The following is a 56,972-nucleotide window of genomic DNA, read 5'->3' as shown; positions in this document are numbered from 1 at the left end:
CTGGCCGCCGACCTGCGCCGCCGGGTCTTCGACCACCTGCTGTCCCTGGAGCCCGGCTTCTTCGAAAGCGCCCAGGCGCCGGGCCAGGCCGCTGGCGAGATTACTTCGCGACTCACCGCCGACACCAGCGTGCTGCAGAGCCTGTTCGGCTCCTCGGTATCCCTGGCCCTGCGCAATCTCTTGATGCTGATCGGCGCCGTAGCGCTGATGCTGCTGACCCAGCCGTGGCTCTCGGCCATCGTGCTGTTGGGCATCCCCGCCACCGTGCTGCCGATCCTCTGGTTCGGGCGGCGAGTGCGGCGGCTATCACGCACCAGCCAGGACCGGGTGGCTGAGCTCGGCCGCTATGCCGACGAGGCGCTATCTGGCATCCGCACCGTCCAGGCCTTCACCCATGAGCCGCTCGACCGGCGCGACTATGCGAGCCGTGTCGAAGAAGCCTTCACCAGCGCCATCGACCGCACCCGCCAGCGCGCCTGGCTCACCGGCGTCGCCATGCTGGCGGTGTTCGCAGCGGTGGGCATCATGCTATGGCAGGGCGGCCAGGCCGTGCTGGCCGGCACCATGACCGCCGGCGAGCTCTCGGCCTTCGTCTTCTATGCGGTGCTGGCGGCCGGCGCGGTAGCGACCCTGGCCGAAGTAGCCGGTGACGTGCAGCGCGCGGCAGGTGCCGCAGAGCGGCTGCTGGAGCTGATGGATACCCGCCCGGGCATCGCACCGCCGGTCCGTCCGAGGCCGCTGCCCGAGCCGCTCTCCGGCGAGATCCGGCTCGAGCGCGTAAGTTTCACCTATCCGGGACGGGAAACTCCGGCGCTCGATGACGTTGACCTGACCATTCGCCCGGGCGAACGGGTGGCGCTGGTGGGCCCCTCCGGAGCCGGCAAGAGCACACTACTTTCTCTGCTGCTGCGCTTCCATGACCCCGACGCCGGCATCCTGCGCCTGGACGGCGTCGACCTGCGTGAGTTGGACCTCGGCGCGCTGCGCTCGTCGCTGGGGCTCGTGGCCCAGGAGCCGGTGCTCTTCACCGGCAGCGTGGCCGACAACCTGCGCTATGGCGACGCCGACGCCGACCTGGACTCGCTGCGCGTGGCGGCCCGAGACGCCAACGCCCTGTCCTTTATTGAGGCCCTGCCCCAGGGGTTCGATACGGCCCTGGGCCCGGGTGGCGTGCAGCTTTCCGGCGGCCAACGCCAGCGCCTGGCGATTGCCCGGGCGCTGCTCAAGGATCCCCGCGTCCTGCTGCTGGACGAGGCGACCAGCGCTCTGGACGCCGAGAGCGAGCGGCTGGTGCAGCAGGCACTGGACCGCCTGATGGTGGGACGCACCAGCCTGGTCATCGCCCACCGCCTGGCCACGGTGGTGGCCGCCGACCGCCTGCTGGTGTTTGACGGAGGCTGCCTGGTCGCCGCCGGGCGCCACGGGGAGCTGATGGACACCAGTCCCCTTTACCGCCACCTGGCCGAGCTGCAGTTCGGGCGTCATCCATCAACCGTCACGACCGATGCCCACTCAGCCCACTGAAGCCCCCTCCCGCTCAGAACAGCCCAAGCTGGCGGTCGATGAGGGTTGCGAAATCATCATCGACGAAGGGCCGTCGGCCTCGATCAGTTCCCGAGTGCGCCGCATGATCTCGTGGCCGCGCATGGTGACCCCCCTGCCCACCTCATTATCGTCGGCCAGCAGCGCCTCGGCCTGGGCTCGCAGCTCGGCGGGCAGGAAGCTCACCGCGGGCTGCACCGGCAGGCGCACCCGAAGCGGCCCCTGGTCGGTGGCCAGCCACAGGGTGACCTCGGTGCCCCGGAGGCTCTCCTCCCAGTGGCGGGTCAGGATAAAACCATGGTGAGTCGACAAGGCCCTACCCCAGGTTCGCCAGTTGGCGCAGACCCGAGGCGGAATCCGACGTGGCCAGCCAGGCCACCAGGCCAACGTTGAGCGCCACACAGCCCCACAGGATCACGCCGAAGGGTTGCTTGCGGGTCTTGTGGCGAAACCAGCGTCGAGCCAGCAGGGCTCCCGGCCAACCGCCCATGACGGCGACAAGGTGCAGGGTCGACTCGCGTATGCGGCGGCGGTCGCGCCGCGCCGCCGCCTTGTCGATGCCGTAGAGGAGCACGGCCACCAGGCTAGCCGCCAGGTAGATGCCTATCAGCAGCAGCATGTAGCGACCACCTCGCCTTCAGGTGTCAATGAACGTGGCTGGTGCCAGATCCCTTCCCGGTTCGGCCTCATGCGCATTGCTGACCCCCTGACCTGCTGAGCGTGAGGGCGGCATTGTCCTATACGTCCGGGCCGAACACTACTGCCCGGTCAGCACCTCGAGCACGCGCCGGGTGCCCTCCCGGTTGCGCCGCTGCTGGTCGCGATACTCCTCGGTGTCGATCTCCGGCCAGGGCTCGCCGCGCCGCTTCACCACCGGCAGGCCCGGCTCGCCGTGGTGCCAGAGCCGATGAGGCACCCTCACCTCCTGAACTCCTCCGCCGTCCAGATCGACATGCCACACGTGGTGGTAGTCCCTGGGGCGGCGGTGGGTCCCCGGCTCGCTCAGGCGCAGCAGCCGGGGGCTGCGGGTCGTCTCGATCAGGGTGCCGGTCCAGCCCTGGCGGGACTCCCTGGCCGGCGCCAGCCACAGCTGCCAGGCTGCCACCGGCAGGGCCAGGGCGAGCAGCAGCAGGATGCGTCGGAGCGTGCGTGGGAGCTTCTCCATGGTGGCCTCCCAGATACCGGTCAGTCGTAGTGCACCGCCAGCCAGACGGTCACCTCGTCCGGGGCGGTCCAGGCGACCCGGTGCCGTCGATGGGCAGGAATCAGCAGGTGGTCCCCCGGGCCGAGCGTCACCTCCTCGTCCTCCTCGAAGGCGACCACGCCCCGGCCCTGGAGCACCAGCACCCACTCGTGGCGCGGCTGGTCATACCAGCCGGTCTCGGGCGATGTATGGCCCCAGGAGACGATACGCTCCACCGTCACCGACTCGGCGCTTGCGAGCTCTTCAAAGCGCTCCTCGGGCAAGAGGTCGGGAATCCCCTCGAGCAGGTTGCCTATCATGTTCACCTCCTTGCCAGGCCCTGACAGAACCTTAGCAGCCCCGGCGCGGGCTTGCGCCCGGCGCCGTCTTCCACCCCCACCCTTGTAGCCCAACCCACACGCCGCCGACCAAAGTGCTAGGCCCCATGAGGCGGGGCTTGCTTAACATTGTCGACAGTCTCGAGTAGAATCTCGACCAACCAGGACGGGGGGTAGTACACCCCTGACTCCAGTGCCAGAGGCATGTTTCGGCAAGCATTGTGCCGAGCCGCGTCATTCTGGCTCCACTAGCAATGAGGGCCCTAACGTGCTTGAAGCCTATCGCCAACATGTCGAGGAGCGCGCCGCGGAAGGCGTGCCGCCGAAGCCGCTGAACGCAGAACAGGTCGCCGCACTGGTCGAGCTGCTGAAGACGCCGCCAGCCGGCGAGGAAGAAGTCATCCTCGACCTGATCACCAACCGCGTTCCCCCCGGTGTTGACGAGGCCGCCTACGTTAAGGCCGGCTTCCTGACCGCCATCGCCAAGGGCGAGGCCGAGTCTCCGCTGATCGACAAGATCCACGCGGTCAAGCTGCTCGGCACCATGCAGGGCGGCTACAACATTGTTTCCCTGGTCGAACTGCTGGACGACGCCGACCTCGCAAAAGAAGTGGGCGAACAGCTCAAGCACACCCTGCTGATGTTCGACGCCTTCCACGACGTGGAAGAGCGTGCCAAGGCAGGAAACGCCGTGGCCAAAGACGTCATCCAGTCCTGGGCCGAAGCCGAGTGGTACCTCTCCAGACCCGCCCTGGAAGAGAAGATCACTCTCACCGTCTTCAAGGTGACCGGTGAGACCAACACCGATGATCTCTCCCCTGCGCCAGACGCCTGGTCGCGCCCCGACATTCCGGTGCATGCTAACGCCATGCTCAAGAACGAGCGTGACGGCATCAAGCCCGAGGTGCCCGGCACCAAGGGTCCGCTGAAACAGATCGAAGAGGTCAAGGCCAAGGGCTTTCCGGTCGCCTACGTCGGCGACGTGGTCGGCACCGGCTCATCGCGCAAGTCCGCTACCAACTCGGTGCTGTGGTTCTTCGGCGATGACATCCCCTACGTGCCCAACAAGCGCGCCGGCGGCTTCTGCTTCGGCAGCAAGATCGCCCCGATCTTCTTCAACACCATGGAAGATTCCGGCGCCCTGCCGGTGGAGATGGATGTTTCCAAGCTCGAGATGGGCGACGTCATTGACGTCTACCCCTACGAGGGCAAGGTGTGCAAGCACGGCACCGACGAGGTGCTCAGCACCTTCGAACTGAAGACCCAGCTGATCCTCGACGAGGTGCGCGCCGGTGGCCGTATCCCGCTGATCATCGGCCGCGGCCTGACCACCAAGGCGCGTGAGTCACTGGGCCTGGCCCCCTCCGATGTCTTCCGTCTACCCGAGCAGCCCACCGACACCGGCAAGGGCTTCACCCTGGCCCAGAAGATGGTCGGCAAGGCCTGTGGTCTGGAAGGCGTGCGCCCGGGCATGTACTGCGAACCGGCGATGTCTACCGTGGGCTCTCAGGACACTACCGGTCCCATGACCCGCGACGAGCTCAAGGACCTGGCGTGTCTTGGCTTCCAAGCCGACCTGGTGATGCAGTCCTTCTGCCACACCGCCGCCTATCCGAAGCCGGTCGACGTGGACACCCACCACACCCTGCCCGACTTCATCATGAACCGCGGCGGTGTCTCCCTGCGTCCGGGCGACGGCATCATCCACAGCTGGTTGAACCGCATGCTGCTGCCCGACACCGTCGGCACCGGCGGCGACTCCCATACCCGCTTTCCGCTGGGCATCTCCTTCCCGGCAGGCTCCGGCCTGGTGGCCTTCGCCGCCGCTACCGGCGTGATGCCGCTGGACATGCCGGAATCGGTACTGGTGCGTTTCAAGGGCGAGCGTCAGCCGGGCGTCACCCTGCGTGACCTGGTCCACGCCATTCCCTACTACGCCATCAAGGAAGGCCTGCTGACCGTCGAGAAGGCCGGCAAGAAGAACGCCTTCTCCGGTCGCGTGCTGGAGATCGAAGGTCTCGAAGACCTCACCGTCGAACAGGCCTTCGAGCTCTCCGACGCCTCCGCCGAGCGCTCCGCCGCGGGCTGTACCATCACCCTGTCCGAAGACAGCGTGAGCCAGTACCTGAACTCCAACATCACCCTGCTCAAGTGGATGATCGCCAACGGCTACGGCGACCGCCGCACCATCGAGCGTCGCATCCAGGGCATGGAAGAGTGGCTGGCCAACCCGAGTCTGATGCGCGCCGACAAGGACGCCGACTACGCCGAGATCATCGAGATCGATCTGGCGGAGCTCAAGGAGCCGGTCCTCTGCGCCCCGAACGATCCGGACGACGCCCGCCTGCTCTCCGACGTGGCCGGCCAGAAGATCGATGAGGTGTTCATCGGTTCGTGCATGACCAACATCGGCCACTTCCGCGCCGCGGGCAAGCTGCTCGAGAAGCAGCCGCCCGGCAGCCTGAAGACCCGCCTATGGCTGGCGCCGCCGACCAAGATGGACCAGCACCAGCTGACCGAAGAGGGCTACTACGGCATCTACGGCCGCGCCGGTGCACGCATGGAGATGCCCGGCTGCTCGCTGTGCATGGGGAACCAGGCCCGCGTCGCCGCCAAGAGCACCGTGGTCTCCACCTCGACCCGGAACTTCCCGAACCGCCTCGGCGATGGTGCCAACGTGTACCTCGCCTCTGCGGAACTGGCGGCCGTCGCCGCCGTGGAAGGTCGTCTGCCCACCGTCGATGAGTACCGCCGCTATATGGGCGAGTTCGACGCCATGGCCGGCGAGATCTATCGCTACATGAACTTCCACGAAATCGAGGAGTATCAGAATGCCGCTTCCAGCGTGATTCCAATCACTCAAGAAGCCTGATAGCCCAGTTTTCTGATATCCTCACTTTCGACTCCGATGCTCGCAACATCGAATGGCCGCTCTCGCGGCGGCCTGAGCCGATGACAGAAGCGCCCCCGGTGGGGGCGCTTTTTTCGTTGCTTCTCTTGATCGCTGCGACTCTTGATCGCGACTCTTGATCGCGACTCTTGATCGCGACTCTTGATCGCGTCTCTTGATCGCGTCTCTTGATCGCGTCTCTTGATCGCGCCTCTGACCCTGGCCACCCACCAAAGCCGTCTTTCACCCTGCCGCGAGTGTGGCATCATCAACACATTGATTTACGTGCAAGGAGCCACGACATGAGTCATATCATCACCCCGGATATCTGCGACGCTCATCCCGAGGTGCGGGTTCTGGATCCGCTGTTCATCAACTTCGGCGGCCGCGAAGCCTTTTGCGGGCCGATCCGTACCGTGAAGTGCTTCGAGGACAACTCCCTGGTCAAGCAGGCCGTGGCCGAACCCGGCGAGGGTGCGGTGCTGGTGGTGGATGCCGGCGGTTCCCAGCGTTGCGCCATGCTCGGGGACATGCTGGCCGAACAGGCCGCCGATAACGGCTGGAGCGGGGTGATCCTGTACGGCTGCGTGCGCGACGTGGACGTGCTGGCCGAGACCGAACTGGGTGTCCAGGCCCTGGGCGCCCATCCGCGAAAGAGTGAAAAGCGCGGCGAAGGTCAGCGCGATATCCCGGTGACTTTCGCCGGGGTGACGCTCACCCCCGGCGAATGGCTCTACGCCGACAACAACGGCATCGTCGTAGCCAATGAGCGCCTGCCCCTCGAGGGCTGAGGCGTCTGACCCACCATGCTGGCCCTTTCTCAGCTGAGCCGGGATGTGCTGCGCACCCTGCGCGACCACCTCCGGCCTCTGATTGTCTATCATCTGTTCTTCACCCTGCTGGCTTCGCTGCTGCTGCTGCCGGCAGTGGCCTGGAGCCTGACCCGACTGCTCGCCCGCTTTGGCCGCCCGGTGATCAGCAACGCCGAGCTGGTCGACATCCTGATGAGCGTCGGCGGTGCGCTCTGGCTGCTGGCCGCCATCGGCCTCACCTTTCTGATGCTCTATCTCCAGCAGGCGGGGATGATCCTGGTATCGGCGCGCCCCAGGGATAACCATGTCCGCCTGGCCTTCGAAGCGCTGTGGTGGACCCTGCGCCGGCTGCCCCAGCTGGCCGCCCTGGTCGTGGTGCAGGTAGGCGTCCACCTGCTGCTGGTGCTTCCCGTTGCGTTCGCCATCGCCTGGCTCTACGGCCTCTTCCTGGGCGGGCTGGACCCCTATTATATTCAGCGCGTGCGCCCGCCGGCGCTGTGGCAGTTCCTGGCCATCGGCCTGCCGCTGGCGATCACCTGGGCGACCATCGCCGCCACCCTCTACTTCCGCTGGATCCTGGCCCTGCCGCTCGTGGCACTGGAGGGGCTGTGGCCCCGCCAGGCGCTGGCACGCAGCCACCGGCTGACCCATGGGCGCAAGGGGCCGATCGCCGTGGCGGTGATCTCCCTGCTGCTGGTGATCATCGCCCTGCCCTTGCTGGTCACCCAGTTCTTCGACCGGCTGTTCACGCCGATGCTGTGGTGGCTGCCGGAACGCAACGCCGTGCTGGTGCCGGCCACCCTGGCCTACCTGACCGCCTACGTGCTGCTGACCCTGGCCATCACCTTCGTCGGCATCGCCGCCAACGCCCTGCTCTCCGCCTGTCTCTATTTGCGTTTGGCCCACCGCGAACCTCAACCGGCCCCACCCCTCGGCGACGCCCATCCTGGCCGGTTGGCCTGGGCGTTGGAACTGGGGGTGATCGCCTTTGCCCTCTCTCAGGCGTGGCTGATCGTCAACAGCTTCGAGTTACGCGACGAGGTCGCCGTCATCGCCCACCGGGGCAGTTCCATGGACGCACCGGAGAACACCTTGTCGGCCGTGGAGCAGGCACTCGCCGACGGCGCCGACATCGTCGAGCTGGACGTACGCCTCACCGCCGATGGCGAGGTGGTGCTGTTCCACGACCGCAGCCTGACACGCCTGACCGGCGACCGGCGCAACCTTGGTGAAGTGACGCGAGAAGAGTTGGCGACCTTCGATGTGGGTAGCTGGTTCGGCGACGCCTTCCAGGGAGAGCGGATTCCCGGCCTCGACGATGCCCTCGTCGCGGTCCGTGGTCGAGGCGCGCTGATGATCGACATGAAGCCGGATCCCGGTCGCGAGGTGGCGCTGGTGGAGGCGGTCATCGCCACTCTCCACGAAGAGGCGGTGCGGCGCAGGCGCTGTCTGGACAAAGCCGTCGACGTCCAGGCGGGCGCCTCATGCGGCGACCCGGATGTGATCGGCGAGATGCGACTGGCGACCATGTCGGCGGCACTGGTCGAAGAGACTCGCGCCCGGGAACCCGAGCTCAAGGTAACCCTGCTGGCTCAGCTAATTCTACCCGGCACCCTGGACCGTCGCGGCTTCGACGCCTTGGGGCTTCGGCATAATCGCATTAACCAGAGTGAGATCCGACTGGCCCGCCACTACGGCTATGAGGTCCACGCCTGGACGATCAACGACAGGGCGCGAATGTCACAGCTGATCGACCTGGACGTGGACGCCATCATCACCGATCGTCCGGCAATGCTCGCCGAGCTGCTGAACGACCGCCGCGAACTCGGCGACGGCGCCCTGCTGCTGGTGAAGTTGCGCAACTGGCTGCGCTATTGATCCTTCACCGTCTCATTAATCGCCCATCACCACCCCTTCCCTGCGCGGGTCGGCGCCACCGAAGAAACCCGACTCGGTGCGCAGGATCGCCTGCAGGCCGCTGACCAGTTCCCGCTCGCTGACGTCGTGGCCGCGGTCGTTCAGGGCCTCGAGTGTCTCGGTCGGGAAACGCCCCTCTTCAAGGAACACCGGGCCGCCCAGGGTGATGGCATGGGGCAGATCCAGCGCTTCCTGGGCGTCAAGCCCCCAGTCGAGCATTGCCACCAAGGCCTTGGCGGTGTAGTGGATGATGGCCGCCCCACCCGGCGAGCCAAGGCTCGCCACCAGTTCGCCGCTGTCACGATCGAAGACCAGGGTCGGGCTCATGCTGGAGCGCGGCCGCTTGTTCGCCTCCACGCGGTTGGCGATGGGGTCGCCCGCCTCGTCTTCCGGGGTGAAGGAGAAGTCGGTGAGCTCGTTGTTGAGCAGGTAGCCCCCCGGCAGACCGGTGCCGCCATCGACGAGGATCCGCGCGCCGAAGGCGGCCTCGATGGTGGTGGTCATGGCGATGGCGTTGCCGTGCTCGTCGACGATGCTGATATGACTGGTGCCGTATTCAGGCTGGTCGGGGTGTTGACCCCAGGCGGTGGCAAGTTCGCCGGGATTGCCCGGCTGGGCGCCACCGCTGCCCAGGCTCTCCTCGCCGACGAGCTCGGCCCGCAGGGCCAGGTAGTCGGGGGTGAGCATCACCGACCAGTCGCCGCCTGGGGCCTCGACGAAGTCCGGATCGGCGATATACCTGCCGCGATCGGCGAAGGCCAGCCGCGCGGCCTCGAGAAACTGATGCAGCCAGGGCTCGGAGGGCACGCCTTCCTCGACCGCTGGATCCACCTCGGGCAGATGATCGAGAACGCCGAGGATCTGCATCACGGTGAGATGGCCGGACGAAGGCGGCGGAAAACCGCATACCTCATAGGACATCCAGGCAGTGCAGAGGGGATCGCGCCGCTTGGCCTCGTAGCCGGCCAGGTCGGCGGTGGTAATCGCGCCGCCGCGGGTGTGGTGCCCCTGTACCCGGGCCACCAGATCCTCAGCGATGGGACCCTCGTGCAGAGCGGCGCTGCCGTGCTCAGCAATCTCAGTCAAGATGGCAGCCAGCGCCGGGTTCTTCAGAGTGACGCCGGCCTGCAGCGGCTCACCGTTTGGATAGTAGAAGGCGCTGCCCAGCGGGTCATCGCGCAGCGGCTGTTCGCTGGCCAGGCTGGTCGCCAGGCGCGGGCTCACCACGAAGCCCTGCTCAGCCAAGTGAATGGCGGGAGCGAACAGCTCAGACCAGGGCAGCCGGCCGTGCTCGGCGTGAGCCAGTTCCAGCATGCGCAGCGTACCTGGCACACCCACCGATAGGCCGCTGGCCGCGGCCTCCATGAACGGCAACGGCTCACCCGTTTCGTCGAGGAACAACTGGCCGTTCACTGCGGCCGGCGCGGTTTCGCGACCGTCATAGGCAGCCACCGCCTCGCCGTCGTGGTGCATCAGGAAGGCACCGCCGCCGATGCCGCTGGACTGCGGCTCCACCAGCGCCAGCACCATCTGCACCGCCACGGCGGCATCGATGGCGCTGCCGCCCGCTTTCAGCACCTGATAACCGGCATCGGTAGCCAGCGGATTGGCGGCGGCCACCGCGAACCGCTCGGTGGCCCAGCCGGGCTTCTCCTCGCTGGCGGAGCTGACCTCGGGCGCGATGGCCGGCAGGTCATACTGGAAGGCGACCTCGGCCTGGGCCACAAGCGGCAGACCAAGCATCAGCGTCGCGGTAACCGGCACCACCAGGCGGCGGCGGAAGGGAATGGCAGGCAGGATCATGAGACAGGCTCCTTGTCGCTGGGATTCACCTGGGGGAGTCTGTCAGCATAGACGAAAGACGCCCGGCCGACGGAGGTCGACCGGGCATCTTTGTCACCGCTGGCGACTTCTTCCAGTCGCGACTTATTCCAGGGTTTCGCCCGCCAGCATGAACCAGGTCTCCAGGACCGCATCCGGATTGAGCGACACCGAATCGATGCCCTGTTCCATCAGCCACTTGGCGAGATCAGGATGATCCGACGGTCCCTGTCCGCAGATACCCACGTACTTGCCCTGGGCCTTACAGGCCTGAATAGCCATGGCCAGCAGCTTCTTGACCGCCGGGTTCCGCTCGTCGAACAGGTGGGCAACGATCCCGGAGTCGCGATCCAGCCCCAGGGTAAGCTGGGTCAGGTCGTTGGACCCGATGGAAAAGCCGTCGAAATATTCGAGAAACTCGTCGGCGAGCAGGGCGTTGGCCGGCAGCTCGCACATCATGATGACCTTGAGGCCGTTGTCACCGCGTTTGAGGCCGTTGGCGGCCAGCAGCTCGACCACCTGGCGCGCCTCGTCGGTGGTGCGTACGAAGGGCACCATGATCTCGACGTTATCCAGGCCCATCACCTCGCGAACCCGCTTGAGCGCCCGGCACTCCAGCTCGAAGCAGGGGCGGAAGGCGTCGGAGATGTAGCGCGAGGCGCCGCGGAAGCCGAGCATCGGGTTCTCTTCGCCCGGCTCGTAGAGCTTGCCGCCGATCAGGTTCTCGTACTCGTTGGACTTGAAGTCCGACAGGCGCACGATGACTCGCTGGGGGTGGAAGGCGGCGGCCAGGGTGGAGATGCCCTCGACAAGCTTGTCCACGTAGAAGTCCACGGGGCTGGTGTAGCCGGCGATGCGCAGGTCGATGGTCTGCTGCAGATCGGCAGGCAGGGTGTCGTAGTCGAGCAGTGCCTTGGGGTGCACGCCGATCATGCGGTTGATGATGAACTCCAGGCGCGCCAGGCCGACACCGGCACTGGGCAGGCTGGCAAAGCCGAAGGCGCGGTCGGGGTTGCCCACGTTCATCATGATCTTGAAGGGGATCTCGGGCATGGCATTGACGCTGGTCACGCTGCGATCGAAGGCCAGCAGCCCCTCATAGACGTGGCCGGTGTCGCCCTCGGCGCAGGAGACCGTGACCTCGCGGCCATCCGCCAGGACCTCGGTGGCGTCGCCGCAGCCCACCACCGCAGGAATCCCCAGCTCACGGGCGATGATCGCCGCGTGACAGGTGCGTCCGCCGCGATTGGTGACGATGGCCGAGGCGCGTTTCATGATCGGCTCCCAGTCGGGATCGGTCATATCGGTGACCAGCACATCTCCTGGATGCACCTTATTCATGTCCTCAGGGGAGAACACCACCTTGACGGCACCCTGGCCGATACGCTGGCCAATAGCGCGACCGGAAATCAGGTTGCGCCCCTTCTCCTTGAGTTGGAAGCGCTCTAGCTGGCCGCCCTCCTGCTGGGAAACCACGGTCTCGGGGCGTGCCTGGACGATATAGAGCTCGCCGTCGTCACCGTCTAGCGCCCACTCGATATCCATGGGGCGCTGGTAATGCTGCTCGATGGTCACCGCCTGCCGGGCCAGAGACATGATCTGCTCATCGTTGATGCAGAAGCGGCCACGCTCCTTGAGCGGCACATCAACGGTTTCCACGGACTTGCCGGCGCTGGCCTCCTGACCGTAGATCATCTTGATCAGCTTGGAGCCCAGGTTACGGCGCAGAACCGCGGGGCGGCCGGCGGCCAGAGTGGGCTTGTGGACGTAGAACTCGTCGGGGTTCACCGCGCCCTGCACCACCGTCTCGCCCAGGCCCCAGGAGGCGGTAACAAAGACGGCGTCACGATAGCCGGACTCGGTATCCAGCGTGAACATCACCCCGCTAGCACCGGTCTCTGAACGCACCATCTTCTGCACGCCGGCCGAAAGCGCCACATTCTCGTGGGCGTAGCCGCGGTGGACACGATAGGAGATGGCGCGGTCATTGAAGAGCGAGGCGAACACCTCGTGCACCGCGCGCTTGATATTGTCGAAGCCCTCGATGTTGAGGAAGGTCTCCTGCTGGCCGGCGAAGGAGGCGTCCGGCAGGTCCTCGGCGGTAGCCGATGAGCGCACGGCGACCTTGAGGCTGGCATGCCGGGCAAGGAGCTGCTCGTAGGCGTTACGCAGGTGCTGCTCGAAGGTCGGCGGAAGCGGCGTATCAATGATCCACTGACGGATCTCAGCGCCGGTTTTGGCCAGGGCAGTGACATCGTCCACGTCCAGGGTGGCCAGCGCCCTGTTGATGCGCTCGTTGAGGCCCTCGTGGGAGAGGAATTCGCGGTAGGCGTGGGCGGTGGTGGCGAAGCCGCCGGGCACAGTCACCCCAGCGTCTGCCAGGTTGGAAATCATTTCACCGAGGGAAGCGTTCTTGCCTCCGACACGGTCTACGTCGTCCATGCCCAGCACATCGAACCACAGAATATAATTGTCCACGGGACCCCCTTGGCTTACCACGACAGGTGACCATACCGGAAAGGCATGATGAGATGGTCGGCACTCTATCAAGAGGGTGCCATATTCGCCATTGGTCTAAACGGGTAGGGGGTGGAGGATTTTTACAACAGCGGGTCGATTCCACGGATTTCTGTAGTCAACTAACATAATACCCCGGCTGCCGATGCTTGTGGCCAGCGGCCGAGGCACCGACAATGGACCCAGCACCGACACGATTTCATTAACATCTTCTGCGACGACAACGATATGACGCGTACCGCCTTCTTCATCTCCGACGGCACCGGCATCACCGCCGAGAGCCTGGGACGTAGCCTGCTGGCCCAGTTCGAGAACGTCGAAATCCGCATGGTCACCAAGCCCTACATCGACTCGGTGGAGAAAGCCGAAAATCTGGTGGCCATCATCAACGGCACCGCGGTGAAAGACGGCGAGAAGCCGATCATCATCGACACCATCGTCGACAGTAATATTCGCGATGCCATTCGCCAGGCCGAGGGCTTCATGGTCGATATCTTCTCGACCTTTCTCAAGCCCCTGGAGCAGGAGCTAGCGACACACTCCAGCTACAGCGTGGGCCGCACCCACTCCATCGGCAAGGATGAGGTCTATATGGACCGTATCCACTCGGTGCACTTCGCCCTGGACAACGACGATGGCGCCCGCACCCACCAGTACGACAAGGCCGACGTGATCCTGGTAGGCGTCTCGCGCTGCGGCAAGACACCAACGTCGCTCTATCTGGCGCTGCAGTTCGGCATCCGCGCCGCCAACTACCCGCTCACCGAGGACGATCTCGACGAGGATGGCACCCTGAAGCTCCCCAAAGCGCTGGTGCCCCACCGCCATAAGCTGTTCGGCTTGACCATCGACCCGCGCCGCCTGGCGGCGATCCGCCACGAGCGCCGACCCAACAGCCGCTACAGCTCCATGGACCAGTGCGCACAGGAGGTGGGTCAGGCCGAAAGCCTCTACCGGCAGTTGCATATCCCCTTTATCGATGCCACCCGCTTCTCGGTGGAAGAGATCTCCACCCGCATGATCGCCGAGACGGGGCTGACCCGGCGCTTCTCGCCGCGATAACCAAGACACATCCTCTGGCCAACAGTTACCGGTCGACAATTCCCAGCGTGGCAGTTACCACATCGCCGCTGCGGAGCCGCTCTCCGGGCAGTGGCGCCTGGTGGATGACCCCCACGTCATCAGCGCCGGCGCGCTCGATCATTCCAGCAAATTCGATCACCAGGTCGAACTGCTCCAGACGCTCTGTGGCCACTGACGCTGACAGCGGAATGAGATTCGGCACTATGCGTATCTGCTCGGCCCCGGGCGGAGCCGGCACCGGCACGATGCGAAATTTGATTGTGGCCGAGACGCTACCTTCGTAGTCATAGCGATTCTGATAACCGGCATCCACAGGCGTGGCGTAAAGCTTGGGGGACAGCATGCTCGACATGCGGCCCTTACTAGCCAGCGGCGCGGACGTTGGCTGAATGGCCAGGGGTCTCGGCGCCACGGTCATCGTTTCTGCTCCCGTCGAGCGACTGGCCGTGGTGCTGCCGGACACGACCAGGCTAACCTTGATTTCACCCTCGGCTTCGGGAATGGCATAGAACGTCGGCCGCCAGCCGCTTTCTCGGAGCAGGCGCACCGCCTCATCCCCATCGGCATAAAGTGCCAGCACCTGCTGGATGGCCTGGTCATCGAGGGCTCGCTGAGCCGACGCCACACCATCACCCACAGCCGCGATGATCTCTCCCAGGGGGGCGGCGGTGACGTCGCTGACCAGTCGCTTGATATCAGTCATTGGTCATTCTCCTGATTGCCCCGCACCGCAGCCACCACGACGCTGATACGTCCATCGGTCTCATCCAGCACGCTGCCGGCCTCGGGCATCTGCTGGAAAATGGCGCCCGCAGGATGCTTGCTTGACAGGGCCTCGATCACTTCGAGCGCGAGCCCGGCTCCCAACGCGATACGCCTGGCAGGCCCCACTGTCTGCCCGATCAGATCCGGCACTCTTGCCGACGCGGACTCCCTACGTTTGGGTGGGTCCAGGCGCAGCACCAGTTCCGATACGTTCTCGGGCCGGATATCCCGTGCTTCGACGGCATCCAGGGGATGAAAGCGCGCTCCGGCCTCTGAGACGATGCCCCGCAATCGTATCTCGGCACCGACAAGCTCCAGCCCACCCTGATCGCGGGACTGATTGAGGGCTCCGGACATGGCACCCGCCAGGTTATTGATCGTGGGCGAACTCTCCTGACTGCGCCGAATCACCTCGAGGTCCTGGCGTAATGTCTCTCGCTCGGTCTCGACACGTTTGAGGCTCTCGTTAAGTTCGCTTTCCCGAGAGACCTTGACCTCCAACTGCGCCTCAAGCTGCTGGCGCTTGAGGGTCTCGGCGGTCAGCATCTCGGAATACACGCCCATGACACGTGCATCGATGGCCGGCTTGTCAACGATCGCCTCGCCAAGTTCACGCTCGGGCAACGTGACGCTCTCTCGCCTATCCCTGAGCACCGCTCCATCCCGCGTTTCACTGAGCACGGCACCTCCACGCAGCAGATCCGCCACGTTGGCACTGGTGCCGATCACCCGGTCGGGGCGAGTGCGCAGATTGATTTGCGGGGCGGCGGTGCCTGGCCCCGGCAGCATCGTGACTTCTCCAAAGGCAGCCTGAACGGTTGTCCGCGTGGCCGCATAAGTGGCGTTCTGGGCGAGCACTTCGACGGGCTGGCGATCCGGACGCACCAACCGCAGAGCAGGCGCGAAGCTGCCTTCGCCCTCGACCACCCCCTGCAGCTTGAGGTCACCCTGTGCGTTGGTTCGTCCCTGGGCAAGTGCCACCCAGCCGCGGGTCAGATGGAATGCCTGGGCCTCCGCGGGCGCATTCTGCTCCGGCTGCCCCGCGCCATTGATCAGCCGTGCGCTGATCTGAAGCTTTCGCGTCATGACTCACTCCCTCCCACGATCAGACGCGTCACCGCTCCCTGAGCCTCGGCCTTTACCACCACTGACTTTCCACCCAGGGAGCCGGTGCTTAGGGACAGCCGCACATATCCCTGCTCGTCGGTGAGTACCGTCTGGCTCGGGAGCAGCGCAAGACGCTGCGTAGGTGTGGGGCGAAAGCCGATCAGCCGCTCGGTCATGTCGACGTCGACCTGCAGTTCGATGAAGGCATCGGTCAAGCGCTCGCCGGCGGTATTCGACAAAAGGATGTCGATGGCCGGGCCATCAGCATTGTGTACCAGTGCCATCTCCAAAAGCGCCGCGGGTCGCCCGCCGTGAGTAGGCGTGGAAACCAGTCGGCCGGAGATTCGCGAGGTGATATCCGTCTCGCGATTGCCACCGGAACTCGATGTGCGCGGGAACAGCTTGAGTATCGGCGCCGCCGTGCTGGGTTGATTCGAGGTTTGTTCGGAAAACTCCACCTCGAAAGTGAAATCGAGATAGGGAATCTCGTACCCCATGCCTCCTTCGCTGATCCGGCCGGCCTCGCTCAGGGTATCCTGAGCCGTGCGCAGGGCATCGGCTAGGCCCACCAGCATGTCGCGAACGGCATCGGCAGCAATCTGACCACCACGACTCATGGACTGTCTCCCGGCAGGAAACGCGACCGTTGGCGCGAGCGCTGGACACGCTCGTCATCGGCCTGTTGACGTTGCCGCTCGAGGCGACGGGCCTCGAGCGCCCTATCGCGTGCCTGCTCGGCACGCGTATCGAGATCCCCACTGCCCCCGGTGACCACGGACAGCAGACGATCACGCCTCTCGGTGTAGTAACGCTCCACGCGTGTGGACAAGATATCGCGGGTCGCTTGCCAACGATCAGGTAGGTTTGGCCGCTCAACCGCCGACACGGGCGGCCGTCGTGGTGCATCGTCCGGTTCATCCGGCGAAAGCCCCGTGCGACTCGCTGACGCCTGAAGACGATCTCTCAGTGCCAGTCCGCGGATCAGCCGCTGCCCCGTTCGCAGGGTGGGCACCGGATCACTGTCAACCGCCTGGTCGCTCTCGGCAGCGCCACCCAGACGTGCTGCTTCTCCGGCATGTCGCCATGAACGGTCCCATTGGCGCAGGTCGTTAATGTCACGCCGACGCGCCCAGGCCTCATCGGCCTGACGACGCTCACCCAATGGGGTGACGGGAAAACGCCGCGTCTCGCCAGACGGTTCGCTCGCTCTTCCGCTCAGTGTCGCCATACGCTCCTCGAGGGCGAGGCGCTCGGCCTGGAGAGTGGCCAATTCGGGGGGCAGTGACAACGCGGAGGAGCCCACCTCACTGGCCGATTGCGGATCGAAATCGCCTGCGTGAGGTGACTCTTCTTCCAGCAGCGACGTCCAGCTATTGCGAGGCATGGGCTACTCCGTTGGTGTATTGATCATGGCCCGGATACGCTCCTCCAGAATCGACGGTGGCGGCACGGTGACCAGCTTGGTTCGCATCAGCGAGCTGCCCTCGGCCGAATATTGGTACTTGCTGGAAAAGCTTGCCGACACCGTCGAGACCTGCATCTTGGCGCTGGCAGAAAGAAAGCCGACCTTGCCGCTCACCGAGGCGTTCACCTGGGTTGAGGAGCGACGGCTCTCGGTCTGAGACGCCATGGAAATGGACATCTTCACCTCGATCAGCGTATCCACAAATTGATAGAAGGTCGGCGTGAAGCCCAGCTCAAGAAGCGAGTAGCCTTCACTGTTACCGTCGCCAAGATCGACAAGGTTGGTACGCTCGGTCGATGCCGCTCCCCCTTCCTCTTCGGATTCCGGCGCATAGCCGGCCATGAGTCTGGCGATCTTGAGCGACGTGAGATCGAGCTCGTACTGAGCCTCGGCGATGCCCAGGCCCATGGACTTGATCATTTCCGGAAACGGCACGTTAAGGAGATCCTGGCCGACGCTCATCATTCACCTCCGTCATCCGGAGTTGGCAGCTCCGCTTCCATGCGTCGGCGACGAGCCTCTTCCTCGATTTCCATGAAACCGCGAATGCGATCCGTCAGTACGCCGGGAGGCGGCACCGGTACCAGCTTGGTACGCAAGAGGCTTGCACCCTCGGCGGAGTAGCTGTATTTGCTGGCATAGGTGGCATCCACCTGAGTGGTTTGCACCGAACTGTCGCTGCTGTAGCTCCTCGAACGCTTGCCACCGAAAAGCGACATGATACCGCCACCCTTGCGGGAGCTTTCACGGCTGTTGCTGGCGTCGCGGCTGGCATTTGACGTGGTGCGGCTGTAACTCCGTTCGCGGGTCATGCGAATGGCGATCTTGACCTCGATGATGGTGTCGACGAACTGGTAAAACGTCGGGGTGAAGCCAAGCTCCATCATCGACAACCGGGTCGGGACACGAATCACTGCATCCTGAACCGATTGAGGCAGCGAGGATGCGGCAGTCGTGCCATCGGTCGCACTGCCCAGTGCATCGGCCTGGGATTCGCTGACCCCATCCAGCTCACGGATGATCTCGATGACCACTTCCTTGAGCTTGATGGAATCCTCGTCCAGGGCACCCGTCAGGGCATCATCGAAGATGGCGAATGCCAGCGCCTGCTTGACCGTCATGTACTCATAGCCAAAGAACACACGGCTATCATCGAAGGTCTGATTACCCTCTCGGTCGAATACCGATTGCAGTCCGCCCATCATCTCGGCGGTGCGCATCGACCCCTGGTCGAGCTGGAACTGGCTGTCGGCGATGGCGAATGCCATGTCGCGAATCATGTCCCCCATGGGGACGTCCAGTAGATCTTGTCCAATGCTCATGAGCCCACTCCTGATCGTGTTGTCGTTGTGTGTCAGTCAGTGACATCTTGCCAGTCAAAACACGCCGGTATTGCGGCTATTCCACCTCGCGCTGGCGCTCTCGCAGCAACGCCATAAAGGCCTCGGGTGGCGGCAGCGACACCAGGCGTGCCGCAATCGATGAGCTACCCGAGGCCTCGACGGAAAACTTGCGGGCATAGCCAACCGACACCGTGGCGGCCGCCATGTAAACCCCGGTGTTCACCCCACCGGTCACCGATGCGTTCACCGAGGTATCGGTTGTCTCGCTGATGGTGAAGCTGAGCTTTGCCTCTACCGTTGCTTCGGTGTAGGCATAGAAGCTGGGGGTGAAGCCAAGGGACAGCAGGTTGTAAGCCTGTCCGTCGATCTCGACCTCGGTCTCGGCCATGATCCTTGCCATCTCCACCGAATTGCGATCCAGAGCGAACTGGCCCTCGGCGATGGCGAGGCCCAGCTTCTCGATGATCTGCGGCAAGGGGGCCGAGACCAGCGCCTGGGTAGTGCGGGTGGCGGCACTCATGAGCGACGCTCCGACTGCAAGGCACGAATCGCCTCGACGAACAGTTCAGGAGGCGGCACCGAGACCAGCCGCGCGGAGATCTGGCTGTTGCCGGTGACGGCCATGTTGAACTGGCGCGATTCGCGCTTGTCGACGGTGACACCGACTGCCACGGTGGTGTTCTGTCCCTCACGGCTCTCTGTCTGTGCCGAGCGGGTGCGAGTGAACTGCTCGGTCACCGTGAGTCCCTCGCTGCCCGTGAGCGAGAGCGCCTGTGATGAACGACTGAACAAATAGACCTCGAAGGCATCGGTGGCTCGCGACACCTGGACCACATGTCCCAGGCGGCTGGCACGCAGTGACTCCGTGCCATTGATCGCCACGGTGAGGTTGTGCGCATGGGCCTCGGCAGTGCCGACGGCCTGCCCCCCTCCCGCAGCGCCACTGAACGGGAAGTTATCGCCATCAATGGTCACGCTGTTCCCCGACAGGTTCATCGGCTGCGTGGCCCAAAGAAACACGAAACCGTTCTGCGCAGCGGGGCTGGCAATCCGGTCAGGCGACACATTGCTCAGGGTGGCGCCTCCCGTGCTCCTGAGTGACAGCCAGTAGTGGGTGCGGCCGGGAGTAAAGATACGGGTCACACGCCAATCCTGATCAGGCACCCCATCGTCGGCATCGGCATCCGCGGCGCGTCCCTCGCCGCGACTCGCCACAAGTTCAATATTGTCGGGATCGACGCCGTTCTCGACCAGAAAATCGTAGACGAACTGCCCGCGAGCCGTGCCCAACAGCAGGTTGTCCGCCGCGGATCCGACTCGGTCGGTGAGCCCCTCGATGCGCACGGCGGTGCCCATGGCAGCGAAGCCTCGCGCCAGCTCCAGCAAGTGGCCGCGGTGCGCGTCCTCCTGAAACTCCGCCTCGCCGGTGTCGAAGGTGACCCTGAAGGAAGGTTGGTCGTCTGGCCGAGGAGGATGCAGGGTCGTCGAAAATCCGCCCGCCGCGTCGATCTGTGCCTCGACATGGGCCGCATAGGCGGCGAGATCCGCCTGGGCAGTGGTAGACACCGTCGTCTCGCCGTTGAGCACATACTCGGTGGCGGCGTTGTCATGGATGGCGATCAGCCCATTGGCGTGGGGCGTACGCAGAAAAGCCACCGATCGCGGGGTGACCACCACGCGGTCCTGAGGGGCATCGGTCTCGATGACAAGTTCCCGAGTAGGTCGCTGGAAGACCACGGTCTTTATCTCATCCCCGGCCGTCAGCAGGTCGCGCAGGCTGCGCAGGCGCGCCAGCGGGTCCTCGCCGATGGGCACTACCTGGTTGCCCGCCACCGCCAGCGCACCCTGCGAGCTGGCCTGATAGCTCAAACGTGCCTGGCGCATCTCGCTGCGCGTCCCGCTGGCGGTCTCGGTCTCGCTGCTACTGGATTGGCTCGACGACTGGCCGCCGGAATCAAAGCGCGCGTTGGCGGCAAAGCCGAACTCATCGCGCTTGCCGACTTCGAGCCGAAGTTGCAGCGACACCGACACATCGGCGTGCTGATAATGGTAGAAGGCCGGCATCAGCCCCAGCTCCAGCAAGGTGCGTTCACCGAGATCCTCACGGGCCCGCGTAAAAGCCTCCATTTGCTTCACCGAATTCTCATCGAGCGCGGTCTGGGCCTTGGCGATACCAAGCCCGAGTTCCTTGATGAACTCGGCGACGCTGGCGTCCGCCAGCACTTCACCCGGGGTCAAGCCATCGTAATCGGCCATGTCGGCCTCCTTCTCCCTCAGGAGCGTGGTGGGGTAACCTCTTGATGTCGGGGAAATGAACGGCGGTCGACATGCGTCTCGCTCATGCGCGCCAGATCGGGACGCAGGGTGTCGCGGCGAACGGTGTAATAGCCGTGTCTAGCCTGGGCCTCATCGAGGCGCTCGGGCGTCAACGTCAGGGCGCGTGCGCGCCACCCCTGGATCTCCTCGGCCAGGGGCAGGCGACCTGGCCTGGCAATGGCGATTGACTCGGCAAGGCGAAGATCGGCGTCCCTCTCGCGCCCAAGCCTCAACAGCAGCAGAGCCTGGCGCAGCAACAGGGTGGCGTGGTCACGACGCTGCAGGGGATTCGGGGACGGGACCTCGGAAAGCTCGCGACCCGCCGACTCGCATAGCGATAGCGCCGGTTCGAGTCGGCCGGCGCGTTCAAGGCTGTCAAGAATACAGTCGGTATAGTGCCGGGCGAAGGGGCCGGGCGCCGAGAGCGATTGCGCCATGCGCAGGCCCGTGCGGTAACACTCGAGTGCCATGTCGTGATCACCGGCGACGGCGGCCAGCTTGCCGCGCTCAACGATCGACAGATGGGCCAGATGGCGGTTGCTGGTTCTGGTTGACGATTCCACGGGGCTCATACCCTGGCCTCCGTTATCTCGGGTGGGGTATAACGCGTCTTGGCACCGACACCCGACAAGGCCTCGGAGAGGGTTCGAGCCTCGAGATCAGAGAGGTTGGAGGCGATGATGGCCGGCAGGTTCTCGGGAACCGGCATGCCCAGTCGCGTGAGCGTGGCGCACAGAGCGGACCCATCGCGGGCCGACTCGACGCGCAGCCCGGCACGCTCGAAGCCCGCAGGCTCAAGCACCACGTTAAGCCCAACGGCACGCGCCTGGGCAGCCATATGCTCGGCCTCTTTCCGCGGGCATGCGTCGGCAAGCCCCAGGGGCGCGTTAGCCAAAACTCGTGGCGCAAGGTGGGGCGGGATTTTGAAACATGCTTCGAGCACCTGTGCCACCCGGGAATGGGCGAGAGAAACGTCAGCGCCTTTCGATAAGCCATCATCGGCCGGGTAGCGCACTCCGTTGTCACCGTCCGTTCCGGACAGCACCACATCCCAACGCACCAGGTCACGATTCACCAGGCGAAGGTCGTCTCGCCCTCTGATCATCGACCAGACCCGCTTGGCGCCAGCCTGCGACAGACCAACGGACAGTAGGCCATTCGGCCTTGCCGTCGCTGACAGGCCAAGTTCGGCAGCAAGCGGCGCAGGAAGTTGAGCCCCGCGAGCGACGTGCAGATCGAACAGGCTCTCTTCACGCCGTGCCCGACTGACAACCACACCTGGCCCGAGGCGATTGGAGAGACGCTCGCATAGCGCCTCGCCAACCTCGCCGAGGACGACACCCGGCGGCAGCGCCAGCAGCGCGAAGGCTCGATCGACCTTGATACCGAGAAATTCGCCGAGCGCTTCGGCGATGGCGGGCGTACGGGAAGGGTCGTTGACATGCACGGCCACCTCGAAGAGCGGCGTCGGCGGCACTGGCGTGCCGTGAAGCTCGAGACGCACCTCGAGGCCCAGCCCCTCAAGAAGTTCGTGCAGGGCATGGGATGTCACATGATCGAGATCGTCGACCAGAAGGGCGGGAGCCTGGCAAAGAGTTTTGGCCAGCTCGTGCAAAGACCGCGAGAGCCCCCTGGAGAGCACCGGCAACTGGGCCAGTGAGAGCTCTCCAATCGACACCACGATGAGTTGCCACCGAGAATCTGGTGATGCCTTCGCACGATCCATAAGCCCTCCACGACACGTCGTGGGACCGACAAGCAGATGCCGGTACTCTCTGAGCTCACCCTTTCATATGGATATGGTGTCAGGGGTACCAGTCGCTAATCGAAAGCTAGGTCAAGCCGTGGGAACCGTCAAAGAGCATCGCTCGAAGTTGCGAATTGAGAGTTGCGAATTGAGAGTTGCGAATTGCGACAGGTGATCAGCGGACCACCCCGGCTCTCCTCAAGCGCTGAATGTCATCCTGGGTGAGGCCCATCTCGATGAGAATCGAGTCGCTGTCCTGGCCGATTCGCGGCGGGGCCACATCGCTGGTGGCCGACTCACCGTCAAAGCGCAGCGGGTTGGCCACCTGAGGCACGTCCAGCTCGCCTCGCTTCAAGGTGCGATGCAGCTTGCGATGCTGCACCTGGGGGTCGTCGAACACCTCGGTGAGCGTATTGATGGGGCCGGCGGGAATGCCACGGGTCTCAAGCTCGGCGAGCCATTCGTCGCGATCGCGTGTCATGAGGATTGCCTGAATCATCTGCACCAGCACATGGCGGTTGCCGACTCGGGCCGCATTGCTGGCGTAGGCGGGATTCTCGGCCCACTCCGGGTGGCCGAGCAGCTTGGCGAACCGTGCAAACTGGGCATCGTTGCCAACGGTGAGCACCAGGTGGCCGTCGGCACAGGCAAACGCCTGATAGGGCACGATATTGGGGTGGGCGTTGCCGTGGCGCTCTGGGTTCTCTCCGCTGACCAGGGTGTTAAGCGCCTGGTTGGCCAGGGTCGCCACCTGAACATCGAGCAGTGCCACGTCAACATGGCGACCCTCTCCGGTGCGGGCACGCTCCTGCAGCGCCGCCAAAACCCCCACGCTAGCGTAGAGCCCTGTCATCACGTCGGTGATCGCGACGCCGGTCTTCATCGGCAGGCCATCGGGTTCACCGCCAAGGCTCATCAGCCCCCCCATGGCCTGGATCATGAAGTCATAGCCGGCGCGGTGAGCGTAGGGGCCGTCCTGCCCGAAGCCGGTGATCGAGCAGCCGATCAGCCGTGGGTTGATGGCCTTGAGACTCGCATAATCCAGGCCATAACGAGCCAGCCCCCCTACCTTGAAATTCTCCAGCAGGATATCGGCGCCTTCCGCCAGTCGGCGGATCAGCGCCTGGCCCTCCTCCGTGGCGATGTCCACGGCCAGAGACTGCTTGCCGCGATTGGCACAGAGATAGTAGGCGGCGACCTTCTCGACCTGATCCGCCTCGGCAAGCCACGGAGGCCCCCAGCCGCGGGTGTCGTCGCCCCGTTCAGGGTGCTCGATCTTGATCACTCGGGCACCCAGATCGGCGAGCAGTTGGCCAGCCCAGGGACCGGCCAGCACCCGCGACATATCGAGCACCACGATGCCATCCAGCGGTCCGCTCATGTCACGCTCCTTGTCACGGGCAAGATCAACCTGTAAACGCCTGCAGGCCGGTCTGGGCGCGGCCGAGAATCAAGGCGTGGACGTCGTGGGTACCCTCGTAGGTATTGACGGCCTCGAGGTTCATCACGTGGCGAATCACATGGTATTCATCGCTGATGCCGTTGCCGCCGTGCATGTCGCGGGCGACACGGGCGATATCCAGGGCCTTGCCGCAATTGTTACGCTTGATCAACGAGATTGCTTCCGGCACCAGCTGGCCATCGTCGATCATGCGGCCTACGCGCAAGGCGGCCTGCGAGCCCAGGGCGATCTCGGTCTGCATGTCGGCCAGCTTCTTCTGGATCAGCTGGTTGGCGGCCAGCGGGCGGCCAAACTGCTTGCGATCCAGGGTGTAGTTGCGCCCAGCGTGCCAGCACGCCTCGGCGGCACCCATGACGCCCCAGGCGATACCATAGCGGGCACGGTTGAGGCAGGAAAAGGGTCCCTTGAGGCCGGTGACGTTAGGCAGGCGCTGCTCGTCGGAGACCTCCACGTCCTGCATGGCGATCTGGCCGGTGATGGAGGCGCGCAGGCTGAACTTGCCTTCAATCTTGGGCGCAGTGAGACCCGGCATGCCCTTCTCGAGGATGAAGCCGTTGATCACGCCTTCGTCGTCCTTGGCCCACACCACGAAGACATCAGCGATGGGAGAATTGGTAATCCAGGTCTTGGTGCCGTTGAGGCGCCAGCCGTTCTCGGTACGCGTGGCGCGGGTGGTCATACCGCCTGGATCGGAACCGTGGTCCGGCTCGGTGAGGCCGAAGCAGCCTACCCACTCGCCGGTAGCAAGCCGTGGCAGGTACTTCTCACGCTGTTCCTCGCTGCCGAAGGCGTGGATGGGGTACATCACCAGACTCGACTGAACGCTCATGGCGCTGCGGTAGCCGGAATCAACCCGCTCCACCTCACGGGCGACCAGACCATAGCTGACATAGTTGAGCCCGGCGCAGCCATAGCCATCAATGGTGGGGCCCAGCAGACCCAGCTCGCCCATCTCGTTCATGATTTCGCGATGGAAGATCTCGTGGCGGTTCGCTTCCAACACCCGCGGCAGGAGCTTCTCCTGGCAATAGTCATGGGCGGTCTGGTAGACCATACGCTCGTCTTCGGTGAGCTGGTCGATCAGGCGGAAGGGGTCTTCCCAGGTGACGGGGGTGATATGGCTCATGGCGTAGGCTCCGTAGGGCTGATGATGCTTAATTTCTACATTTTGTATGAATGTAGACCATAAAAGCCCAACTGCCAAGCATAAAAAAGGCCCCCCGAAGGAGGCCAGGTGGAGCACGCCAGCTCACTGGTGATTCGCCAAAGCGTTTGACGATCATGTCAATGTTAGTGCGAAGACCGCGCCAAGTAATTATCAATATGTTTATAAACATGATGTTAGATAAAATATCGATCGCAGTCGGGTATTCCAGGCGGCCGACAGTTTGCCGCACTGCACCATACAAGGGCCACGTAGACCCGAAATGCGCCATGGCGTGGCAGGAAAAGGCCAGCACGCGCAGGACGAGTTGGTGATCAAGCCTTCCATCACGCATGCTATCGCTTGCATTCAGTTGCCAGGAGAGACCCCATGACCCAGCTTCGTACAGGCTTCATCGGCATCGGCCTGATGGGCAATCCCATGACGCGCCGTCTGCTCGGCACCGGCGTCGACGTCACCGTGTGGAACCGCACGGCGGCCAAGGCCGACACCCTGCGCGAGGATGGGGCCAGGGTAGCCGCGACCATCGGTGAGCTGGTAGCGGGCGTGGACGTGGTGATGCTCTGCCTGGCCAACACCGAGGTGGTCGAGGCCGTCGTGTTCGGCGAGGGCGGCGTGGCGGAACACGGACACCGCGGCCAGATCCTGATCGACTTCTCCAGCAGCGACCCAGAGGCCACCCGAGAGTTCGCTGGGCGCCTCAAGGATGCGTGCGGCATGCGCTGGATCGACTGCCCGGTCTCCGGCGGCGTGGCCGGCGCCGAGGCGGGCAGCCTGGTGATGATGGCCGGCGGCGAAGCGTCCGAGATCGATGCCATCCGCCCGCTGCTCGCGCCCCTCTCCGCCCGAGTCACCCACATGGGCCCGTTGGGCGCCGGCCAGGTCACCAAGGTGTGTAACCAGATGGTTGTCGGCTGTCAGGCGGCGGTACTTGCCGAGATGGTGGCCCTCGCCGAGGCCAGCGGCGTGGATGCCTCCCGGCTCGTCGAGGCCCTGGCCGGAGGGTTTGCCGACTCGACGCCCTTCCGGATCCTCACCCCGCGCATGGCGAAAAGCGACTTTGACGATCCGCCCTGGCACCTGCGTACCCTACTCAAGGACCTGGACATGGCGGTGGCCCAGAGCCAACGCAGCGGCAGCGCCACCCCCATGAGCGGCCTGGCCGCCCAGCTGATGCGGGCCCATGCCGGACGCGGCCACGCGGAGCACGACCCAGCGATCCTGGTGGAGGCCTATCGCCCCGTCGACGAGGAAGATGGCACATGAGCGAGTCAAGAGTGGTTTACCTCACCGGAGGCGCCCAGGGCATCGGCCTGGGCATCGCCGAGCACCTGCTGACCCGTGGCGACAGCGTGGCGCTGACCGATATCGACGCCGAGGCGTTGGCGGAATGCCGCGAGCGTCTGGGCCATCCCGAGCGGCTGCTGGCCATGGTCTCGGACGTGCGCGACCCGACCCAGGTGGCCGAGAGCCTCGACGCGGCGGTGGCGCACTTCGGCCGGCTCGACGCGGTGATCCACAATGCCGGCCTGGCCGACCCCTTCCAGGGCCCGCTGGAGTCGCTGGATCTCGCCACCTGGCAGGCCTACCTGGACACCAACCTCACTGGGGCGATGCTCTGCGCCAAATACGCCACTCCCCACTTGCGCCGCAGCCGGGGCGCCATGGTGCTGATGGCCTCCACCCGGGCCCTGCAGTCGGAGCCCGACACCGAGGCCTATGCCGCCAGCAAGGGCGGCGTGGTCGCGCTCACTCACGCCCTGGCGGTCAGCCTCGGTCCAGAGATACGCGTGAACGCCATCAGCCCCGGCTGGATCGAGGTCGGCGACTGCCAGAAGGCGTCACGCCGCACACCGGTGGAACATCGCGATATCGACCGCGACCAACACCCGGCCGGGCGTGTCGGCCGCCCGGCGGATATCGCAGCCATGGCGGCCTTCCTGCTCTCCGACGGGGCGGCCTTCATCACTGGGCAGAACCTGGTGGTGGACGGCGGTATGACACGTCGGATGATTTACGCAGAATGAATCAGCAGCGGATTTGTCGCCCCGCCGCCCCTTCCGTACACTCGTTTGACTTTTTTCAACTGCGACCTGCCGAGGCACGACTCCCATGGCGTTTGATTCCACTTCCACCTACGTGGCCACCGAGGCCTTGAAACAGGCGGTCAACGCTGCCGTGACCCTTGAACGCCCGCTGCTCATCAAGGGCGAGCCGGGCACCGGCAAGACCCTGCTCGCCGAGGAGCTGGCGGCCTCTATTGGCACAAGGCTGATCACCTGGCATATCAAGTCCAGCACCAAGGCGGCCCAGGGGCTTTACGAGTACGATGCGGTCAGCCGTCTGCGCGACTCCCAGCTGGGGGTGGAAGGCGTGGAAAACGTCGCCAACTACATCAAGCCCGGCAAGCTGTGGGAAGCCTTCACCGCGGGCGAGCGGGTGGTGCTACTGATCGACGAGATCGACAAGGCGGACATCGAATTCCCCAACGACCTGCTCCAGGAGCTGGATCGCATGGAGTTCCACGTCTTTGAAACCGGCGAGACCATTCGCGCCCGGCATCGCCCGATCATCGTCATCACCTCCAACAACGAGAAGGAGCTCCCGGACGCTTTCCTGCGCCGCTGTTTCTTCCACTACATCGAGTTTCCCGATCGCGAGACCATGCAACGGATCGTCGATGTGCACTTCCCCGACATCGCCCCGAAGCTGGTGGGCGAAGCCCTGGAGGTGTTCTTCGAGTTGCGCCAAGCGCCGGGACTCAAGAAGAAGCCCTCCACCTCCGAACTGGTGGACTGGTTGAAGCTTTTGATGAGTGATGAGCTCGCCCGGGAGGCGCTCTACCACCGCGACCCGGTCAAGGCGATCCCACCGCTGGCCGGGGCACTGGTGAAAAATGAACAAGACACGCAGCTATTGGAACGATTGGCCTTCATGCTGCGTCGCCAGGGCAACCAGAGGCGCTGAATCATGTTTATCGGCCTGTTCGAGACCCTGAAGCGTGCCGGCGTGCCGGTGTCGCTTCGCGAACTGCTCGACCTCCATGCGGTAGTGGAGCGCGGCGTGGTATTTGCCGACATGGAGGCTTTCTACCGGATCGCACGCACGGTCATGGTCAAGGATGAGCGCCACTTCGACCGCTTCGATCGCGCCTTCGCCGCCTGGTTCGAGGGGTTGGAGAACCTGGACGCGGCCATCGAAGCACTGATCCCCGACGACTGGCTGCGCCGCGAGTTCGAGAAGCAGCTATCCGAGGAAGAGAAGGCCCAGATCGCGTCCCTGGGCGGACTCGAGGCGCTGATCGAGACCTTCAAGCAGCGCCTGGAAGAGCAGAAAGAGCGTCACGCCGGTGGCAACAAGTGGATCGGCACCGGCGGCACCAGCCCTTTCGGCGCCTATGGCTATAATCCCGAGGGCATCCGCATCGGCCAGGATGGCTCGCGCCATCGGCGCGCGGTAAAGGTGTGGGACGAGCGACGCTTCCGCGACTACGACGATTCCCTGGAGCTGGGCACCCGCAACATCAAGATGGCGCTGCGCCGACTACGAAAGTTTGCCCGCCAGGGGGCCGCGGAGGAGTTCGACGTCGACGCCACCATTCGCGAGACGGCTCGGGACGCCGGCCTGCTTAACGTGCAGATGCGCCCGGAGCGCCACAACTCGGTGAAGGTCCTGCTGCTGCTCGACGTAGGCGGTTCCATGGACGATCACGTCCGCACCTGCGAGGAGCTCTTCTCGGCGGCACGCTCGGAGTTCAAGCACCTGGAGGCCTATTACTTCCACAACTGCGTCTACGAAGGGCTGTGGCGAAACAATGCCGAAGACCGAGCCCGCCGGCACGGCGAGCGCATCCCCACCCTGGACGTACTGCACACCTTTGGTGCCGACTATCAGGTAGTGATCGTCGGGGATGCCGCCATGTCGCCCTACGAAATCACCCACCCCGGCGGCAGCGTCGAGCACTTCAACGACGAGGCCGGCGCGGTGTGGCTCAAGCGACTGGTGGACAAGTTCCCACACCTGGCGTGGCTCAACCCCATGCCGCAACGCACCTGGGAGTTCACCCATTCCACCCAGCTGATCCGTCGATTGATCGACGAGCGCATGTACCCCATGACCCTGGAAGGGCTGGAAAACGCCATGCGGGAGCTGGCTCGGTAGGCATAGCAGGCATTGATAGCCCCTTGGGGCCGTTTCATGGCGTCATACTTCGCTGTCGTTACAAGTTGGCGATGCCAGCCATGCGCACCAGCGCCAGGGCCTCATCTAGGCTCTCCACCTCCTCGACCCTCAGCAATTCGCTGTCCAGGCTGACCGGTTTGCCGCTCTTGTCCGAGAGCAGTCGCTCCAACGAGGCAACGTCCATATCATTTTCCAGCTTGAGCGAATCTATGCCTGCGGCGTTGTGTCCGCTGGGCAGATAGATGGTGCCGTTGGAGAAGTCCACCGCGTAGGCGATCACGCCAGGCAAGATGAAGAACAGCAGGCCGACGCCGTTGGCAATCGCCACCACCGGGTCGATGCGGCCGCTCATCTGTCCCTTGCGTTCGGGGTGGAAGAGCGTGCCACAGCCCACCAGGGCGGTGATCGAGACACCGAGAACAAGGCCTTTCAGGCCGCGACGCAACAATGGGGTCATGCGGTAATCTCCATAGCATCAAAGGCATCGGCACCTGCCACTTGCATTCCGGACCGGCATCGCCAGGCAAAATCAATCTGAGCTTATCACATGCTCGTTAAGCGCCCACCACACCCGAGGCCGGGGGCCTAGACACAGAGGCTACCGGGCAATGGGGCTTTCACGGACGGCTTTTGCCGCGCCTGGCGCTTGGCCGTACAATGCGTCAACTGCCGCCGTCCTGGCGGACCGACCCTTTGACGAGCCCGAGGAAACGCCGGACCCATGCGCGCCACTCAACTATTGATCGCCACCCTCAAGGAAACGCCTGCCGACGCCGAGGTCATCAGCCATCAGCTGATGCTGCGTTCAGGCATGATCCGCCGCCTCACCTCCGGCCTCTATACCTGGCTTCCGCTGGGGTTGAAGACGCTACGAAAGGTCGAGCGCATCGTCCGCGAGGAGATGGACCGCGCCGGCGCCCAGGAGGTGCTGATGCCGGCCGCGCAGCCCGCCGAGCTGTGGCAGGAGTCCGGCCGCTGGGAGCAGTATGGCCCTGAGCTGCTGCGCCTCAAGGATCGACACGACCGTGACTATTGCGTCGGCCCCACCCACGAAGAGGTGATCACCGATCTGGTGCGCAAGGAGATCGCCAGCTACAAGCAGCTGCCGGTCAACTTCTACCAGATCCAGACCAAGTTCCGCGACGAGATCCGTCCGCGCTTCGGGGTAATGCGCTCCCGCGAGTTCATCATGAAGGACGCCTATTCCTTCCACGTCGATGAGGCCTCGCTGAAGGAGACCTACCAGGCGATGTACGACGCCTATACGCGGATCTTCACCCGCCTGGGCTTGGACTTCCGCCCGGTGATCGCCGACAACGGCGCCATCGGCGGCACCGGCTCCCACGAGTTCCACGTGCTGGCCGACTCCGGCGAGGACGACATCGTCTTCTCTACCGAGTCTGATTACGCCGCCAACATGGAGAAGGCCGAGGCGCTGCCGGCGCCGCTTGGCACTCCCCCCGAGCGCCCCGCTCCCGGTGAGGCCCTGCGCCTGGTCGATACTCCCGATGCGAAGACCATCGCCACCCTGGTGGCACAGCACGGCCTGCCCATCGAGAAGACCCTCAAGACCCTGATGGTGCACGGCGCCGAAGGCGGCCTGATCGCCCTGCTGGTGCGCGGCGACCACGAGCTCAATGAGGTGAAGGCCGAGAACCTGCCTCAGGTAGCCGCGCCGCTGACCATGGCTAGCGAAGAGGAGATCCGCGCCGCGGTGGGCGCTGGCCCTGGCTCGCTGGGCCCGGTGGGCCTGGAGATGCCGATCATCATCGATCGCAGCGTGGCCCTGATGAGCGACTTCGGCGCCGGCGCCAACGTCGACGGCAAGCACTACTTCGGCATCAACTGGGAACGTGACCTGGCGCTGCCCGCGGTCCATGACATCCGCAAGGCGGTGGAGGGCGACCCCTCGCCGGATGGTCGCGGCACGCTGGCCATCAAGCGCGGCATCGAGGTGGGCCACGTCTTCCAGCTGGGCTGCAAGTACAGCCAGGCGATGAACGCCACGGTGCTGGGCGACGAAGGTCGTGCCATTCACCCGTGGATGGGCTGCTATGGTATCGGTGTGACCCGGGTCGTGGCCGCCGCCATCGAGCAGAACCACGACGACGCCGGCATCATCTGGCCGGATGCCATCGCGCCATTCCACATCGCGCTGGTGCCGATGAACGCCCACAAATCACAGCGGGTGCGCGAGGAGTCCGAGAAGCTCTACGCCGAGCTGACCGAGGCAGGCTTCGAGGTACTGCTGGATGACCGAGACCTTCGCCCGGGAGCCAAGTTTGCCGACCATGAGCTGATGGGCCTGCCCCATCGTCTGGTCGTCGGCGACCGCGGCCTGGACAAGGGTGAACTGGAATACAAGGGACGCCGTGACAGTGATGCCACCATGCTACCCGCAGAGCAGCTACTCGATTTCCTGCGCGAGCGCATCAGCCGCTGACGCACGCGGCGGCATGAAGTGCTGCCTCGCCGCCGGGCTGGCGTTGCTTTGCCTGGCCGTCGCCTCCACGGCGGCGGCCAGGGATGAGGATGACACCTTCCTGGCCTCCCTGGAGGCCGATAGACGCCCACTGGTGATCCAGGCGCTTCCGACCACACCCGCCTCACTGCGCACCACCCTCGACGACAGCCTCTCCCTCACCCGCGACCCGGCCGAAATCTGGGCGGCACGCCAGTGGCAAAACGCCATGGAGCCGTCGGTTGCGCGCTTCGTTAAAGATGATGCCTTGCGCGGCGAACTGCTGCAGCGGGTCTTTCTTGAGGCCCGGCTGGCCCGACTTCCCCCGGAGCTGGTGCTGGCTGTTATACAGGTGGAAAGCGCCTTCAGGGCCGATGCCGTCTCCTCTGCCGGCGCAGTAGGACTGATGCAGATCATGCCGTTCTGGATTCGCGAACTGGGCCTGCCCGCCGACGACCTCAAGGACCCGTGGCGCAACCTGCGCTATGGCACCACGATACTTGCCCACTACCTGGCGGTGGAGCGCGGCGACTTTACCCGAGCCCTGGCCCGCTACAACGGCAGCCTGGGCAAGACCTGGTACCCGGAGCGCGTAATGCGTGCCTGGCAGCGCCACTGGCGTGGGCCGGCGAATAGCGGCCGGGTCACTGTGCAGCGGTGATGGACATCGCGGGGCTTACCAGCCCCGCGCCAGCAAGCTCCACAAGCAGGGCCTGTACATCGTCGAGTACCCTGGCCGACGGCTGCCCGAAGTGCTCGCCGATCAGCTCGGAAAGCTCCTCTGGCGACAGCGGCTCATGGCGTAGCATCTGCCAGATCAGACGCCCGGTGGCGTTGAGCCGGTGAATCGCCCCGCTTGTGGCATCTACCAGGAAGAGCTCCTCGCCCAGCGGATAATCGAGCACGGCCTCCTCAGGTGCCCAGGGCCCAGCGGCCAGGGGCGCCGCCTGTGTCGCAGGCCTGGACGCCAGGCGTATCTCGTGCAGCGTCGCCGGCAACGGCCCGGCCAGGGCATCGCCCAGCGCCCTGGCCGCTGCCAGTGGCTCCGAGTAGCGCAGCAGCAAGCAGGGAACCTCGCCCATTAGCGGCAGGAAGCGCTCCACCATCGTCTCGCTTCTGGCGTCATGGGCGAAGTTCTGGCATAGAAGCTGCAAAAGCCCCTCACCCGGCGCCAGCGGCAGGATCTCGGGGATCATTAGCCCCACTTCCCGCTCGAACAGCACCAACGCGCCCAGCGGAGCCTCCTCCCCGTGGGCCGCGAGTTGGCTCTGGGGAGGCATCAGATAACGATAGCGATCATCCTCGGGGCCGGCATGGCGCGTCGCGAAGTCGATGAGGCCCGGATCGAGGCTGTCCGGTAATGGCAGCCGCAGTCGCGGCGCGATGCCCAGCCCTCGCCCGAGGCCCTCAGGTGTCAGTGCCAGCACATCATCGCCGAACACCCGATAGCCGGCGGCGGCAAAGGCGGCGGTCAGGGTGCTCTTGCCGGCTCGGTGCGATTCGGGAAAGACCACCAGTCGCCCTGCCACTTCGGCCGAACCACAGTGCAGCCCGATGCAGTCCGGGTGCCGGTCGAAGTACTCTCCGACCAGGTCGGCGATCAGGCTGCAGACGGCCTGGGCGGGAGTGGTCAGGAAGAGACCGTCCGGAAGAGCCGGCGAGTGCTGGCAGTATCCCTCTCCGTCACGGTGCAGCCGGATAGTCGTGGGCGAGACATCGGCCTTGATGACCTCTACGGGCCATCCCGGCATTGCCTCCTGCAGGGCACTCAGCACCTCGGGGCAGCCTGCCAGGTGCAGCACCGGGCCAAGGCCGGGGAGTGAGAGATCCCACGACACGCCCGACGTCACCAACGGCTGGGCGTGACGGAGAGGATCAGCCGAATGCTCTGGCGGGCATCATCGTCACGGCGAGAATAGCCATCACGACGGTCACCACGATATCCCCCGCTAGGACGAGAATAGCTGGGGCGAGAATAGCTGGGGCGCGAGTAGCTCGGGCGCGAATGGCTCGGGCGGGAGCGCCCCTGATGGGCCTGGGCCTGCCCCAGGGTGAAAAGGGTCGGGGCCACATAGGCGCCGGCCATCCCCACACCCAGGGTCGCCAGCAGGCGACGACGGCTCTGGCGCTTCTGCTCGTCGGGACTTTCGGGATCACGGTGGGTCATAACTTGCCTCGAGGTTATCGAACAGTGTTTATACTAGCCCTGCCGTCCCCCGGTCACCAGACGGCGAGGCCTGACTGACGCCACTTGCCGCCTCGTTTCGAAAAGCCTGCACATTCTCCCCATCGCTGTCGGATAATGCCGACAGCCGAACGCCAGGCGAAAAAAAGCCGACCCAAGCGGGTCGGCTACTGGGGGGATGACTCCCCCCTCCCCTGACGACTTTTTGCGATGACTGGCTTAGTGCTTCTTCTTGCGACTATCCCGCACGATAAAAGCGATCCAGCCACCCATGAAAGCGACCATCATCGCGACGGTGACCAACCCGAAGATTACGGCGTCATCTAGATACATGTGCTTACCCTCCCGTCTCGATCTGTTGAAAGGACTTTAGCCCGGGAGGGCGGGTAAAACCCTGACCTGCATCAAGTTGAGATCCGCAGTCCGGCAGGGGCGGGGCGCATCTTGATGCAGGTCAGTTTTTAAAGCACCTTCTTGTCTTCCACGCTGGCAGGATCGGTCCCGGGGGGCAGCGGATGGCCCTTGGCGAGCTCGGCCCGGGTGGCGTCGCGCACCTCGAGCACCTCCAACTGGTAGCGCAGGGTACGGCCCGCCAGGGGATGGTTGGTGTCGATCAGCACGCTGGCGTCACGCACCTCCAGTACCGTGACGACCTGGGGGCCGGCCTCACCGGGGGTCTGGAAGCGCATCCCCGGTGACAGGTCATCCACCGGGAAGGCGCTGCGGCCCACCTCGCGGACCAGTTCCTCGTTGCGCAGGCCGTAAGCCTCGGCCGGCATCAGGGTCACGCTGAGCTCGGCGCCTTCGGTCTGCCCATCCAGAGCGCGCTCCAGCCCTTCGACGATATTGTGGTGGCCGTGGAGATACTCCAGGGGCTGCTGGCGGGCGCGTGAATCATCCAGCACCTCGCTGGCGGCGGTGTCGGTCAGGACGTAGTGAAGGGTCACGACCCGCTGGGGAGCGATCGTCATGGCAATCTCCTCGGATATGTGTGAAAGCGTTGGCGTGGCTCAGCTGCGGCGCAGCTGAGCCACCGGCACCTCAAGCCGCTGCTGACGGTGCAGCATGTTGAGCAGCACGATGGCGCGCTCCTCGCCCTTGTGGCCGGCAAAGACCGCCTGCAGGTCCTTGAAGGGCCCTTCGGTAATCTGCACGGTCTCGCCTGCCCGAAAATAGAGGTTGGCGGTGGCATCGTCGCGTTGGCTGCCTTGCTCGCGCAGGGCGGCCACCAGGTCCTCATTCACTGCCACGGGCATGTCGCCAAAGCCCACCAGCTTCAGCACGCCTCGGGTGGAACGAATCGGCCGCCAGTTGCTCACGAGCCGATCGAGGCGGATGAACAGGTAGTAAGGGAACAGCGGCTCGCTGACCCACTCCAGCTTGCCGCGACGTTTCTTCTGCACCTCGAGCACCGGGTGGAACACATCGTACCCTTGATTGGACAGGTGCTCGGCAGCCCGGAACGACTCACCGCCCTTGCACTGGATGACGTACCAGCGCGGAACGGCTTTATCGCCGGACTCAAGGCTCGCATCGTTCTCGTTCATGGGACTCCTGCAAAGGATGAAGGGTGCTGGTATCGGCACGAACGCTCTGCAACAATCGGCGCGTCAGAAGGATTCTACCATCGACGGTGACCACCCGCCGTGCCGGGTGGCTCGCAAGGAGTGCCCTGCCCGATGTCAAGCCCCCTGCCCAGCCCAACGCCCCACCGTAGCTGGGGTGATGCCCTCGCGATCTATCTGCGCGCGCCGGTGATCACCATGCTGTTCCTCGGCTTCTCGGCCGGCCTACCCTTCCTGCTGGTGTTCTCGACACTTTCGGCCTGGCTGCGCAGCGACGGGGTCGAGGTGGCCGCCATCGGCTTTTTCTCCTGGGTCGGCATCCTCTACTCGATCAAGTTCTTCTGGGCGCCGGTGGTGGACCGCCTGGCGCTCCCGCTGCTGACCCGCACCCTGGGCCAACGCCGCAGCTGGATGCTGCTGGCCCAGGCCATGATCGCCGCCGGCCTGATCGGCCTGGCGAGTCTCGACCCGACCGGGAATCTGGCCATGGTCGCGGGCTTTGCCCTGCTGGTGGCCTTTGGCTCCGCCACCCAGGATATCGCCATCGACGCCTTTCGCATCGAATCGGCGCCGGACGATATCCAGGCGGCCATGGCTTCCACCTACATCATCGGCTACCGCGGGGGGCTGCTGGCCGCCGGCGCCGGCGCCATGTACGTGGCCTCCTGGCTCTCCTGGGAGGCGGCCTATCTGACCATGGCAGCCCTGGTGGGCATCGGGGTAATCACCGTACTGGTGCGCCCGGAACCCGAGCGGCTGTCGCTCACGACTCAGTTGATCCACGAGCCGCGGGTACGCGCCTTCCTGCGCGCCACCCGTGGCAAGCCGCGCCAGCTGCGCCGCCTGGGGGCCTGGGTGATCGGCGCCATTGTCTGCCCCTTCACCGACTTCTTCACCCGCCACCGTCTCAAGGCGCTGTGGCTGCTGGTGTTCATCGCGGTGTTCCGAATCAGCGACTTGGCCATGGCCTCCATGGCCAACCCTCTCTACATCGACATGGGCTTTACGCTTGCCACCATCGCCAACGTCACCAATGTGTTCGGCATCGCCATGAGTGTGACCGGGGGCATCCTTGGGGGGCTGCTGGTAGCGCGCTACGGCATCGGGCCGATTCTTGTGCTGGGGGCGACGGCGGCCACGCTGACCAACCTGCTCTTTGCCGGCCTGGCGCTGGCCGGCCAGAGCCTGCCGATGCTGGTGATGGCGATCGTCGGCGACAACCTGGCCAATGGCCTGGCCAGCGCCGTCTTCATCGCCTTCCTCTCCAGCCTGACATCGCGGGCCTATACGGCGACCCAGTACGCCCTGTTCTCGTCGCTGATGACCCTGCCAGGCAAGTTCCTCAGCGGCTTCGGTGGGCTAGTGGTGGCCACTGAGGGCTACGCCACTTTTTTCGTGATTGCCACCGCGCTAGGTCTGCCAGCCATCGCCCTGGCGATCTGGATCAGCCGTGACAGGAACCTGGTGCCAGCACCGATGCCGCGTAACGCCTGACGACAAGACGGCCGCCAGCACCGCATGCGGCGCTTCCCTATCGGGCATCGACCTTGGCGAACCTCGCACCGGGCAGCGTCGATCCTAGCGGGCATCGAGCCAGGCCTGCAGCCAGTCCAGTGCCCCCGGGGTAGCCCGCCATTGGTCGCGCATCAAGGTGCGATATTGCCATGCCTCTGCTCGGGAGCCAGGCTCGGCCGCCCCGCTGGCAGCGGGCAACTGACGGGGTTTCTCGACACATAGCAGTGTCAGGGCATGGACATTGTGTCGACGCGCCATCTCCAGGGCCTGCGCGCCCTCGTCCGGGCACTCGAGACGAAACAGCGCCAGCGCCCGGCCCAGCAGCAGACTCAATGCCGCCTCGCCCAGTTCTTCCCCCTCTGGCGGATAGCTGATGGCCAGCGCCTCACTATCGCGCCCGTCGCGCAGCAGCTGGTCGAGCACCAGCTCCCGCAGCCCCAGGCTATCGTGGTCATCCAACTCCAGGAGACGTTCCGCGAGCTGCCGGGAGTGCTGTCTCGCGCCGCGTTCCATGCCTACCACCAGCGCCAAACCGGTGCGCATCAACAGGGCGTTGTCGCCGTCGTCCCAGACCAGGGTACCCGGCCCCTCGGCGGCTACCTGCTCGAGCCAGCGTTCCAGGCGTTCGGCCAGCGGCGCAAACAGGCTCGGCGCCATCCAAGGAAGACTCCCGAAACGGGTGGTGAGCGCCAGGGTCAGACCCTGGAGCACCGCCGGGGCATCGAGCCATTCGGGGTGGGCGCAGAGCTCGGCCAGCCACTCTCCGGCCGCTGGCCAAGGATCATCTTCCAGCCCTAGCGGCGACTCACTGACCGCTTCTGCCGGAAAGCAGGCCAGCCAGGCGGTGACCAGGGCCTGCTCGCGATCGCTCTGTCGGTACACCAGACGCCCCTCATCGGTGCGGCTCACCTGCAGCCGGGGGGCCGTGGGCAGCACCTCGAGCAGAGCCTGGAGGGAGGCAAGCGGTTCGGCCAGATCCTCCTCGGCGTTGAGCAGCTGCTCGGCCAGGGTGGCGCCGGGGTTCTCAGCCAGGTCGGCCAGGAATTCCAGCTGGTCCGGATCGAGATCCCCCTGGCGAGCGAGGCGACGAAACCAGAAGCGAGCCCGCTCGGCGGCTTCCTGCTCGTGCCCCTCGTGGAGCAGCAGCATCGCCTCGATGTAAGCCAGAGTGGGCGAGTCCGGCAGCGCCTGCTGGGCGCGCACAAAGGCGGCCCGGGCGCTGTCCAGGTCATCGGCATCGAGGTGCATCAGGCACAAGCGCTCCAGGGCGACCCCGCGCAGGAACAGCGGGCCGTGCTCGAGCACCGCATCGAGCAGCGCCTCGCGCTTGCGGTGGAAACCGCGCTCGTGGTAGAGGTCGATCAGGATTTCGAAGGCGGGCTCGGCCTGTTCCGGCAAGCGCGACCAGTCTGCGCGGTCGAACAGCGATTCGAGAATCTGCTGGGCACGGCCGCGCTGACCGGTTTCGGCGGCAATCAGCCCCGCCTCCAGCAGCCCCTGAGCCGGGGCGCGGCCGCTGGCCAGCGCCGCCTTGAGCGTGCTGCCCTTCCATTCGCGCAGCGAGAGCATCCACATCAGATGGCCGGGCACCGGCCCCGGCAGACGCACGGTCCCGCAGCACTCCTTGGTCTTGCGCCCGGAATCACACCAGCAAGGCTCGTTGCGGCCCGGCCGTGCCAGGGGCTCGGTGGCGAAATCAAGACGTTCCAGCGGCGTCTGGGACCATAGCTCCGGCGCCAACGCCTGGGCCATGGGCAAGTTACCCCCTACCAGCGTCGGGCCTTCCTTACGCGCCCAGGCCATCAGCGTCGGATAGCGCTCGTCCTGACGAATCGCCTTGAGTGCCCCCGAGGCAAACCCCAACAGCTGTTCGACCCATACCGCCAGCATCGCACTCTCCACCGTCCGGAAAACGGCACAGTCTACCAGTCTGCCAGGGCGCTGGGCAGCCGTTCACCCCTTTGCCCACTCCATCAGCGGACGGGCGCGAGCATGCATATCGAGCCGGGCACCCAGGCGTACCAGATTCCAGTAGTGACCATTAAGCGTACGCGACAGCAGCAGGGTATCCGCCGGAGGCTGCAAGCGGTCCATGGCGGCCCACACCTTGGGGGTCAGGTCGCGCAGCCGGCGGTGCACGCGCACGTCGGAAAAATCCTGCTCGCCGGGGGCGAACAGCGGACCCACCGCCTCGGCGGATTCTCGGTAGAGCGCCAGCGGCGCGCCCTGCCCCTGTCGGCCGCCAAGCCTGAGCAACGCCTCGTCCATGGCCATGGGGTCGCGTGCCAGGGTGGCCTCGAGCAGCTGAATCATGGCGCGCAGGCGCGGCTCGGGCACTGGAATCACCGCGCCCAGGTCATAGATCACCAGCCGACCCCGATCATCAACGGCGAAATTGCCGGCGTGGGGGTCGGCATGCAGTTCACCGTGGGTGAACAGCTCCTCGGTCAGCCAGTCGGCAAGGGTCACCGCGACGCCCTGACGCAGGGCGTCGTCGCTCGACTCCAGGTCACGCAGGGGAGTCCCCGGCACGTAACGCATGGCCAGTACCCGCTCCCCGCAGAGCTCGAGCAGCGGCTCGGGGATCACCAGATTGTCCAGGTGGGCATAGCGCTCCCGGTAACGCGCCAGCGCCGCGGCCTCGGCCCGGTAATCGAGCTCTCCGCGCAGACTGACGGCGAGCTCTTCAAAGAGCGCATCCAGTCGCGCCTGGGGCACCTTGAACCAGCGGCCCAGGCGCATCAGTCGACGCACCTGAGCCAGGTCGCTCTCCAGCACCTCGACAAGCCCCGGATACTGCACCTTGAGCACCAGGGTCTCGCCGTCGAGCGTCACGGCGCGGTGCACCTGGCCCATGGAGGCGCTTGCGAAGGGACGCTCCTCGATCTCGCGAAACACGTCACCAAGCTCGCCATACTGAGCGACCAGGCTCTCGCGGATACGCGGCCAGGGCATGGGCTCTGCCTGGCGCTGGAGACGAGCGAGCTCCTCGGCCAGATCGGGCGGCAGCAGGTCGTCCCACTGGGACATGATCTGGGCCAGCTTCATGGCCGGCCCCTTGAGCTCGGAGAGCCCCTCGAACAGCGCTTCTCCCAGCGCCCGCCAGTCGGCCTGACCGCCCATACGGGTACGGAGCAAGGCCCCGCCGGTCCTGGCCCCCAGTCCCAGCAGTCGTCTCGTCCTGCCTCGTTCTCGCATTTCGGGCTCCCCTGATGTGATGGGCGTTCAAAAATAGTGATACAGGAATTGTACACCATGGCGCGACGATGACACCTGGCCAATCCTCACCGACACTGGAAGAATATCCATCACGCCACGCCAGAGCTTGCCCGCCATGCGCCTGATCATCGCCGAGAAGCCCAGCCTCGCCCGCGCCATCGCCGACGCCCTGCCCGGCTCCCCCCGCAAGCAGGACGGCGCCATTGCCGTGGGCGACACCACCGTGACCTGGTGCCTCGGCCACCTGCTGGAACAGGCGCCGCCAGACGCCTACGATCCGGCGCTCAAGCAGTGGCGCCTCGATACCCTGCCGATCCTGCCCAGCCGCTGGAAGCTGACGCCCCGCGCCCGCGCTCGCGGACAGCTCGCGGTGATCCGCGGCCTGCTCAAATCCGCCCGCGAAGTGGTCCACGCCGGTGACCCGGACCGCGAGGGCCAGCTGCTGGTGCAGGAGGTGATCGAGCACCTGAGCTGGAAGGGAGCGGTATCGCGGCTGCTGGTCAGCGACCTCAACCGCCCAGCGGTGCAGCGCGCGCTGGCCCGACTGGAGGACAACGCCCGCTACCAGCCGCTCTATCGTGCTGCAGAGTCGCGCTCCCGAGCCGACTGGCTCTACGGCATCAACCTGACCCGGGCCTGGACCCTCACCGGCCGCCAGGCGGGTCACAACGGCGTGCTCTCGGTGGGCCGGGTCCAGACCCCGGTGCTGGGCCTGGTGGTCCGCCGGGATGCCGAGATTCGCGACTTCACCCCCCACCCTTTCTTCGTGCTCTGGGCGGACCTGGCCGTGGAGCATGGCACCCTGCGCGCCTGGTGGGCGCCCGGTGAGCAACAGCCGCTGGACGACCAGGGCCGGCTGCTTGCCCGAGAACCCGCCGCTGCCCTGGCCGAGCGGCTGCCCGGCGCCGAGGGACGGCTGGTCAAGCTCGATACCCAGAACAAGCGCCAGGCCGCGCCGCTGCCCTACTCGCTCTCGGCGCTGCAGGTGGACGCCGCGCGCCGCTACGGGCTCTCCGCCCAGGGGGTGCTGGACACCTGCCAGGCTCTCTACGAGCGCCACCAGCTGATCACCTACCCCCGCTCCGACTGCCGCTATCTGCCCGAGGAGCACTTTGCCGCCGCCCGGGCCAGCCTTGAAGGCGCCTGCCGGGCGGATGACACCCTGCGCCAATGGCTGGCCGGGGCAGACTTTACGCGGCGCTCCCGGGCCTGGAACGACAAGCAGGTGGGGGCTCATCACGCCCTGGCCCCCACCGGACGCCCCATGGACCCGTCCCGGCTCTCGGCCACCGAGGCCAACGTTTTTCGGTTGATCGCGCGCAACGTGCTGGCCCAGTTCTACCCGCCGCTTTCCACCCGCGAGGTGAAGGCCGAATTCCGGATCCTCGACGAGGCCTTCCGCGCCCGCGGCCAGGAAATTCTGGAGGCGGGCTGGAAGCCGCTATTCACTACCCGCGACGAGGCCCCGCCGCTGCCGACGCTCACCGAGGGCGAGGCGTGCCGGGTCAGCGCGGCGGGCGTGGAGGATCGCGAGACCCGTCCGCCAGAGCCCTTCAACGACGCCAGCCTGATCAAGGCGATGATGAACATCGCCCGCTACGTGGAAGACTCGGCCGTCAGGCGCACCCTGCGCGAGCATGATGGTCTGGGCACCGAAGCGACCCGCGCCGGCATCATCGAAACACTGGTGGAGCGAGGCTACCTGGTGCGCAAGAGCAAGGCGCTTCGCGCTACCCGGCTGGGCAGCGCCCTGATTGCCTCGCTACCCGAGGCGGCCAGCCGCCCGGAACGCACCGCCCTCTGGGAGCAGCGTTTATCGGCTATCGCCGAGGAGGGCGCCGACCCCGCCCCCTTCCTCGGCGACCTGATAAGCGATCTGCGCGGCCTTCTGGCCAGCGCGGACGCCGGCCGACTGCGTGAGGCGCTGGCCACGTCCCGCGGAGAGGAGCCTGCCGCCGTTGGCCGCGCCCCGGCCAAACGGCGAGGCGCGACGTCCCGACGCCGCAGCGGGGCGAGCACCGGCACCGGTCGCGGCACTCGTCGTGCTGGCCGCAAGCGGGGCAGCTCATGACGCTGCCAGACACCCATTGGATCGTTGGCCCCGGCGCCCTGGGGCGGATGATCGGCCTACGCCTGGCCACCCGCCCGGCGCCCCCTATCGCAGTGGCCCTGATCGGGCGCCGCCTGCTGCCCGCGGAACAGACCCTGGTCACCCCCCAGGGCGAGACGCTGAGTGTGCACGTGACCACCGCTAGCCTGGAGTCGCTGCCGGCCGCTCCGCCGGCCGTGGTGCACCTGACCACCAAGGCCTATGCCGCCGAGGCGGCCCACGCCGCACTGGCGCCGCACCTGCCGCCCGGCACCCCGCTGGTGCTGTGGCAGAACGGTTTCGGCTGTCAGCCTAGGCTCAGCCGGCGCCACGATGGGCCGGTGCTGTGCGCCACCACCACCGAGGGCGCCTATCTCGAGGACAATCTCGAGGACCATCTCGAAGACAAGGAGACGAGCGATACCCGCGTAGTCCACGCCGGCAAGGGCGAGACACTCATCGGGGCCCTGGAAGAGGGTTACCCCGAGAACGCCGACACACTGGCCGACGAGCTTGCCACGATGCTCACCGCTGCCGGCCTGCCTACCCGAAGGGTCAGCGATATCCGTCAACGGCTCTGGCAGAAACTCGCCGTCAACGCCGCCATCAACCCGCTGGTGGCACGCTTCGGCATTCGCAATGGCCAGCTGCGCGACCGCCCCTTCCGGCCCATGGTGGAAGAGATCATCGTCGAGGTGGCCGGCATTCTTGCTGCAGAAGGCATCGCCCCCCCGGGGCTTGAAGGTCGCGGGACAACCGACTCGGGACATAAGTCAGAGAGGCTGGCTGGCTGGCTGGCCCTGGTGTGGCGGGTAGTGGAAGGCACCGCCGAAAACCGCGCCTCCATGCTCCAGGACGTGCTGGCCAAGCGTCCCACGGAGCATGAAGCGATCCTCGGGCCGCTGCTGGCTGTCGCCCGGGCCCACGACCTCGCCACCCCCCGTCTGGCCGAGTTGGCCGGCTGGCTCGAGGCTCGAGAACTGGCGGGCTCAGCCGACACTTGCTAGGCTGACTTGACACCAATGACTCGCTCTGATGCTCTCGCCGACCCCGGCAGGGCGTCAGAGCAAGGACGGGAATAATGAAAACCGGCTCCTTCTTTACCTGCCTTGCGGCCTGTCTGGCCATTGTCGCCACCCCTGCGGCGCTGGCCGATGCCGACAGCGCACCCTCGTTTGCCGGCAAGGACGTCGATCTGATGCGCCTGGATAACGGCATGGTCATCGAAGGACGCGACATCGAGACACCGGACGGCTACACCTCCGGGTTCCGGCTTATTGCGGGCTTCACCCCGCTGAGCCTGCCCCGCCTGGACCTGGCCGCCGAGTTCAGCTATCGAGAGAGCGACGAGGTCCCCACCCAGATGGGGGGAAACAACCTGCTGGTTGATTCGGTCAGCCTGGGAGGCAGCTTGATGGCCGGTGTGCGCATCGGTCAGCTAGGTCTCTACGCCAAATCCGGGGTGATGGGTTGGGAAGGCGACGCGGTGATACCCCGGGATGCTATTGATACCGGTGGCACCACGCGCGTTACCGGGCTCGGCGCCCGACTGTCGTTCAACCGCCTGATCAGCCGACTGGAGTTCGAAGAGTTCGATGCTCCGGATATGGCCCATCTCAATCTGCTGACCGCCTCGCTGCACTACCCGTTCTAGAGATCCCGATACCCTCGGGAAACCCCGCAGGCTGGTGCCCGCGGGGTTTCTTGTTCCTTGTTCCTTGTCTGTTGCCCCTTGTTCCTCCCGGGCGAAGCCCGGGCCTAGCCCGTGTTGCGAAGCCCAGCGGCAATACCCGCCATGGTCACCATCAGTGCCCGCGACAGATCGGCGCTGATGGCGCCATCCGCATCCCGGTTACGCTGCAGCAGCTCGGCCTGCAGGCCGTGCAGCGGGTCGATATAAGGGTTACGTACGGCGATCGCCTGGCGAATCAGCGGGGTCTTCTCCAGTAGCTCCTCCTGCTCGAGGACCTGCAACAGCACGTCGTTGAGGCGCCCGAAACGCTCGCGCAGTCGCTCGCCCAGCGACTTCAGGGCAGGTTCGTCCACCAGGCGGTGCTCGTAATAGGCGGCGATACCCACATCGGCCTTGGCCAGCAGCATCTCCAGCATGTCCAGATAGGTGCCAAAGAAGGGCCAGCTGTCTCGCATCTCCTGCAGCACGGCAAGGCCGCCCTCCTCCTCCAGGCGCCGCGAAAAGGCCTCACCGCTGCCCAGCCAGGCGGGCAACATCAGGCGGATCTGGGTCCAGGCGAAGATCCACGGAATCGCCCGCAGAGTCTCGACGCCTCCGTCCTGGCGGCGCTTGGTCGGCCGCGAGCCTAGGGGCAGGCGCCCAAGCGAGCCCTCAGGCGTCACCGCCCGGAAGTAGGGCACGAAGTCGGGGTCTTCGCGCACCACGCCGACGTAGGCACGATGGGCCACCTCGGCCAGGCGATCCATCTCCTCGCGCCATCGGGGCTGGGGATCCGGCGGCGGCAGAAGCGTCGCTTCCAGCACCGCACAGGCGTAGATCTCCATGGAGCGCAGGGCGATCTCGGGCTGGCCGAACTTAAAGCGAATCATCTCGCCCTGTTCGGTCACTCTCAGACTGCCGTTCACCGAGCCCGGCGGCTGGGAGAGAATCGCCGCGTGGGCCGGGCCGCCGCCGCGGCCCACGGTGCCACCGCGGCCGTGAAACAAAGTAAGGTCGACGCCTTTGCTCTCGCACACCTCCACCAGGGTTTCCTGGGCGCGATACTGCGCCCAGGCGGCAGCCAGCTGGCCGGCATCCTTGGCGGAGTCGGAGTAGCCGATCATCACCTCCTGGCGATCCCCGGTCAGCGAGCGATAACCAGGCAGCGACAGCAGACGCTCGATGACATCACCGGCGTGATTGAGGTCGTCAAGGGTCTCGAACAGCGGGGCAATGGGCAGTTTGACCTCGCCCCCCACCTCCTTCATCAGCAGGGCCACGGTCAACACGTCGGAGGGCTGCCCCGCCATGGAGATGACGTAGGTGCCCAGGGCCTCGGCCTGCTCGCTGGCCACCACCCGGAAGGTATCAATCACCTCGCGGGACTCCGACGAGCAATCCCAGCGCCGTGGAATCAGCGGGCGCCGAGACGCCAATTCCTCGAGCAGAAAGGTCTGGCGCTGCTCCTCGCTCCAGTCGCGGTATCGGCCGAGCCCCAGGCCATGGGTGAGTTCCTCCATGACTTGTGCGTGGCGGCTCGCCTCCTGGCGGATGTCGAGCTTGGTCAGGGTCACACCGAACACCGCCACCCGACGCAGGGTGTCGAGTAACGCCCCGTTGGCTATGGTGTCGAGGCCCACGTCACAGAGCGAACGGTAGCAGGTCAGCAGCGGCGCGAAGAGCTGGTCTCGGCTCTCGATCACCGGGCCTTCATCGAAGGGCTTGCCATCCAGACACGCCTTTGCCCAGTCGCGGGTCGTCTCCATTCGGCTCAGCAGCCGGCGCAGCAGTTCTCGATAGGGCTCGGCGACATCGCCCACCTCGGCTTTCAGGGCGCTGTTGGCCTTCCACATGGAGAGCTCGGCCTTGAGCTTCTCAAGGTCGCGCACATAGAGGTCGGCGGCCATCCAGCGCCCCAGCAGCAGCACCTCCCGGGTAACCCGCGAGGTGACATTGGGGTTGCCGTCACGGTCGCCGCCCATCCAGGAGGCGAAGCGGATGGGCGCGGCGTCCAGCGGCAGACGCTCGCCGGCGGTCTCCAACAGCAGGTTATCCAGGTCGCGGTGGAAGTCGGGGACTGCCTGCCACAGCGAGTTCTCGATCACCGCAAAGCCCCACTTGGCCTCGTCCACCGGGGTCGGGCGCTCGTGGCGAATCTCGTCGGTATGCCAGGCCTGGCTGATCAGCTCCTCCAGGCGCCCCTTGGCCCGGATGCCACGCTCGGGGTAGTCGCCGGAGGACTCGATGGCCGTGAGGCAGTCGTCGATGGCGTCATACTTCTGAATCAGCGTGCGGCGAATGACCTCGGTGGGGTGGGCGGTAAGTACCAGCTCCACGCGCATTGAGGCCAACGCCTCCACCAGCTTGCGGGGGGTGTTGCCGGCCTCCCGGGCGCGGGTCAGCAGTTCGCTGAGCACCGGCTGACTGCCGGGACGGTAGTCCTCCACGCGGCGAAAGCGCGCCCGGTAATGCTGCTCGGCGATATTGGCCAGGTTGAGAAACTGATTAAAGGCGCGGGTCACCGGCAGCAGGTCGCGGTCGGGCAGACGGCGCAGGTAGTCGATCAGCTCGCGTTGGGCCTGGTCGTCGTTCTGGCGGCCGCGCTTGGCGAAGCTGCGAATGGCCTCGATCTTGTCGACGAAGCCACCACCCAGGTCATCGGCGATGGTGCGCCCGAGGCTATCCCCCAGGATACGAACGTTATCGCGCAGCGATTCGTGCAAGTCGTGGCTCATGGCCCAGAATCTCCCGGTGGCTTTCCCGACGTCGCGGGATGTACGAATAGGGGTGAAGGGTCGGCAGCAGCGCGCTCGATGGCCTTGGCGGCCTGCCAGTGACGCTCCATGAGGTCGAGGCCGGCCTGGTCGAGCGCTACGCCATCGGCGGCAATAGCGGTCTCCAGATGGCGGAAGCGCCGCTCGAACTTGGCATTGGTGGCACGCAGGCACTGTTCGGGGTTGGCCTTGAGGGTGCGGGCCAGATTGGTCACCGCGAACAGCAGGTCGCCCACCTCCTCGGCGGCGTGCTCGCGATCGCCGGCGGCCAGCGCCTCCTCGACCTCCTCCAACTCCTCGCGGATCTTCGCGACCACGCCGCGCGCATCGGGCCAGTCAAAGCCGACCCTGGCGGCGCGTTTGGAGAGTTTGGCGGCTCGGGAGAGCGCCGGCAGGGTCCGCGGGACGTCATCGAGAACCGACGCTGCAGCGCTGTCCTGCCCCAGCGCAGCCTCGCCGCTGGCGCGCTCGGCCCGCTCCTCGGCCTTGAGGCTCTCCCAGCGGCTGCTTACGTTATCAAGCTCAGCCTGGGCCGATTCGATCTCTTCGGCCGTGACGCCCGGCGGACGCCGAGAGGCCAGGGTGCCGTCGGGAAACACGTGAGGGTGACGACGCAGCATCTTGGCGGTCAGCGCGTGAATCACATCCTGGAAGTCGAAGCGCCCCTCCTCGGCACCGAACTGGGCGTAGTAGACCACTTGAAAGAGCAGGTCGCCCAGTTCCGCGGGCAGTTCATGCCAAGCGCGCCGCTCGATGGCGTCGGCCACCTCATAGGCCTCCTCCAGGGTGTGAGGCACGATGGAATCCCAGTCCTGCTTGAGATCCCAGGGGCAGCCCTGCTCGGCGTCGCGCAGCACCGCCATCAGCGTCAGCAGGTCATCGAGGTCATGGCGTGGACTCATGAAGCGTTCCCCTTACCCTTACCCTTGCGCTTACCCGGCTTGCCGCCGCTGCGCAGGCGCCGCACCTCAATGACGTTGGAGAGCTGCTGGATGCGCGAGAAGAGCCTCCCCAGGGTCTCCAGGCCGTCCACCTCCACGGTGATCGCCATGCGGGCGATGCCCTCGTCGGTATCGGTCAGGGTATTGACCGCCAGCACGTTGACCTTCTCGTTGCTGAGCACACCGGTCACGTCGCGCAGCAGGCCCGAGCGGTCCCAGGCCTGGACCTCGATATCGACCGGGTACTGGGTGCGAGCGCGCTCTCCCCACTCCACCTCGATGAGACGCTGGGGCTCTTCCAGGCGCAGCTGCAGGATGTTGGGACAATCCTGGCGATGCACGGTGACCCCGCGTCCCTGGGTGATAAAGCCGACGATGGGCTCCCCCGGCACCGGATGACAGCAGTTGGCCATGCTGGTCTTGAGGTTTCCCACGCCAAGCACGGTGATGTCGCTCTGCCCGGCCTTGCCCGGCGAGCGCTTTGGCTTGGCCAGCAGACGGTCGAGCTGTTCCTGGTCGTCGTGCTCGCCGAACAGCTGCTGCGCCTGGTGCAGCACCTGGCCGATGCGAAGGTCGCCGGCCCCCAGCGCGGCGTACATGTCCTCCGGGCCCTGGTAGTTGACCTTGCGTGCCAGGGCCTCGAGATCCATCTCCTCGAGGTCAAGTCGCTTCATCTCACGCTCGAACAGCGTGCGACCCTCCTCCAGGTTCTGGTCGCGGGCCTGGTGCTTGAACCAGGCCTGGATCTTGGCCCGGGCCCTGCTGGTGCGCACGTAGCCCAGGCTCGGATTGAGCCAGTCGCGGCTCGGCCCGCCCTTGCTGGCGGTGAGGATCTCCACCTGCTGGCCGGTCTTGAGCTTGTAGGTGAGCGGTACGATGCGCCCGTTGACCTTGGCGCCCCGGCAGCGATGGCCTACCTCGGTATGCACCCGGTAGGCGAAGTCGATGGGCGTGGACACCCGGGGCAAATCGATGACATGGCCATCGGGCGTGAAGACATAGATGCGATCCGGCGCCACGTCGCTGCTCAGCCCCTCGCTGAAGTTGCCGACGTCGCCGACCTCCTCCTGCCACTCGAGTACCTGACGCAGCCAAGCGATCTTTTCCTCGTAGCTGGCGCTCTTCGCCTTGGTGTCATGGCCCTTGTAGCGCCAGTGGGCGCAGACGCCGAGTTCGGCCTCGTCGTGCATGGCGAAGGTACGGATCTGGATTTCCAGCACCTTGTTCTCGGGACCAAACACCGCGGTGTGCAGCGACTGGTAGCCATTTTTCTTGGGGTTGGCGATGTAATCGTCGAACTCGTTGGGCACATGGTGCCAGCGAGAGTGCACCAGCCCCAGCACGGTGTAGCAATCGGCAACTTCGGGCACCAGGAGGCGCACCGCGCGAATGTCGTGCACCTGGTAGAAGTCGATGTGCTTGCGCTTCATCTTCCGCCAGATCGAGTAGATGTGCTTGGCGCGGCCATCGACGTCGTAACGAAGAATACCCTGGGTCTCCAGCATGCCCTTGAGGGTGTCGACCACCTCGGCGATATAGCGGTCCCGGTGAAGACGCTTCTCGGCCAGTTGGCGGGCGATAGCCTTGTAGTCGTCCTCGTGGAGATAGCGAAAGGAGAGATCTTCCAGCTCCCACTTGAGATGGCCGATGCCCAGCCGATGGGCCAGCGGCGCATAGATATCGAACACCTCCCGGGCGACCCGCAGTTGCTTCTCGCGGGGGGCGTCCTTGACCTGGCGCAGAGCGCAGGTGCGCTCGGCGATCTTGATCAGCGCCACGCGCACATCGTCGATCATGGTGACCAGCATCTTGCGCAGGTTGTCCTGCTGATCGTGCTGACCCATCTCGTGGCTGGGCGTCTGAGAGGCGCTGATCGCCGCCATATGCAACACGCCGTCAATCAGCGAGGCAACCTCGCGGCCAAACTGCTTGGCGATCGCCTCCAGGTCGACCAGCCCCTCGCGCACGGCACGATAAAGCACTGCAGCTTCCAGGGTGGCCTGGTCGAGCCGCAGCTCGCCGAGGATATCGGCCATCTCCAGGCCCATCCGAAAACTGGAGCCATCGGCAAGCCACCGGCGGTGGGGCTTGTCGGCATCGAGCTCCAGGCGTTCTGCCAGCAGGCAGGCATCGCGCAGATGGGCCGGGTCGCTCAGTTTGACGTCGTCCTGCAGCCGCTCGACCCAACGCTCGATATCGACGCGCCCGTTCTCGGTCAGAGGCTGGTCCTCACGGACTTTAACCATCGGGTGTTGCTCCTTGCCGCCGCTGTTCTGTCCGCGGGTGCTCGAACAGCAGCATCGATTCCAGGTGTGAGGTATGCACGAACATATCGGCCACGGCGAGTCGCGTCAGCCGATAACCACTATGCACAAGGCGTGCCGCATCCCGCGCCAGGGTGGCCGGATCGCAGGAGACATAAAGCACCCTGGGCACTGGCGATGCCGCCAGCGCCGAACAGACGGCATCGGCACCATCGCGAGGCGGGTCGAGCAGCAGGGTATCCGGCGCGATCTCGGCCAGCAGAGCCTTCACCACCTCGGCATCGTTCAGATTCCCCTGCCGGGCCTCCACCGTCAGCGGCTGCTCCCGTGAATTGGCGCGGGCGTTGTCCGTCAGCCGCTCGACCATGGTCGGGCTGCCCTCCACCGCGGTCACCTTTGCCCCGGCGGACGCCAGCGGCAGGCTGAAGTTGCCCACACCGGCGAACAGATCCAGCAGCACTGCGCCTTCCAGGCTCTCAAGCCAGGTCAAGGCGGTGGCCACCATCTGCCGATTGACCTCGGCATTGGCCTGCAGGAAGTCCCCCGGGGCGAAGCCCAGCGTCAGCTCCCCGGCGGCAGCCGATGCGCCAGAAGCCGATGGCACTCTCACGCTCAAGGCCGGCGTCGGGGTCAGCCACTCGAGCGAGGGCGACTCGCGTCCCGCCAGCCAGGCCAGGTGCAGCCGGTGCTGGGCGGCAAAGGCCAGCCAGCGTTCGCGATCGCCGGCGTGCTCCTTGAGCTGGCGAACCAGCAACACCGCGCCCTGATCGCTGTCGAGCAGCTCCAGGTGTCCTACCTGCCGCGGCGCGTCAAGGGATGCCACCTGACGGTGCAGCGGCACCAGCAGAACATCGAGAGTCGGCACCAGAATGGTACAGCGCTCGATATCCACCAGGCGATGGCTGTGGTGAGCCCGAAAGCCGAGATGCACCTGCCCTTCTGCGCCCACCTTGACCCCCAGCCGGGCGCGACGACGATAGCCGTGGTCGGCCCCGGCCAGCAGCTGCGGCTCGTCGGGCGTATCGACGCCCTGGCGGGCCAGCAGGTCGATCAGTACCGCCAGCTTGTGGCGGCGCTGGGCGGGTACGGCCAGGTGCTGAAGGTCGCACCCCCCACAGCGGCCGTAGTGGGCGCAGGGCGGTGTCACTCGCTCGGGCGAGCCCTCGAGAAGCTCGCGAACGTGGGCCTCGTCGAAGCGCTTGCGGGTGAGATGCACCGCCGCATCGACCCGCTCTCCGGGTAGCGCCCCCTCCACAAACAGGGTTTTTCCGGCGGCGTCATGTGCCAGGCCACGGCCATCATGGGCCAGACGCTCGATGACCACACCTCGAGGCTCGTCGTCACGGGCGTCATCGTCTCGGACGTCAGGCTCGCCAGACGCCACTGGTGCGCCCAGGGGGGGCTGACGTTTCTGCAGCCCGGATACACCCGAACGTTCGCGGCGCGGTCGCCGCTTGCCCAGCATTGCCATCTCAAGCCTCCGGGGCGAACAGGCCGGTGGAAAGATAACGGTCGCCGCGGTCACAGACGATAAACGCGATCACTGCGTTCTCGACCTCCTCGGCCACCCGCAGGGCACCAGCTAGGCACCCGCCCGACGAGACCCCGGCCAGAATGCCCTCCTCGCGCGCCAGGCGCCGCATGTGCTCCTCGGCCTCGCGCTGGCCGATATCGATTACCCGATCGACCCGGCTCGCATCGAAGATGCTGGGCAGGTATTCCGGCGGCCAGCGGCGAATGCCGGCGATGCTGGCACCGTCCTCAGGCTGCAAGCCGACGATCTGCACCTCGGGGTTGCGCTCCTTGAGCGCCTTGGAGACCCCCATGATGGTGCCGGTGGTGCCCATGGAGCTGATGAAGTGCGTCACGCGGCCGTCGGTCTGCTCCCAGATTTCGGGACCAGTGCCCTGGTAGTGGGCCAGCGGATTATCGGGGTTGGCGAACTGATCCAGGCGCTTGCCCTCGCCGCGGGCCAGCATGGCCTCGGCCACGTCACGGGCCTCCTCCATGCCGCCCTCCTTGCCGACGGTAATCAGTTCGGCACCGAAGGCCGCCATGGCCTGCTTGCGCTCCTCGGAGGCGTTTTCAGGCATGATCAGCACCATGCGATAGCCCCTGATGGCTGCCGCCATGGCCAGGGCAATACCGGTATTGCCCGAGGTCGCCTCCACCAGGGTGTCGCCGGGGGTGATCTCGCCACGCGCCTCGGCCTGCACGAGCATGGAGAGCGCCGGGCGATCCTTCACCGAACCGGCAGGATTATTGCCCTCCAGCTTGGCCAGCAGGACATTGTTGCGGCCGGCGCTGATGCGCTTGAGGCGAACCAACGGCGTGTTGCCGACGACATCCTCGAGGGTGGGAAAATGCATGCAACCTTCCTTGTGGAAACGGGTTTTCGTTCATTATATCCCTGCCACCGCAGGGGGGACAGGCATGCCCATCTGCTGTGGCATACTGAGGGCTGCCTCCTGAAAAGAGCCTGCCGATGTCCTTGAAGTTCCGCCTGCTGCTGACCGGTCTGTTGGTGCCCTGGCTACTGATGCTGCTGCTCGCCGCGACAACCCTGTCGCTGCACCGCTCGCACCACGCCGAACAGAGTCAAGCCCGCCTGGAACAGGCCCTCGACCTGCTGACGCCCCTGCTGAACGATGCCGATAACGCCGACCAGCGGGAGGCCATGGCAGGACGTTTGCTGGCGCTTGATGAGGTCCGCGCCCTGGGCATCATCGATGTCCAGGGCGAGATGTTGCTGCAGATGGGCCGGCTTCGCTCACCGCCTACCGCCCCCCGCGACGAGCATCGCCACCTCGACCAACAGGGCGCCGAGTGGCGGCTGCAGGCGCCCCTGTCCGGCGCCGAACCATCCTGGCTGGTAGTTGACGTTGATGCCAGCCCCCTGCTGCTGGACCACTATCGCCAGATCGGCCTCACCGCGCTGCTGCTGGCGTTCGCCTTCCTGGTGCTGGGCGGTTTGACCTTCGACGCCTATCGTCGCCTGCACCCCCCGCTGTCCGCCGTGGACGATGCCCTCTCCCGGCTAGCCAGAAACGAGAGTCCTCCCGACCTGCCCCCCTCACCGGGCGAGCTTGCCGGCCTGACCGAGCGGGTCAACGCCCTGAGCGAGCATCTGGTCCAAGGCCGACTGGAGACGCAGCGTCAGATCGAGCAGGCCACCGCTGAGCTCGAGGAGTCCATGGAGACCATCGAGGTCCAGAACATCGAGCTGGACATTTCCCACCGCCGCTCCGTGGAGGCCAACCGCGTCAAATCGGAATTCCTGGCCAACATGAGCCACGAGATCCGCACCCCGCTGAATGGCATCATCGGCTTCTGCCGTCTGCTCGACCGCTCACGACTGGAGCCGCGCCAGCGAGAATGGCTCGAACACGTTCAGCGCGCCTCCGGCAGCCTGTTGATGCTGGTCAATGACGTACTCGACTTCTCAAAGCTCGAAGCTGGACACCTGGAACTGGAGCATATGCCGCTGGACATGGTCGTCCTGGTGGACGAGGTACTCGGTCTGCAGGCGCCGCTGGCCCACCAGAAGGAACTGCAGCTGCTGGGCCTGGTGTATGACGACGTGCCCAGCGTGCTCAATGGCGATCCGATGCGCATCCAGCAGGTCCTGACCAACCTGGTACACAACGCGGTGAAGTTCACCCGGCAAGGCGAGGTGGTGGTTCGGGTCATGATGGAGCAGGCCGACCCCGGCAGTGTCACGCTGCGAATCAGCGTCACCGACACCGGCATCGGCCTTTCCGCGGAGCGTCAGCGCCTTCTCTTCCGAGCTTACCAGCAGACCGAACCCAGCCACGCCCGGGAGTTCGGCGGTACTGGCTTGGGCCTCACCATCTGCCGCCAGCTGGTCGAGCAGATGGGCGGGGAGATTGACGTAGAAAGCGTGCCCGGCCAGGGCACCACCTTCTCGTTCACCCTCCAGATGGAAGGCAACGAAGCAACCGAGCGGCCACCCGAGCTGCGCCTCGATGGGCAAACGGTGCTGATCGAGGAGCCTCACCCCGCCACTCGCCGCGCCCTTCGCCATCTCTTTACGCGCTGGGGCGCCCGGCCAGTGGACGCCGCCGCCCCCGCTCCCCAGAACGGCCCACCGGCCCTGCTGGTTGCCAGCCTACCACACACCCCCCTCACCGCGGACGAGGTGGGGATCTGGCAGCGCCGCCTGGCCGAGCTGGCATGCCCGGCCCTGCTGCTGGTCAATGCCAACCCCCTCGACCTGCCCAGCCTGCCGCTGCCCCACGGCGGCGAGGTCCTCGCCAAGCCGGTGGCCCGAGCCACTCTGACCGCCGCCGTGGCGAAGGTCCTGGACCAGCGCGAATGCCCGTCAGCGGCGGACCAGGCAACGGCGGCGCCTCGTCCCCTTCGCCTGTTGGCCGTGGATGACACCGAATCGAACCGCCTGCTGCTGCGAGAACTGATTGCCGGCCCTGGCGTCGAGGTCAGCCTGGCCGCCAGCGGTGAGGAGGCCCTGGCGCTGGCGCAAGAGCACGCGTTCGATATGGTGCTGATGGATATTCGCATGCCCGGCATGGATGGCGTGGAGACCACACGAGCGCTGCGACGCCTGGGCGGCCGCTGGCGCGATACGCCGGTCGTGGCGGTGACTGCCCACGTACTTGAGGAAGAGCGACGCCGGCTGCTGGAGAGCGGACTCAATGATGTGCTGGTGAAACCGGTGGATACCGACCAGTTGCGCAACGCCCTGCATCGTCATCTGGGCCTAGCGCTGCCGGTGGCAGAGACGGCGCCTTCACCATCACCGGCGACTGTCCCTGACGACGACGAACTGCCCACCGTGGACCTGGAACTCGGAACACGATTGGCGGGCGGAAAAGCCACGCTGGCCAGGGAACTGCTGGAACGCCTCGCGGCCGGGCTGGAGGAGAGCGAAGCCGCTCTGCGTCACGCCCTGGCGGAGGGCAACGATGAGGCGTTGCTGGATGGCATCCATGCCCTCAACGGCGCCTGTCGCTACTGCGGGGCGCCGCGGCTGGGGCTGATTGCCGAATCCCTGGAGACCCGGCTGCGTACCCGCGGCCGAGAGGCGGTGACGCCGCTGATGGATGACCTCTTCGCCGCCATGGCGGACCTGCGTGCCTGGGCACGGCCGGAAACCCAGGCCTCCGACAGCTAGTTCTCCAGACCCGCACCCTCCACACCCTGACCTTCAAGAACCACGAAAGCGATCGCCAGGGACGCCTCATCGCTGATCGACAGGTGAATCGCGCGAACCCCGGCGGCCATGGCCAGTTCGTTGGCCTTGCCCGACAGCAGCAGCGACGGCCGGCCCAGGGCATCGTTGGTGACCTGAACCTCGGTCCAGCGAATGCCCAGCCGCAGGCCGGTACCGAGCGCCTTGACGAAGGCCTCCTTGGCGGCGAAACGCTTGGCCATGAAGGCGGCCGGAGACGGATGGCCCCTCAGGCGCTCGCGTTCCCGTTCGCCCAGCAGGCGCAGCGCCAGGCGTTCGCCGTGGCGCGTCAGGGCCCGCTCGAAGCGCTCGACCCTGGCGATATCGGTGCCGATGCCGAGAATCATGGCTCAGTGCGGGTGATCGTCGTCGTGATCATGGTCCTGGCCGTGCTCATGGTCGTGCTCATGGTCGTGCTCCTCCAGGGAGGCGACGAAACCGGCTTCCTGGCCGGCGATGGCCAGCCGCTTCATCTCGGCTACCGCCTCCTTGAGCCCCACGAAGACCGCCCGGGCGATAATCGCATGGCCGATATTGAGTTCATGCAGCCCGGGAATGGCGGCGATGGCCTCGACGTTGTGGTAGTGCAGCCCGTGGCCAGCGTTGACGGTGAGCCCAAGCTCCAGCGCCATCTCGGTGGCGGCACTGAGTCGCGCATGTTCGTGGACGGCCGCCGGCCCAGTCGCCTCGGCATAGGCCCCGGTATGCAGCTCGATCACCGGGGCGCCGGCCTTGGCCGCGGCCTCGATCTGTGTCGGCTCGGGGTCGATGAAAAGCGACACCTCGCAGCCCGCCGCGGCCAAACGCTCACAGGCGGCATGGATGGCCGCGAAGCCGCCCACCACGTCCAGGCCACCTTCGGTGGTCAACTCTTCGCGCTTCTCGGGCACCAGGCAGACGTGGGCCGGGCGCAGCTCCTCGGCCAGGCGGATCATCGCCTCGGTGACCGCCATCTCGAAGTTCATGCGGGTGTTGAGCACCTCGACCAGCAGACGCACGTCGCGCTCCTGGATGTGCCGGCGATCCTCGCGCAGGTGCACGGTGATGCCGTCGGCGCCGGCCTCCTCGGCGAGCAGCGCCGCCTGGACAGGATCCGGATAGCGGGTGCCACGGGCCTGACGCAGGGTGGCGATATGGTCGATATTGACGCCGAGCAGGATGCGGGGGGGATGCATGACACGATCCTTGGATATTCGGGAAGTCGGGAGGCAGGGCCCTTTTGGGGTCAGACCCCGGCCGGACCACCCTGCCCATCTTGGAGCACTACAGCGACGATATTACCCGCCGCCGGGGTCTGACCCTGAGGCCTCCCCACGAATTATACAGTGACCCCCAGTTCGGCTTCTTGTCGCATGAGCCGGAGGAGTCTGTCCATTCGGCCCGCGGGATAGCGGGCCAGGATGGCTTCACAGCCAAGACGCCA

General features: G+C 65.6%; 49 protein-coding genes (1 of these 49 running past the window's edge). 16 read left to right on the top strand and 33 right to left on the bottom strand.

Features of this window, described 5'->3' with window-relative positions; genetic code table 11:
• A protein-coding gene (locus ACFODV_RS13630; RefSeq protein WP_379760336.1) for an ABC transporter transmembrane domain-containing protein crosses the window boundary here: on the top strand, window positions 1-1,524 show its 3' portion. It extends 276 nt beyond the left edge of the window; 1,524 of the gene's 1,800 nt are visible here — the last part of the coding sequence; the start codon falls outside the window, past its left edge; the stop codon is at window positions 1,522-1,524.
• On the opposite strand, the gene ACFODV_RS13625 is transcribed toward ACFODV_RS13630, so the two are convergent.
• The 4 genes from ACFODV_RS13625 to ACFODV_RS13610 form a co-directional block, all read right to left on the bottom strand.
• The gene (locus ACFODV_RS13625) at window positions 1,513-1,854 is read right to left on the bottom strand and encodes a hypothetical protein (protein WP_379760334.1); all 342 of its coding nucleotides are present in this window, start codon (window positions 1,852-1,854) and stop codon (window positions 1,513-1,515) included. The genes ACFODV_RS13630 and ACFODV_RS13625 overlap by 12 nt on opposite strands.
• A gap of 4 nt (window positions 1,855-1,858) precedes the next feature.
• Window positions 1,859-2,161, bottom strand: coding sequence for a DUF1294 domain-containing protein (locus ACFODV_RS13620; protein ID WP_379760332.1), 303 nt, complete (start codon window positions 2,159-2,161; stop codon window positions 1,859-1,861).
• 138 nt (window positions 2,162-2,299) lie between these two features.
• Entirely contained in the window at window positions 2,300-2,707 is a 408-nt protein-coding gene (locus ACFODV_RS13615) for a hypothetical protein (RefSeq protein WP_379760330.1), read from the bottom strand.
• A gap of 20 nt (window positions 2,708-2,727) precedes the next feature.
• Window positions 2,728-3,045, bottom strand: a complete 318-nt coding sequence (locus ACFODV_RS13610) for a cupin domain-containing protein (RefSeq protein WP_379760328.1) — start codon at window positions 3,043-3,045, stop codon at window positions 2,728-2,730.
• Between the two features lie 286 nt (window positions 3,046-3,331).
• Here ACFODV_RS13610 and acnB point away from each other — a divergent pair, with 286 nt between their 5' ends.
• The 3 genes from acnB (at window position 3,332) to ACFODV_RS13595 (ending at window position 8,643) form a co-directional block, all read left to right on the top strand.
• The gene (gene acnB / locus ACFODV_RS13605; protein ID WP_379760326.1) at window positions 3,332-5,935 is read left to right on the top strand and encodes a bifunctional aconitate hydratase 2/2-methylisocitrate dehydratase; all 2,604 of its coding nucleotides are present in this window, start codon (window positions 3,332-3,334) and stop codon (window positions 5,933-5,935) included.
• 320 nt (window positions 5,936-6,255) lie between these two features.
• The gene (rraA, locus tag ACFODV_RS13600) at window positions 6,256-6,744 is read left to right on the top strand and encodes a ribonuclease E activity regulator RraA (RefSeq protein ID WP_379760324.1); all 489 of its coding nucleotides are present in this window, start codon (window positions 6,256-6,258) and stop codon (window positions 6,742-6,744) included.
• Window positions 6,745-6,759: 15 nt separating this feature from the next.
• Complete coding sequence (locus ACFODV_RS13595) at window positions 6,760-8,643, top strand: glycerophosphodiester phosphodiesterase family protein (protein ID WP_379760322.1); 1,884 nt, start codon at window positions 6,760-6,762, stop codon at window positions 8,641-8,643.
• Window positions 8,644-8,658: 15 nt separating this feature from the next.
• On the opposite strand, the gene ggt is transcribed toward ACFODV_RS13595, so the two are convergent.
• Both ggt and ppsA read right to left on the bottom strand, forming a co-directional pair.
• A complete protein-coding gene (gene ggt, locus ACFODV_RS13590) occupies window positions 8,659-10,485 on the bottom strand; it encodes a gamma-glutamyltransferase (protein WP_379760320.1) in 1,827 nt (608 codons plus the stop codon).
• 123 nt (window positions 10,486-10,608) lie between these two features.
• The gene (gene ppsA, locus ACFODV_RS13585; RefSeq protein WP_379760318.1) at window positions 10,609-12,981 is read right to left on the bottom strand and encodes a phosphoenolpyruvate synthase; all 2,373 of its coding nucleotides are present in this window, start codon (window positions 12,979-12,981) and stop codon (window positions 10,609-10,611) included.
• Window positions 12,982-13,248: 267 nt separating this feature from the next.
• On the opposite strand from ppsA, the gene ppsR reads away from it, so the two are divergent.
• Window positions 13,249-14,082 carry a posphoenolpyruvate synthetase regulatory kinase/phosphorylase PpsR gene (gene ppsR / locus ACFODV_RS13580; protein ID WP_379760316.1) on the top strand — a complete coding sequence of 278 codons (834 nt, stop codon included), beginning with the start codon at window positions 13,249-13,251 and terminating at the stop codon, window positions 14,080-14,082.
• Between the two features lie 25 nt (window positions 14,083-14,107).
• Here the strand turns inward: ppsR and ACFODV_RS13575 are convergent, their stop codons facing one another.
• The 12 genes from ACFODV_RS13575 to ACFODV_RS13520 form a co-directional block, all read right to left on the bottom strand.
• Entirely contained in the window at window positions 14,108-14,806 is a 699-nt protein-coding gene (locus ACFODV_RS13575) for a PASTA domain-containing protein (protein ID WP_379760314.1), read from the bottom strand.
• Window positions 14,803-15,954, bottom strand: a complete 1,152-nt coding sequence (locus ACFODV_RS13570) for a PASTA domain-containing protein (protein WP_379760312.1) — start codon at window positions 15,952-15,954, stop codon at window positions 14,803-14,805. The genes ACFODV_RS13575 and ACFODV_RS13570 overlap by 4 nt, the downstream gene beginning before the upstream one ends.
• On the bottom strand, window positions 15,951-16,592 hold the full coding sequence (locus ACFODV_RS13565; RefSeq protein WP_379760310.1) for a hypothetical protein: 642 nt from the start codon (window positions 16,590-16,592) through the stop codon (window positions 15,951-15,953). The genes ACFODV_RS13570 and ACFODV_RS13565 overlap by 4 nt, the downstream gene beginning before the upstream one ends.
• A complete protein-coding gene (locus tag ACFODV_RS13560) occupies window positions 16,589-17,359 on the bottom strand; it encodes a hypothetical protein (protein ID WP_379760308.1) in 771 nt (256 codons plus the stop codon). The genes ACFODV_RS13565 and ACFODV_RS13560 overlap by 4 nt, the downstream gene beginning before the upstream one ends.
• A gap of 3 nt (window positions 17,360-17,362) precedes the next feature.
• Window positions 17,363-17,902 carry a hypothetical protein gene (locus ACFODV_RS13555; RefSeq protein ID WP_379760306.1) on the bottom strand — a complete coding sequence of 180 codons (540 nt, stop codon included), beginning with the start codon at window positions 17,900-17,902 and terminating at the stop codon, window positions 17,363-17,365.
• Window positions 17,902-18,762, bottom strand: coding sequence for a hypothetical protein (locus tag ACFODV_RS13550; RefSeq protein WP_379760304.1), 861 nt, complete (start codon window positions 18,760-18,762; stop codon window positions 17,902-17,904). The genes ACFODV_RS13555 and ACFODV_RS13550 overlap by 1 nt, the downstream gene beginning before the upstream one ends.
• Window positions 18,763-18,838: 76 nt before the next feature.
• Window positions 18,839-19,303, bottom strand: coding sequence for a hypothetical protein (locus ACFODV_RS13545; RefSeq protein ID WP_379760302.1), 465 nt, complete (start codon window positions 19,301-19,303; stop codon window positions 18,839-18,841).
• Entirely contained in the window at window positions 19,300-21,039 is a 1,740-nt protein-coding gene (locus ACFODV_RS13540) for an OmpA family protein (protein ID WP_379760300.1), read from the bottom strand. The genes ACFODV_RS13545 and ACFODV_RS13540 overlap by 4 nt, the downstream gene beginning before the upstream one ends.
• A gap of 17 nt (window positions 21,040-21,056) precedes the next feature.
• Window positions 21,057-21,671 carry a hypothetical protein gene (locus ACFODV_RS13535; RefSeq protein ID WP_379760298.1) on the bottom strand — a complete coding sequence of 205 codons (615 nt, stop codon included), beginning with the start codon at window positions 21,669-21,671 and terminating at the stop codon, window positions 21,057-21,059.
• Window positions 21,668-22,825 (bottom strand): hypothetical protein, encoded by a 1,158-nt coding sequence (locus tag ACFODV_RS13530; protein WP_379760296.1) that lies wholly within the window; start codon window positions 22,823-22,825, stop codon window positions 21,668-21,670. Before ACFODV_RS13530 ends, ACFODV_RS13535 begins: the two co-directional genes overlap by 4 nt.
• A gap of 196 nt (window positions 22,826-23,021) precedes the next feature.
• Complete coding sequence (locus ACFODV_RS13525) at window positions 23,022-24,227, bottom strand: CaiB/BaiF CoA transferase family protein (protein ID WP_379760294.1); 1,206 nt, start codon at window positions 24,225-24,227, stop codon at window positions 23,022-23,024.
• Window positions 24,228-24,252: 25 nt separating this feature from the next.
• Window positions 24,253-25,434: an acyl-CoA dehydrogenase gene (locus ACFODV_RS13520; protein ID WP_379760292.1), complete on the bottom strand. Its 1,182-nt coding sequence runs from the start codon at window positions 25,432-25,434 to the stop codon at window positions 24,253-24,255.
• Between the two features lie 408 nt (window positions 25,435-25,842).
• Here ACFODV_RS13520 and ACFODV_RS13515 point away from each other — a divergent pair, with 408 nt between their 5' ends.
• From ACFODV_RS13515 to ACFODV_RS13500, 4 genes are all read left to right on the top strand, one after another.
• Complete coding sequence (locus ACFODV_RS13515) at window positions 25,843-26,739, top strand: NAD(P)-dependent oxidoreductase (protein ID WP_379760290.1); 897 nt, start codon at window positions 25,843-25,845, stop codon at window positions 26,737-26,739.
• Window positions 26,736-27,500 carry an SDR family oxidoreductase gene (locus ACFODV_RS13510; protein WP_379760288.1) on the top strand — a complete coding sequence of 255 codons (765 nt, stop codon included), beginning with the start codon at window positions 26,736-26,738 and terminating at the stop codon, window positions 27,498-27,500. The genes ACFODV_RS13515 and ACFODV_RS13510 overlap by 4 nt, the downstream gene beginning before the upstream one ends.
• An 85-nt stretch (window positions 27,501-27,585) precedes the next feature.
• Entirely contained in the window at window positions 27,586-28,440 is an 855-nt protein-coding gene (locus ACFODV_RS13505; RefSeq protein ID WP_379760286.1) for an AAA family ATPase, read from the top strand.
• 3 nt (window positions 28,441-28,443) lie between these two features.
• Window positions 28,444-29,634 carry a vWA domain-containing protein gene (locus tag ACFODV_RS13500; protein ID WP_379760284.1) on the top strand — a complete coding sequence of 397 codons (1,191 nt, stop codon included), beginning with the start codon at window positions 28,444-28,446 and terminating at the stop codon, window positions 29,632-29,634.
• Window positions 29,635-29,692: 58 nt separating this feature from the next.
• On the opposite strand, the gene ACFODV_RS13495 is transcribed toward ACFODV_RS13500, so the two are convergent.
• Window positions 29,693-30,112, bottom strand: a complete 420-nt coding sequence (locus ACFODV_RS13495) for a hypothetical protein (protein WP_379760282.1) — start codon at window positions 30,110-30,112, stop codon at window positions 29,693-29,695.
• Window positions 30,113-30,376: 264 nt separating this feature from the next.
• On the opposite strand from ACFODV_RS13495, the gene ACFODV_RS13490 reads away from it, so the two are divergent.
• A complete protein-coding gene (locus ACFODV_RS13490; protein ID WP_379760280.1) occupies window positions 30,377-32,098 on the top strand; it encodes a proline--tRNA ligase in 1,722 nt (573 codons plus the stop codon).
• A gap of 13 nt (window positions 32,099-32,111) precedes the next feature.
• A complete protein-coding gene (locus ACFODV_RS13485; RefSeq protein WP_379760278.1) occupies window positions 32,112-32,777 on the top strand; it encodes a lytic transglycosylase domain-containing protein in 666 nt (221 codons plus the stop codon).
• On the opposite strand, the gene ACFODV_RS13480 is transcribed toward ACFODV_RS13485, so the two are convergent.
• The 5 genes from ACFODV_RS13480 to rfaH all read right to left on the bottom strand — a co-directional run bounded on the left by ACFODV_RS13480 (window position 32,761) and on the right by rfaH (window position 35,848).
• Window positions 32,761-33,954 (bottom strand): PqqD family protein, encoded by a 1,194-nt coding sequence (locus tag ACFODV_RS13480; protein WP_379760276.1) that lies wholly within the window; start codon window positions 33,952-33,954, stop codon window positions 32,761-32,763. The genes ACFODV_RS13485 and ACFODV_RS13480 overlap by 17 nt on opposite strands.
• Before the next feature lie 8 nt (window positions 33,955-33,962).
• The gene (locus ACFODV_RS13475) at window positions 33,963-34,283 is read right to left on the bottom strand and encodes a hypothetical protein (RefSeq protein WP_379760274.1); all 321 of its coding nucleotides are present in this window, start codon (window positions 34,281-34,283) and stop codon (window positions 33,963-33,965) included.
• Window positions 34,284-34,520: 237 nt separating this feature from the next.
• Window positions 34,521-34,634, bottom strand: coding sequence for a cytochrome c oxidase subunit CcoM (ccoM, locus tag ACFODV_RS13470; protein WP_379760272.1), 114 nt, complete (start codon window positions 34,632-34,634; stop codon window positions 34,521-34,523).
• Window positions 34,635-34,762: 128 nt separating this feature from the next.
• Complete coding sequence (locus ACFODV_RS13465; protein ID WP_379760270.1) at window positions 34,763-35,272, bottom strand: FKBP-type peptidyl-prolyl cis-trans isomerase; 510 nt, start codon at window positions 35,270-35,272, stop codon at window positions 34,763-34,765.
• A gap of 39 nt (window positions 35,273-35,311) precedes the next feature.
• On the bottom strand, window positions 35,312-35,848 hold the full coding sequence (gene rfaH / locus ACFODV_RS13460; protein WP_379760268.1) for a transcription/translation regulatory transformer protein RfaH: 537 nt from the start codon (window positions 35,846-35,848) through the stop codon (window positions 35,312-35,314).
• Window positions 35,849-35,992: 144 nt separating this feature from the next.
• Between rfaH and ACFODV_RS13455 the strand changes: the two genes are divergently transcribed.
• Window positions 35,993-37,360, top strand: a complete 1,368-nt coding sequence (locus tag ACFODV_RS13455) for an AmpG family muropeptide MFS transporter (RefSeq protein ID WP_379760443.1) — start codon at window positions 35,993-35,995, stop codon at window positions 37,358-37,360.
• Window positions 37,361-37,444: 84 nt separating this feature from the next.
• Here ACFODV_RS13455 and ACFODV_RS13450 read toward each other — a convergent pair whose 3' ends face one another.
• Both ACFODV_RS13450 and ACFODV_RS13445 read right to left on the bottom strand, forming a co-directional pair.
• Window positions 37,445-39,271, bottom strand: coding sequence for an SEC-C metal-binding domain-containing protein (locus ACFODV_RS13450; protein WP_379760266.1), 1,827 nt, complete (start codon window positions 39,269-39,271; stop codon window positions 37,445-37,447).
• A 63-nt stretch (window positions 39,272-39,334) separates the two neighbouring features.
• Window positions 39,335-40,579 carry an ABC1 kinase family protein gene (locus tag ACFODV_RS13445; RefSeq protein WP_379760264.1) on the bottom strand — a complete coding sequence of 415 codons (1,245 nt, stop codon included), beginning with the start codon at window positions 40,577-40,579 and terminating at the stop codon, window positions 39,335-39,337.
• A gap of 136 nt (window positions 40,580-40,715) precedes the next feature.
• Between ACFODV_RS13445 and ACFODV_RS13440 the strand changes: the two genes are divergently transcribed.
• The 3 genes from ACFODV_RS13440 (at window position 40,716) to ACFODV_RS13430 (ending at window position 44,343) form a co-directional block, all read left to right on the top strand.
• Complete coding sequence (locus ACFODV_RS13440; protein WP_379760262.1) at window positions 40,716-42,671, top strand: DNA topoisomerase III; 1,956 nt, start codon at window positions 40,716-40,718, stop codon at window positions 42,669-42,671.
• Complete coding sequence (locus ACFODV_RS13435; RefSeq protein ID WP_379760260.1) at window positions 42,668-43,696, top strand: ketopantoate reductase family protein; 1,029 nt, start codon at window positions 42,668-42,670, stop codon at window positions 43,694-43,696. Before ACFODV_RS13440 ends, ACFODV_RS13435 begins: the two co-directional genes overlap by 4 nt.
• Before the next feature lie 74 nt (window positions 43,697-43,770).
• Entirely contained in the window at window positions 43,771-44,343 is a 573-nt protein-coding gene (locus tag ACFODV_RS13430) for a hypothetical protein (RefSeq protein WP_379760258.1), read from the top strand.
• Between the two features lie 104 nt (window positions 44,344-44,447).
• On the opposite strand, the gene ppc is transcribed toward ACFODV_RS13430, so the two are convergent.
• From ppc to cysM, 5 genes are read right to left on the bottom strand one after another with little or no spacing between them, the layout of a single operon-like run.
• The gene (ppc, locus tag ACFODV_RS13425) at window positions 44,448-47,096 is read right to left on the bottom strand and encodes a phosphoenolpyruvate carboxylase (RefSeq protein ID WP_379760256.1); all 2,649 of its coding nucleotides are present in this window, start codon (window positions 47,094-47,096) and stop codon (window positions 44,448-44,450) included.
• Window positions 47,093-48,037: a nucleoside triphosphate pyrophosphohydrolase gene (gene mazG / locus ACFODV_RS13420; protein WP_379760254.1), complete on the bottom strand. Its 945-nt coding sequence runs from the start codon at window positions 48,035-48,037 to the stop codon at window positions 47,093-47,095. Before mazG ends, ppc begins: the two co-directional genes overlap by 4 nt.
• Window positions 48,034-50,322, bottom strand: coding sequence for a GTP diphosphokinase (relA, locus tag ACFODV_RS13415; RefSeq protein ID WP_379760252.1), 2,289 nt, complete (start codon window positions 50,320-50,322; stop codon window positions 48,034-48,036). Before relA ends, mazG begins: the two co-directional genes overlap by 4 nt.
• Window positions 50,315-51,811 carry a 23S rRNA (uracil(1939)-C(5))-methyltransferase RlmD gene (rlmD, locus tag ACFODV_RS13410; RefSeq protein ID WP_379760250.1) on the bottom strand — a complete coding sequence of 499 codons (1,497 nt, stop codon included), beginning with the start codon at window positions 51,809-51,811 and terminating at the stop codon, window positions 50,315-50,317. Before rlmD ends, relA begins: the two co-directional genes overlap by 8 nt.
• A 1-nt stretch (window position 51,812) precedes the next feature.
• Entirely contained in the window at window positions 51,813-52,709 is an 897-nt protein-coding gene (cysM, locus tag ACFODV_RS13405; RefSeq protein WP_379760248.1) for a cysteine synthase CysM, read from the bottom strand.
• Between the two features lie 116 nt (window positions 52,710-52,825).
• Between cysM and ACFODV_RS13400 the strand changes: the two genes are divergently transcribed.
• Complete coding sequence (locus tag ACFODV_RS13400) at window positions 52,826-55,492, top strand: ATP-binding protein (RefSeq protein ID WP_379760246.1); 2,667 nt, start codon at window positions 52,826-52,828, stop codon at window positions 55,490-55,492.
• Here ACFODV_RS13400 and acpS read toward each other — a convergent pair.
• Together acpS and pdxJ are read right to left on the bottom strand one after the other, a co-directional pair.
• On the bottom strand, window positions 55,489-55,896 hold the full coding sequence (gene acpS / locus ACFODV_RS13395) for a holo-ACP synthase (RefSeq protein ID WP_379760244.1): 408 nt from the start codon (window positions 55,894-55,896) through the stop codon (window positions 55,489-55,491). The genes ACFODV_RS13400 and acpS overlap by 4 nt on opposite strands.
• A 3-nt stretch (window positions 55,897-55,899) precedes the next feature.
• Complete coding sequence (gene pdxJ, locus ACFODV_RS13390; protein ID WP_379760242.1) at window positions 55,900-56,724, bottom strand: pyridoxine 5'-phosphate synthase; 825 nt, start codon at window positions 56,722-56,724, stop codon at window positions 55,900-55,902.
• Between the last annotated feature and the right edge of the window lie 248 nt (window positions 56,725-56,972).

The sequence above is a fragment of the Halomonas tibetensis genome (genome assembly GCF_042643535.1).
Taxonomy (GTDB): domain Bacteria; phylum Pseudomonadota; class Gammaproteobacteria; order Pseudomonadales; family Halomonadaceae; genus Halomonas; species Halomonas tibetensis.
Note: the sequence above shows the minus strand (reverse complement) of the source record. Positions and strands in the feature narration are given on the sequence as shown.

Excerpts from the sequence above, each read along its gene's own strand:
- ggt (WP_379760320.1), bottom strand. The coding sequence starts at position 10,485 with ATGATCCTGCCTGCCATTCCCTTCCGCCGCCGCCTGGTGGTGCCGGTT.
- ACFODV_RS13530 (WP_379760296.1), bottom strand. The coding sequence starts at position 22,825 with ATGGATCGTGCGAAGGCATCACCAGATTCTCGGTGGCAACTCATCGTG.
- ACFODV_RS13560 (WP_379760308.1), bottom strand. The coding sequence starts at position 17,359 with ATGCCTCGCAATAGCTGGACGTCGCTGCTGGAAGAAGAGTCACCTCAC.
- pdxJ (WP_379760242.1), bottom strand. The coding sequence starts at position 56,724 with ATGCATCCCCCCCGCATCCTGCTCGGCGTCAATATCGACCATATCGCC.
- relA (WP_379760252.1), bottom strand. The coding sequence starts at position 50,322 with ATGGTTAAAGTCCGTGAGGACCAGCCTCTGACCGAGAACGGGCGCGTC.
- ACFODV_RS13595 (WP_379760322.1), top strand. The coding sequence starts at position 6,760 with ATGCTGGCCCTTTCTCAGCTGAGCCGGGATGTGCTGCGCACCCTGCGC.
- ACFODV_RS13555 (WP_379760306.1), bottom strand. The coding sequence starts at position 17,902 with ATGAGCGTCGGCCAGGATCTCCTTAACGTGCCGTTTCCGGAAATGATC.
- ccoM (WP_379760272.1), bottom strand. The coding sequence starts at position 34,634 with ATGTATCTAGATGACGCCGTAATCTTCGGGTTGGTCACCGTCGCGATG.
- acpS (WP_379760244.1), bottom strand. The coding sequence starts at position 55,896 with ATGATTCTCGGCATCGGCACCGATATCGCCAGGGTCGAGCGCTTCGAG.
- ppc (WP_379760256.1), bottom strand. The coding sequence starts at position 47,096 with ATGAGCCACGACTTGCACGAATCGCTGCGCGATAACGTTCGTATCCTG.
- ACFODV_RS13465 (WP_379760270.1), bottom strand. The coding sequence starts at position 35,272 with ATGACGATCGCTCCCCAGCGGGTCGTGACCCTTCACTACGTCCTGACC.
- ACFODV_RS13615 (WP_379760330.1), bottom strand. The coding sequence starts at position 2,707 with ATGGAGAAGCTCCCACGCACGCTCCGACGCATCCTGCTGCTGCTCGCC.
- ACFODV_RS13440 (WP_379760262.1), top strand. The coding sequence starts at position 40,716 with ATGCGCCTGATCATCGCCGAGAAGCCCAGCCTCGCCCGCGCCATCGCC.
- ACFODV_RS13535 (WP_379760298.1), bottom strand. The coding sequence starts at position 21,671 with ATGAGCCCCGTGGAATCGTCAACCAGAACCAGCAACCGCCATCTGGCC.
- ACFODV_RS13500 (WP_379760284.1), top strand. The coding sequence starts at position 28,444 with ATGTTTATCGGCCTGTTCGAGACCCTGAAGCGTGCCGGCGTGCCGGTG.
- ACFODV_RS13575 (WP_379760314.1), bottom strand. The coding sequence starts at position 14,806 with ATGACTGATATCAAGCGACTGGTCAGCGACGTCACCGCCGCCCCCCTG.
- ACFODV_RS13610 (WP_379760328.1), bottom strand. The coding sequence starts at position 3,045 with ATGATAGGCAACCTGCTCGAGGGGATTCCCGACCTCTTGCCCGAGGAG.
- ACFODV_RS13495 (WP_379760282.1), bottom strand. The coding sequence starts at position 30,112 with ATGACCCCATTGTTGCGTCGCGGCCTGAAAGGCCTTGTTCTCGGTGTC.
- ACFODV_RS13450 (WP_379760266.1), bottom strand. The coding sequence starts at position 39,271 with ATGCTGGCGGTATGGGTCGAACAGCTGTTGGGGTTTGCCTCGGGGGCA.
- rraA (WP_379760324.1), top strand. The coding sequence starts at position 6,256 with ATGAGTCATATCATCACCCCGGATATCTGCGACGCTCATCCCGAGGTG.
- ACFODV_RS13565 (WP_379760310.1), bottom strand. The coding sequence starts at position 16,592 with ATGAGTCGTGGTGGTCAGATTGCTGCCGATGCCGTTCGCGACATGCTG.
- ACFODV_RS13400 (WP_379760246.1), top strand. The coding sequence starts at position 52,826 with ATGTCCTTGAAGTTCCGCCTGCTGCTGACCGGTCTGTTGGTGCCCTGG.
- ACFODV_RS13520 (WP_379760292.1), bottom strand. The coding sequence starts at position 25,434 with ATGAGCCATATCACCCCCGTCACCTGGGAAGACCCCTTCCGCCTGATC.
- ACFODV_RS13445 (WP_379760264.1), bottom strand. The coding sequence starts at position 40,579 with ATGCGAGAACGAGGCAGGACGAGACGACTGCTGGGACTGGGGGCCAGG.
- ACFODV_RS13545 (WP_379760302.1), bottom strand. The coding sequence starts at position 19,303 with ATGAGTGCCGCCACCCGCACTACCCAGGCGCTGGTCTCGGCCCCCTTG.
- cysM (WP_379760248.1), bottom strand. The coding sequence starts at position 52,709 with ATGCATTTTCCCACCCTCGAGGATGTCGTCGGCAACACGCCGTTGGTT.
- ACFODV_RS13550 (WP_379760304.1), bottom strand. The coding sequence starts at position 18,762 with ATGAGCATTGGACAAGATCTACTGGACGTCCCCATGGGGGACATGATT.
- ACFODV_RS13505 (WP_379760286.1), top strand. The coding sequence starts at position 27,586 with ATGGCGTTTGATTCCACTTCCACCTACGTGGCCACCGAGGCCTTGAAA.
- ACFODV_RS13525 (WP_379760294.1), bottom strand. The coding sequence starts at position 24,227 with ATGAGCGGACCGCTGGATGGCATCGTGGTGCTCGATATGTCGCGGGTG.
- ACFODV_RS13485 (WP_379760278.1), top strand. The coding sequence starts at position 32,112 with ATGAAGTGCTGCCTCGCCGCCGGGCTGGCGTTGCTTTGCCTGGCCGTC.
- ACFODV_RS13620 (WP_379760332.1), bottom strand. The coding sequence starts at position 2,161 with ATGCTGCTGCTGATAGGCATCTACCTGGCGGCTAGCCTGGTGGCCGTG.
- mazG (WP_379760254.1), bottom strand. The coding sequence starts at position 48,037 with ATGAGTCCACGCCATGACCTCGATGACCTGCTGACGCTGATGGCGGTG.
- ACFODV_RS13430 (WP_379760258.1), top strand. The coding sequence starts at position 43,771 with ATGAAAACCGGCTCCTTCTTTACCTGCCTTGCGGCCTGTCTGGCCATT.
- ACFODV_RS13490 (WP_379760280.1), top strand. The coding sequence starts at position 30,377 with ATGCGCGCCACTCAACTATTGATCGCCACCCTCAAGGAAACGCCTGCC.
- rfaH (WP_379760268.1), bottom strand. The coding sequence starts at position 35,848 with ATGAACGAGAACGATGCGAGCCTTGAGTCCGGCGATAAAGCCGTTCCG.
- ACFODV_RS13570 (WP_379760312.1), bottom strand. The coding sequence starts at position 15,954 with ATGACGCGAAAGCTTCAGATCAGCGCACGGCTGATCAATGGCGCGGGG.
- ACFODV_RS13515 (WP_379760290.1), top strand. The coding sequence starts at position 25,843 with ATGACCCAGCTTCGTACAGGCTTCATCGGCATCGGCCTGATGGGCAAT.
- ACFODV_RS13435 (WP_379760260.1), top strand. The coding sequence starts at position 42,668 with ATGACGCTGCCAGACACCCATTGGATCGTTGGCCCCGGCGCCCTGGGG.
- rlmD (WP_379760250.1), bottom strand. The coding sequence starts at position 51,811 with ATGGCAATGCTGGGCAAGCGGCGACCGCGCCGCGAACGTTCGGGTGTA.
- ppsR (WP_379760316.1), top strand. The coding sequence starts at position 13,249 with ATGACGCGTACCGCCTTCTTCATCTCCGACGGCACCGGCATCACCGCC.
- ACFODV_RS13475 (WP_379760274.1), bottom strand. The coding sequence starts at position 34,283 with ATGACCCACCGTGATCCCGAAAGTCCCGACGAGCAGAAGCGCCAGAGC.
- ACFODV_RS13510 (WP_379760288.1), top strand. The coding sequence starts at position 26,736 with ATGAGCGAGTCAAGAGTGGTTTACCTCACCGGAGGCGCCCAGGGCATC.
- ACFODV_RS13540 (WP_379760300.1), bottom strand. The coding sequence starts at position 21,039 with ATGGCCGATTACGATGGCTTGACCCCGGGTGAAGTGCTGGCGGACGCC.